Annotated in this window: 46 protein-coding genes (1 of these 46 only partly in view); 27 read left to right on the top strand and 19 right to left on the bottom strand. The window is 75.5% G+C overall.

Going from position 1 to position 49,917, the window contains the following annotated elements:
- From ABD944_RS29625 to ABD944_RS29615, 3 genes are all read left to right on the top strand, one after another.
- The coding region (locus ABD944_RS29625) for a helix-turn-helix transcriptional regulator (protein ID WP_345182398.1) at positions 1 to 444 on the top strand (444 nt) is incomplete at its 5' end.
- A 15-nt stretch (positions 445 to 459) separates the two neighbouring features.
- The gene (locus tag ABD944_RS29620) at positions 460 to 1,458 is read left to right on the top strand and encodes an ADP-ribosylglycohydrolase family protein (RefSeq protein ID WP_345182396.1); all 999 of its coding nucleotides are present in this window, start codon (positions 460 to 462) and stop codon (positions 1,456 to 1,458) included.
- Positions 1,459 to 1,544: 86 nt separating this feature from the next.
- Positions 1,545 to 2,342, top strand: coding sequence for an alpha/beta fold hydrolase (locus ABD944_RS29615; protein WP_345182394.1), 798 nt, complete (start codon positions 1,545 to 1,547; stop codon positions 2,340 to 2,342).
- On the opposite strand, the gene ABD944_RS29610 is transcribed toward ABD944_RS29615, so the two are convergent.
- A complete protein-coding gene (locus tag ABD944_RS29610) occupies positions 2,339 to 2,758 on the bottom strand; it encodes a TIGR03668 family PPOX class F420-dependent oxidoreductase (RefSeq protein ID WP_345182392.1) in 420 nt (139 codons plus the stop codon). The two genes, ABD944_RS29615 and ABD944_RS29610, sit on opposite strands and share 4 nt — an antisense overlap.
- A 104-nt stretch (positions 2,759 to 2,862) precedes the next feature.
- On the opposite strand from ABD944_RS29610, the gene ABD944_RS29605 reads away from it, so the two are divergent.
- Positions 2,863 to 3,936: a hypothetical protein gene (locus tag ABD944_RS29605; protein WP_345182390.1), complete on the top strand. Its 1,074-nt coding sequence runs from the start codon at positions 2,863 to 2,865 to the stop codon at positions 3,934 to 3,936.
- Here the strand turns inward: ABD944_RS29605 and ABD944_RS29600 are convergent.
- Both ABD944_RS29600 and ABD944_RS29595 read right to left on the bottom strand, forming a co-directional pair.
- The gene (locus ABD944_RS29600) at positions 3,893 to 4,696 is read right to left on the bottom strand and encodes an enoyl-CoA hydratase (protein ID WP_345182388.1); all 804 of its coding nucleotides are present in this window, start codon (positions 4,694 to 4,696) and stop codon (positions 3,893 to 3,895) included. The two genes, ABD944_RS29605 and ABD944_RS29600, sit on opposite strands and share 44 nt — an antisense overlap.
- A gap of 35 nt (positions 4,697 to 4,731) precedes the next feature.
- Positions 4,732 to 5,376 (bottom strand): class II aldolase/adducin family protein, encoded by a 645-nt coding sequence (locus ABD944_RS29595; RefSeq protein WP_345182386.1) that lies wholly within the window; start codon positions 5,374 to 5,376, stop codon positions 4,732 to 4,734.
- A gap of 71 nt (positions 5,377 to 5,447) precedes the next feature.
- Here ABD944_RS29595 and ABD944_RS29590 point away from each other — a divergent pair, with 71 nt between their 5' ends.
- On the top strand, positions 5,448 to 6,365 hold the full coding sequence (locus ABD944_RS29590; protein WP_345182384.1) for a carbohydrate kinase family protein: 918 nt from the start codon (positions 5,448 to 5,450) through the stop codon (positions 6,363 to 6,365).
- A 43-nt stretch (positions 6,366 to 6,408) separates the two neighbouring features.
- On the opposite strand, the gene ABD944_RS29585 is transcribed toward ABD944_RS29590, so the two are convergent.
- Positions 6,409 to 7,050: an ACT domain-containing protein gene (locus tag ABD944_RS29585; protein ID WP_345182382.1), complete on the bottom strand. Its 642-nt coding sequence runs from the start codon at positions 7,048 to 7,050 to the stop codon at positions 6,409 to 6,411.
- Positions 7,051 to 7,243: 193 nt separating this feature from the next.
- Here ABD944_RS29585 and grpE point away from each other — a divergent pair, with 193 nt between their 5' ends.
- The 8 genes from grpE to ABD944_RS29545 all read left to right on the top strand — a co-directional run bounded on the left by grpE (position 7,244) and on the right by ABD944_RS29545 (position 19,343).
- The gene (gene grpE / locus ABD944_RS29580; protein ID WP_345182380.1) at positions 7,244 to 7,897 is read left to right on the top strand and encodes a nucleotide exchange factor GrpE; all 654 of its coding nucleotides are present in this window, start codon (positions 7,244 to 7,246) and stop codon (positions 7,895 to 7,897) included.
- A gap of 5 nt (positions 7,898 to 7,902) precedes the next feature.
- The gene (locus ABD944_RS29575) at positions 7,903 to 9,486 is read left to right on the top strand and encodes an Hsp70 family protein (protein ID WP_345182378.1); all 1,584 of its coding nucleotides are present in this window, start codon (positions 7,903 to 7,905) and stop codon (positions 9,484 to 9,486) included.
- A gap of 28 nt (positions 9,487 to 9,514) precedes the next feature.
- On the top strand, positions 9,515 to 12,145 hold the full coding sequence (locus ABD944_RS29570) for a SaeA-related protein (RefSeq protein WP_345182375.1): 2,631 nt from the start codon (positions 9,515 to 9,517) through the stop codon (positions 12,143 to 12,145).
- Positions 12,145 to 13,404 (top strand): TRAFAC clade GTPase domain-containing protein, encoded by a 1,260-nt coding sequence (locus ABD944_RS29565; protein WP_345182373.1) that lies wholly within the window; start codon positions 12,145 to 12,147, stop codon positions 13,402 to 13,404. Before ABD944_RS29570 ends, ABD944_RS29565 begins: the two co-directional genes overlap by 1 nt.
- Before the next feature lie 2 nt (positions 13,405 to 13,406).
- Positions 13,407 to 15,626, top strand: a complete 2,220-nt coding sequence (locus tag ABD944_RS29560) for a GAP1-N2 domain-containing protein (RefSeq protein WP_345182371.1) — start codon at positions 13,407 to 13,409, stop codon at positions 15,624 to 15,626.
- Positions 15,623 to 17,344, top strand: a complete 1,722-nt coding sequence (locus tag ABD944_RS29555; RefSeq protein WP_345182369.1) for a TRAFAC clade GTPase domain-containing protein — start codon at positions 15,623 to 15,625, stop codon at positions 17,342 to 17,344. Before ABD944_RS29560 ends, ABD944_RS29555 begins: the two co-directional genes overlap by 4 nt.
- A gap of 116 nt (positions 17,345 to 17,460) precedes the next feature.
- The gene (locus ABD944_RS29550; protein WP_345182367.1) at positions 17,461 to 18,069 is read left to right on the top strand and encodes a malonic semialdehyde reductase; all 609 of its coding nucleotides are present in this window, start codon (positions 17,461 to 17,463) and stop codon (positions 18,067 to 18,069) included.
- A 29-nt stretch (positions 18,070 to 18,098) separates the two neighbouring features.
- Positions 18,099 to 19,343 carry a multidrug effflux MFS transporter gene (locus tag ABD944_RS29545; protein WP_345182365.1) on the top strand — a complete coding sequence of 415 codons (1,245 nt, stop codon included), beginning with the start codon at positions 18,099 to 18,101 and terminating at the stop codon, positions 19,341 to 19,343.
- A gap of 15 nt (positions 19,344 to 19,358) precedes the next feature.
- Here ABD944_RS29545 and ABD944_RS29540 read toward each other — a convergent pair whose 3' ends face one another.
- The gene (locus ABD944_RS29540; RefSeq protein ID WP_345182362.1) at positions 19,359 to 19,994 is read right to left on the bottom strand and encodes a TetR/AcrR family transcriptional regulator; all 636 of its coding nucleotides are present in this window, start codon (positions 19,992 to 19,994) and stop codon (positions 19,359 to 19,361) included.
- A gap of 133 nt (positions 19,995 to 20,127) precedes the next feature.
- On the opposite strand from ABD944_RS29540, the gene ABD944_RS29535 reads away from it, so the two are divergent.
- The 4 genes from ABD944_RS29535 to ABD944_RS29520 all read left to right on the top strand — a co-directional run bounded on the left by ABD944_RS29535 (position 20,128) and on the right by ABD944_RS29520 (position 25,281).
- Positions 20,128 to 21,108 carry a phosphotriesterase family protein gene (locus tag ABD944_RS29535; RefSeq protein ID WP_345182360.1) on the top strand — a complete coding sequence of 327 codons (981 nt, stop codon included), beginning with the start codon at positions 20,128 to 20,130 and terminating at the stop codon, positions 21,106 to 21,108.
- Positions 21,109 to 21,184: 76 nt separating this feature from the next.
- A complete protein-coding gene (locus tag ABD944_RS29530) occupies positions 21,185 to 22,270 on the top strand; it encodes a S1C family serine protease (protein ID WP_345182357.1) in 1,086 nt (361 codons plus the stop codon).
- A 62-nt stretch (positions 22,271 to 22,332) separates the two neighbouring features.
- Positions 22,333 to 24,615 (top strand): FdhF/YdeP family oxidoreductase, encoded by a 2,283-nt coding sequence (locus tag ABD944_RS29525; protein WP_345182355.1) that lies wholly within the window; start codon positions 22,333 to 22,335, stop codon positions 24,613 to 24,615.
- Positions 24,616 to 24,651: 36 nt separating this feature from the next.
- Positions 24,652 to 25,281, top strand: coding sequence for a DUF1707 SHOCT-like domain-containing protein (locus ABD944_RS29520; RefSeq protein WP_345182352.1), 630 nt, complete (start codon positions 24,652 to 24,654; stop codon positions 25,279 to 25,281).
- Here ABD944_RS29520 and ABD944_RS29515 read toward each other — a convergent pair.
- Positions 25,272 to 25,970: a TetR/AcrR family transcriptional regulator gene (locus tag ABD944_RS29515; protein WP_345182350.1), complete on the bottom strand. Its 699-nt coding sequence runs from the start codon at positions 25,968 to 25,970 to the stop codon at positions 25,272 to 25,274. The two genes, ABD944_RS29520 and ABD944_RS29515, sit on opposite strands and share 10 nt — an antisense overlap.
- 125 nt (positions 25,971 to 26,095) lie before the next feature.
- On the opposite strand from ABD944_RS29515, the gene ABD944_RS29510 reads away from it, so the two are divergent.
- Positions 26,096 to 27,109 (top strand): alcohol dehydrogenase catalytic domain-containing protein, encoded by a 1,014-nt coding sequence (locus ABD944_RS29510; protein WP_345182348.1) that lies wholly within the window; start codon positions 26,096 to 26,098, stop codon positions 27,107 to 27,109.
- Here ABD944_RS29510 and ABD944_RS29505 read toward each other — a convergent pair.
- Both ABD944_RS29505 and ABD944_RS29500 read right to left on the bottom strand, forming a co-directional pair.
- Positions 27,096 to 28,496 (bottom strand): amidase, encoded by a 1,401-nt coding sequence (locus ABD944_RS29505; RefSeq protein WP_345182346.1) that lies wholly within the window; start codon positions 28,494 to 28,496, stop codon positions 27,096 to 27,098. The genes ABD944_RS29510 and ABD944_RS29505 overlap by 14 nt on opposite strands.
- 2 nt (positions 28,497 to 28,498) lie before the next feature.
- Positions 28,499 to 29,512, bottom strand: a complete 1,014-nt coding sequence (locus tag ABD944_RS29500; protein ID WP_378187859.1) for a D-2-hydroxyacid dehydrogenase — start codon at positions 29,510 to 29,512, stop codon at positions 28,499 to 28,501.
- A 308-nt stretch (positions 29,513 to 29,820) separates the two neighbouring features.
- On the opposite strand from ABD944_RS29500, the gene ABD944_RS29495 reads away from it, so the two are divergent.
- From ABD944_RS29495 to ABD944_RS29475, 5 genes are all read left to right on the top strand, one after another.
- Positions 29,821 to 30,303, top strand: a complete 483-nt coding sequence (locus tag ABD944_RS29495) for a DUF3830 family protein (protein WP_221493891.1) — start codon at positions 29,821 to 29,823, stop codon at positions 30,301 to 30,303.
- A 16-nt stretch (positions 30,304 to 30,319) separates the two neighbouring features.
- Complete coding sequence (locus ABD944_RS29490) at positions 30,320 to 31,081, top strand: maleate cis-trans isomerase family protein (RefSeq protein WP_345182343.1); 762 nt, start codon at positions 30,320 to 30,322, stop codon at positions 31,079 to 31,081.
- A gap of 35 nt (positions 31,082 to 31,116) precedes the next feature.
- A complete protein-coding gene (locus ABD944_RS29485; RefSeq protein WP_345182341.1) occupies positions 31,117 to 31,890 on the top strand; it encodes a maleate cis-trans isomerase family protein in 774 nt (257 codons plus the stop codon).
- A 21-nt stretch (positions 31,891 to 31,911) separates the two neighbouring features.
- A complete protein-coding gene (locus tag ABD944_RS29480) occupies positions 31,912 to 32,571 on the top strand; it encodes a GntR family transcriptional regulator (RefSeq protein WP_345182339.1) in 660 nt (219 codons plus the stop codon).
- Positions 32,572 to 32,663: 92 nt separating this feature from the next.
- Entirely contained in the window at positions 32,664 to 33,917 is a 1,254-nt protein-coding gene (locus ABD944_RS29475) for an aspartate aminotransferase family protein (RefSeq protein WP_345182336.1), read from the top strand.
- A gap of 10 nt (positions 33,918 to 33,927) precedes the next feature.
- Here ABD944_RS29475 and ABD944_RS29470 read toward each other — a convergent pair whose 3' ends face one another.
- Together ABD944_RS29470 and ABD944_RS29465 are read right to left on the bottom strand one after the other, a co-directional pair.
- Positions 33,928 to 34,074 (bottom strand): hypothetical protein, encoded by a 147-nt coding sequence (locus tag ABD944_RS29470; RefSeq protein WP_345182334.1) that lies wholly within the window; start codon positions 34,072 to 34,074, stop codon positions 33,928 to 33,930.
- A complete protein-coding gene (locus ABD944_RS29465; protein ID WP_345182332.1) occupies positions 34,074 to 34,397 on the bottom strand; it encodes a hypothetical protein in 324 nt (107 codons plus the stop codon). The genes ABD944_RS29470 and ABD944_RS29465 overlap by 1 nt, the downstream gene beginning before the upstream one ends.
- 80 nt (positions 34,398 to 34,477) lie before the next feature.
- On the opposite strand from ABD944_RS29465, the gene ABD944_RS29460 reads away from it, so the two are divergent.
- Both ABD944_RS29460 and ABD944_RS29455 read left to right on the top strand, forming a co-directional pair.
- A complete protein-coding gene (locus ABD944_RS29460; RefSeq protein ID WP_345182330.1) occupies positions 34,478 to 35,155 on the top strand; it encodes a TetR/AcrR family transcriptional regulator in 678 nt (225 codons plus the stop codon).
- A gap of 47 nt (positions 35,156 to 35,202) precedes the next feature.
- Positions 35,203 to 36,342, top strand: coding sequence for an acyl-CoA dehydrogenase family protein (locus tag ABD944_RS29455; protein WP_345182328.1), 1,140 nt, complete (start codon positions 35,203 to 35,205; stop codon positions 36,340 to 36,342).
- Positions 36,343 to 36,408: 66 nt separating this feature from the next.
- On the opposite strand, the gene ABD944_RS29450 is transcribed toward ABD944_RS29455, so the two are convergent.
- From ABD944_RS29450 to ABD944_RS29440, 3 genes are all read right to left on the bottom strand, one after another.
- Entirely contained in the window at positions 36,409 to 37,266 is an 858-nt protein-coding gene (locus ABD944_RS29450) for an esterase/lipase family protein (RefSeq protein ID WP_345182326.1), read from the bottom strand.
- A gap of 208 nt (positions 37,267 to 37,474) precedes the next feature.
- Positions 37,475 to 38,620, bottom strand: a complete 1,146-nt coding sequence (locus ABD944_RS29445; protein WP_345182324.1) for a CaiB/BaiF CoA transferase family protein — start codon at positions 38,618 to 38,620, stop codon at positions 37,475 to 37,477.
- A 74-nt stretch (positions 38,621 to 38,694) separates the two neighbouring features.
- A complete protein-coding gene (locus ABD944_RS29440; protein ID WP_345182322.1) occupies positions 38,695 to 40,182 on the bottom strand; it encodes a hypothetical protein in 1,488 nt (495 codons plus the stop codon).
- A gap of 384 nt (positions 40,183 to 40,566) precedes the next feature.
- Between ABD944_RS29440 and ABD944_RS29435 the strand changes: the two genes are divergently transcribed.
- Positions 40,567 to 42,312 (top strand): serine/threonine-protein kinase, encoded by a 1,746-nt coding sequence (locus ABD944_RS29435; protein WP_345182320.1) that lies wholly within the window; start codon positions 40,567 to 40,569, stop codon positions 42,310 to 42,312.
- 21 nt (positions 42,313 to 42,333) lie between these two features.
- Here the strand turns inward: ABD944_RS29435 and ABD944_RS29430 are convergent, their stop codons facing one another.
- The 3 genes from ABD944_RS29430 to ABD944_RS29420 all read right to left on the bottom strand — a co-directional run bounded on the left by ABD944_RS29430 (position 42,334) and on the right by ABD944_RS29420 (position 45,640).
- On the bottom strand, positions 42,334 to 44,424 hold the full coding sequence (locus ABD944_RS29430; RefSeq protein ID WP_345182318.1) for a fibronectin type III domain-containing protein: 2,091 nt from the start codon (positions 44,422 to 44,424) through the stop codon (positions 42,334 to 42,336).
- An 86-nt stretch (positions 44,425 to 44,510) separates the two neighbouring features.
- Positions 44,511 to 45,446 carry a threonine ammonia-lyase gene (locus ABD944_RS29425; protein ID WP_345182316.1) on the bottom strand — a complete coding sequence of 312 codons (936 nt, stop codon included), beginning with the start codon at positions 45,444 to 45,446 and terminating at the stop codon, positions 44,511 to 44,513.
- Entirely contained in the window at positions 45,443 to 45,640 is a 198-nt protein-coding gene (locus tag ABD944_RS29420) for a hypothetical protein (RefSeq protein ID WP_345182407.1), read from the bottom strand. The genes ABD944_RS29425 and ABD944_RS29420 overlap by 4 nt, the downstream gene beginning before the upstream one ends.
- Positions 45,641 to 45,658: 18 nt before the next feature.
- Here ABD944_RS29420 and ABD944_RS29415 point away from each other — a divergent pair, with 18 nt between their 5' ends.
- On the top strand, positions 45,659 to 46,297 hold the full coding sequence (locus tag ABD944_RS29415) for a hypothetical protein (protein WP_345182314.1): 639 nt from the start codon (positions 45,659 to 45,661) through the stop codon (positions 46,295 to 46,297).
- On the opposite strand, the gene ABD944_RS29410 is transcribed toward ABD944_RS29415, so the two are convergent.
- The 3 genes in view from ABD944_RS29410 to ABD944_RS29400 are tightly spaced (at most 1 nt apart) and all read right to left on the bottom strand, a layout consistent with a single transcriptional unit that may run on beyond the window.
- On the bottom strand, positions 46,278 to 48,464 hold the full coding sequence (locus ABD944_RS29410) for a transglutaminase TgpA family protein (RefSeq protein ID WP_345182311.1): 2,187 nt from the start codon (positions 48,462 to 48,464) through the stop codon (positions 46,278 to 46,280). The genes ABD944_RS29415 and ABD944_RS29410 overlap by 20 nt on opposite strands.
- Positions 48,461 to 49,591, bottom strand: coding sequence for a DUF58 domain-containing protein (locus tag ABD944_RS29405; protein ID WP_345182309.1), 1,131 nt, complete (start codon positions 49,589 to 49,591; stop codon positions 48,461 to 48,463). The genes ABD944_RS29410 and ABD944_RS29405 overlap by 4 nt, the downstream gene beginning before the upstream one ends.
- Before the next feature lies 1 nt (position 49,592).
- Positions 49,593 to 49,917: the end of an AAA family ATPase gene (locus ABD944_RS29400; protein WP_345182307.1), read on the bottom strand. 659 nt of this gene lie beyond the right edge of the window; the window shows 325 of its 984 coding nt (coding positions 660–984); its start codon lies off the right edge, out of view — the gene reads right to left on this strand; it ends in the stop codon at positions 49,593 to 49,595.

Genomic DNA, 49,917 nt, shown 5'->3' with positions numbered 1-49,917 from the left:
CTGCGCGGGCTGCACGCGGCGCTGCTCGGCGGCGCGCCGGCCCTGCGGCACGACGAGCTGCTGACCGCGGCCGTCGGGACGCTGGTCGACCGGGCCGCCACGCGGCGGCTGCGGGCGGCGCCCGTCGGCGGCTTCGTCGAGCGGGCGCGGCGGCGCCTTGAGGAGTGCTACACCGACGACATCGGCGCCGACGCGCTGGCGGAGGCGGCGGGGTGCAGCCGGTTCGCGCTGTACCGGGGGTTCCGGCGGGAGTACGGGATGGCGCCGAGCGACTACCAGCGCCAGCTCCGCCTGCGCGCCGCGCGCCGCCTGCTCGCCGGGGGCGACGCGATCGGGGACGTGGCGGCCCGCACCGGTTTCGCCGACCAGAGCCATCTGACGCGCTGGTTCGTCCGCTGCTACGGCATGACCCCCGGCGGCTACCGCGATGCTTGTACGGGTTAGGGGAGAATGCCGCCCATGAGAAGGGCGAGCGGGGCGATGTTCGGGCTGGCGTACGGGGACGCGCTGGGCGCGCCGACGGAGTTCCTCACGATGAAGCAGATCCACCGGCGGTTCGGCGAGCACGGCCCCGCGCGGCTCGACGGCGACCCGGCGCTCGTCACCGACGACACCCAGATGGCGATCGCGGTCGGGCTCGGGCTGCTGGACGCCCTGGCGAACCCTCCGTTCACCCCCGATCTGATCACGCCGATGTGGCGGCGGCGCTTCGTCGACTGGCTGAACAGCCCGGACAACAACCGCGCGCCCGGGAACACCTGTCTGCGCGCGTGCGAGAACCTGGCCGCCGGGAAGCCCTGGACGGAGGCCACCGTGGCGGGTTCCAAGGGGTGCGGCGCCAACATGCGCGTCGCGCCGGTCGGCCTCGCCCCGGGGCTGTCGGACGAGACGCGGGCCGGGGCGTCGCAGCTCCAGGCGGCCCTCACCCACGGGCATCCGACCGGGCTCGCGGCGAGCGAGCTGACGGCGTTCGCCGTCCGGTGGCTGGCCGACGGCATGGCCCCGTCCGACCTGCCCGCCGCGCTGCGGGCCCGCTGCCGCGACCAGCGCGGCGTCTACCACGAGCGCTGGCTCGGCACCCTGTGGCAGCAGCCCGGCGTCGACACCCCGGAGGCGTTCATCGCCCGGGGCTGGGACGAGTGCCTGGACGTCCTCGACCGCCTGGACGAGGCCGTCGCGCGCGGGGACCGGACGTCCGACCCGTGCGGGGCCACGGGCGCGGGCTGGGTCGCCGAGGAGGCGCTCGCCACCGGTCTGCTGTGCTTCCTGCTCTTCCCGGACGAGCCGGTCAGGGCGATCTGGCGCGGCGCGGCCAGCTCGGGCGACTCGGACTCGATCGCGTGCCTGGCCGGGGCGTTCGCGGGCGCGCACCTCGGCATGGACGCCTGGCCGGGCGAGTGGTCCGCCCGCATCGAGTACGCCGCCGACCTCGCGAGGCTCGGCGAGGCCTGGGACTGATCCCGCGAGAGCACCGCTCTTGACTCTCGGTCGCCCTATAGCTAATATCCTTAGCCATAGAGCTACAGCGATTCAAGGAGTGCGCGATGAGCGAGACCCGGTTCCTCGACCTTCCCGGCGGCCGGCTGGCCTACGACGACAGCGGCGACGGCCCGCTCATCGTGTGCCTCCCCTCGATGCTCGACCTGCGGTCGCAGTACCGGTTCCTCCGGCCGCTGCTCCTGGACGCCGGGTACCGCGTCGTGACCGTCGACCAGCGCGGGATGGGCGAGACCAGCACGCGCTGGCCCGAGTACGGGAGCACGCCGCTGGCCCACGACCTGCTGGCCCTGCTCAAGCACCTGGACGCGGGTCCGGCGCTGGTCTACGGCTGCTCCAACGGCGCGGCCGCCGCGGTGTGGGTCGCGGCCGAGGCGCCCGAGCTGGTGAAGGGGCTCGTCCTGGCGGCGCCGTTCGTCCGGGACGGCAAGGGCGGCTTCGCGCAGAAGCTGACCACCGCCCTCATGCGGGTCCCCGGCCTGGCCCTGCCGCTCTACATGTCGTACTACCCCAAGTGGGAGCCGAAGCCCCCGGCCGACTTCGCCGAGCACAAGGCCAAGCTGAAGGCGAACCTCCAGGAGCCGGGCCGCGGCAAGGTCATCGCCGACTATCTGAGCATGTCCCACGCCGAGTCCGAGGCGCGGCTCGACCGGGTGCAGGCGCCCGCGCTCGTCATCATGGGCACGGGCGACATCGACTGGCCCGACCCGGCCGCCGAGGCCGAGTGGGTCGGCCGGCGGCTGGACGGCGAGGTCGTCCTGCTGGACGGCGCCGGCCACCACCCGCACGTGGAGTTCCCCGAGAAGGTCGCCGAGGCCGTCACGGCCTTCCAGCGCTCCCTCTAGGACGCCGACCAGCCCGTCCAGGCCTCGATGGTGACGGCGATGACCGGACCCTCCGGCGGACGCTCGCGGTACTGGGGGTAGCGGTCCGCCAGGAGCCGCACGGGTTCGGCCATGCGGGCGGGGTCGTCGACGACGGCCGCGTGACCGTCCACGCGGACCCACCAGAGGCGGTCCCAGTCGTCCTCGTAGTGGTCGGCCAGGAGCGCGACGCGGGGATTGGCCCGGATGTCGGCGAGGCGCCGCAGCTCCCGGGTGCTCTTGGGCTTGTGGTCGACGGCCGTGTAGACGGCGCCCCGGTGGACGGCGAACGTCACGGGGACGAGGTGCGGCCGGGTGTCCTCCCCCACGGTCGCGAGGCGCGCGACCGGCACGGTGGTCAGCAGGCGGCGCGCCTCGTCCGGCGCAAGCTTCGGCACCCCCTCAGACTGCCATGCCGCTCCCATGCCGCTCCCCCGCGCGGGGTAGGGCGTTCGGCCCCCGGTGGGAGGCGCGAGGACGGGGGCGCGGAGAGGCTCGTCCCATGGATTCGGTCGGGAGGCTGTGGCCGCGCTGGGCGGGGTACGCGGCCGGGGCATGGTCGGTGGGCGCGGTGGGGCTGGCCCTGTACTGGGCGAGCGGCGGGGAGACCGGATCTCCGCTGGCGGACGCCGATGCGGCGGCCTGGATGATCGCCGCTCTGCTGGGCGTCGGCGGGATCATGGCGGTGTCGAGCGTCCGCGACGTCGGGCGGCAGATGCCGCGGTGGTGGCCGCTCACCGGACTCTGGACGGCGTGCGTGCTGGCGGGGGCCGGAACGTTCGGCTTCGTGATGAACGCGCTGCAACTCGTCTTCGACGGGACGGTCGACGACTGGCCGAGGTTCGCCGTCGAGTCCCTGTGCGCGGTGGGCGCGGCCCTTCTCGCGGGGACGGCCCTGGCCTACCAGCGCGGCACGGCGGGAAGGTGCGCGCGGTGCGGCCGGGAGCACACCGGGACGGGGACCGCGAAGGCTCCGCCGCCCGTGTCGCCCGCGCCGCGCGCGGTGCGGTGGGCCGCGTACGGCGGGGCTCTCGGCTTCGCGCCTTACGTCGCCATGAAGACGACGTGGGCGTTCGGGGGTTCCTTCGCGGGGATCGAGGGCGAGCAGGTCGTGGCCGAGTTCGAGCGCAACGGCGCGTCCGGGCTGGTCCTCACGCTGGAAAGGTACGGGCTGGACTTCACCACCCTGTCGGCGCTCGCCGGAGTCTTCCTGCTCATGGGGCTCACGCACGCATGGGGGCAGGTCTTCCCGCACTGGGTTCCGCCGCTTGCCGGGCGAAGGGTGCCGCGCTGGCTGCCGCTCGCCCCGGCCTGGCTCGGCGCTCTGACGCTCGGGCCCTACGGGGTCGCCGGGACCGTCGCGTACCTGCTGCCGCCCGTCCTCGGGCTGCGCGACCTCCCGCACGACGGGCTCATCAGCGGCTGGTCCGGCTGGACGGTCGCGGCGTGCGGGATCGGGGCGTTCGCCGCCTACGGCGTGGCGCTGGGCGCGGCCGCGTGGTCGTACCAGCGGCGGACCCGGCCGCTGTGCGTCAGTCCTGGAAGTCCGGGGGGCGGTGCTCCCTCCGCGCCTTGATCGCCTCTTCGAAGTTGTGGGTGGTGAGGCGGACGTACAGCTGGGCGAGCCCCTCCTGGCCCATGTGGGCGTCCAGGCTGGCGGCGTCCAGGCTCGACCACAGCATCCGCTTCGTCAGCTCGGTGCCGGGGCGGCTGAACCCGGCGATCCGCTCGGCCAGCTCGTAGCAGGCGTCGAGGAGCTTGTCGCCGGGGACGACGCGGGACAGCAGGCCGATCCGCTCGGCCTCGGCGGCCTCCACGTCGCGACCGGACAGCATCAGCTCGAACGCCCGGGACGCACCGATCGCGCGCGGCAGCAGGTAGCTGAGGCCGAGCTCGCTCGCGGTCAGCCCGTTGTTGATCCCGGCCGCGCGGAACAGGGCCGTCTCCGCGCCCAGCCTGATGTCGGCGGCGAGCGACAGGCACAGGCCGCCGCCGATCGCCGGGCCGTTGACCGCCGCGATGACCGGCTGGTGGACGCGCCGCATCGCCCGCACCACGTCGTCCAGCAGTTCCATCGAGCGCAGCGCGATGGTCGGGAGCGTCAGCCCGTCGATGCCCGGGATGTTCCCCGGGTTCTCCAGGTCGGCCCCCGAGCAGAATCCCCGGCCGGCGCCGGTGATGACGACGACGCGGGTCCCGTTGTCGCGGCTGACCTCCTCCAGGGCCTCCCGGAAGGGCACCATCACGTCGAACGCCATCGCGTTCATCCGCTCGGGCCGGTTGAGGGTGATGAGGGTGACGTTCGGGCGCGGCTTGTCGACCAGGACGAAGGGCAAGGCGGGCCTCCCAGAGTGACCTAACAAGCGTTAGGTTACACGCGGGGGAAGTCGGGCGGCGCGAGGCCCCGCTCGACCACCTTCGCCAGCTCCTCCTCCGTCAGGACGCGCGGCTCCCCGATCGTCTTCGCGCGGACGTACACCCCGCACAGCCACTCCAGGAGGCGCGCGTTCTCGTACGCCTCCTCCAGGTCGCGGCCGATCGTGACGCCCCCGTGGTTGGCCATCAGCGCGGCGCGCTTGCCGCCCGCCATGGCCGTCCGGACGTTCTCGGCGAGTTCGGGCGTCCCGTAGGTGGCGTACTCGGCGACCTTCACCACGCCGCCGAGCAGGAGCGTGTTGTAGTGGATCGGCGGCAGCTCGCTCATGGTCGTCGCCACGACGGCGCCGTAGGTGGAGTGCGTGTGCACGATGGCGGAGGCCGGGGTCGCCTCGTAGAGGGCGAGGTGCATCGGGGTCTCGGACGAGGGCGCCTTGTCCCCCTCGACCCACCGGCCGGCGATGTCCACGACCGGGCAGTCGGCCGGCTCCATCCGGTCGAGCATCATCCCGCCCGGCGTGACCGCGACCAGGTCGCCGGACCGGACGCTGACGTTGCCGGACGCGCCCGTCACCAGCCCGGTCGCGGCCAGCCGCCGGCCGACCCCGCACAACGCGTCCCGCTCGTCCCTCAGCAACATGCGAATACCTCTCACATTCCGTGGCCTGCACCGCGTACGCTACGGCCCAGACGATCACTAAGGGGCCGGACATGACCGTCGTCACTCTCGGCGCGCACATCCTGGACGTGCTCGCCCGCCCGGTGGAGGGCATCCCGGACGGCCAGGGCACCGTCGTCGTCGAGCGGATCCGGGTGACCGCGGCGGGCGCCGCCGCCGGGACCGCCGTCGCCCTGGCCCGCCTCGGCAACGAGGTCGTCTCGGTCGGCGCGATCGGCGCCGACGACCTCGGCGACCTGCTGGTCACGATCATGGCGCGCGAGGGCGTGGACGTGCGCGGGCTCGTCCGGCGGACGGCCGAGCAGACCAGCGCGTCGATCCTGCCGATCCGGCCGGACGGCGGGCGCCCGAGCTTCCACGTCCCCGGCGCGAACCTGACCCTCGCCCCGGACGCGGTCGGGCCGGGCCTGCTGGAGGCGGCGAGCGCGGTGCACCTCGGCGGCCCCGACGTCACGTTCGGCCTCAACGACCCGGCCTTCCTCGCCGTGCTCGACGCCGCACGCGAGGCCGGCGCCGTCGTGACGATGGACCTGCTGTCCACCATGCCCGACCTGCTGGACGGCGCCGCCGCCTTCCTGCCCCACGTCGACCACTTCCTGCCGAACGAGGAGCAGGCCGCCCTCATGACCGGCGAGGACGACCCGGAGAAGGCCGCCGCCGCGCTGCTCGCGCGGGGGCCCCGCACGGTCGTCGTCACGCTCGGCGGGGAGGGCAGCCTCGTCGCCACCGCCGAGGGCGCGCACCGGCTGCCGGCGCTGCCCGTCGAGGTCGTCGACACGACCGGCTGCGGCGACGCCTACTGCGCGGGGTTCATCACCGGCCTGACGCACGGGAAGGACGTGCTGGAGGCCGCGCGCTGGGGCACCGCCGCGGCGGCCACCGTCGCCCAGGGGCTCGGCTCCGACGCCGGCCTCACCGACCTGGACGCGGTCCTCGCCCTGCTGGACTGACCTCGCCCCGCCGGACCGGCACGGGCCGGAACGACGCGGGAGCTCAGAGCGGGGACGCGCCGCGAACCCGGTGCAGGACGGCGTTGGCGGCCCCGGCGAGCTGCTCCAGCCGGAACACCTCCGTCCGGTGGAACGGCGGCGCGCCCGTCCGCGCGACCACCAGCGCGACCCCGCCCGCCGCGAGCGGGCAGACCGCGAAACGCGTGCCGTCCGGCGCCGTGAACGCCCGCGGCCTCAGCGGCCGCAGGTCCGGCAGGACCGTCCCCGGCTCGCCGCCCGCGCTGGCGTGCACGAGGACCGCCTCGTCCTCCCCCTTCAGCTCGGCGAGGCCCGCCCAGTCGGCGCTCAGGACGGCCGGGACGGCGTCGGCGAGGATCTCCAGGCCGCGCTCCGGGACGGCCGCGACCTGGCCGATCACGGCCGCGTCGGGATGGGCGCCCTGCGGCTCGGCCGTCGGCCAGATCCCGACGACCTCCACGCCCGGCACCGAGCCGAGGCCCCCGGTCAGCCGCTCGGAGTCGGCCCCCGCGGGCCACGCGACGGTGAAGTCGTCCATCGCCCGCCCGTTGTCGCGTTCCAGGACCGTCATCTGCACCACGTCCGCGCCCGCCGCGCCGAGGGTCCGCGCGACCTGCCCCAGCGAACCGGGGCGGTCCGGCAGGCGCACCCTTATTCGCAGCAACATCGCCACCTCCAGTCTCCGTGCGAGGTCCCAGCTTCGGCGACACCCGTTTCCCCTGTGTTACCCAGACGTGTCATCCCAAGAAAACGGCACGGAAAGTCGGTGCTGGAACGGCGGGCACGGGTCAAACTAGAGTCCGGTGGAGGTCATCGGTTGGCCTGACGTCTCCTGCCGTCCAGCATTAAGGTGACTCTACGTGTCGAGGGACGGGGAACCCCCAGTCAGCGAAGCCTCCGGTGCCGGGCCCGAGCCGGCGCGCGCCGGGGACGCCGGGGACGCCGGCGGGGACGACGTGGGCGCGGTGCTGCACGCCGAGGTGAGGGACGCCCTCGCCGGGCTCACCGCCCGCCTCGACCGCGAGCGCGAGCGCGCGGAGCACCGCGAGGCCGTCATCGACCGGCTCCACGAGGAGAACCAGCGGCTGCGGCGCGGGGAGCTGCAGTCGATGCTGGAGCCCGTCCGCGCGGCGCTGTACCGGCTGCACGACCAGGCGCGCCGCGAGGCCGAACGGCTCAGCGCGCCCGATCTCGCCGAGGCGCCCGACCCGCGGCGGACGGCGGTGCTGCTGGCGGCGCTGGCCGACGACGTCGCCGACGCGCTCGCGCGGCTCGGCGTCGAGCGGTTCACCGTCGAGCCGGGCGCCCCCTACGACGCGTCCCGGCACCGCCCGGTCGCGGTCACGCCCGTCGAGGACCCCGTGGCGGACGGCACCGTCACGGCCGTGCAGTCCGACGGGTTCGAGCAGAGCGGAAAGGTGCTGCGCAAGGCGGCGGTCAGCGTCGGCAGGCTCGCCGAGCCGGCGCCCGCCGGCGAGGCGTCGCACAACGGACAGACGACGAACAGCGGGTGAGGGACATGGCCGTCTACGGGATCGACCTGGGAACGACGTACTCCTGCATTGCCTCCATCGACGACGTGGGCCGGCCCGCGGTCCAGCGGAACCTGGAGGGCACCGACACCACGCCGTCCGTCGTGTTCTTCGAGAGCGGCGAGAACGTCGTCGTCGGCCAGACCGCGAAGGACACCGCGGTCCTGGAGCCCGACAACGTCGTCAGCCTCATCAAGCGGGACATGGGCCGCGACGTCACCCGCCCCATCCACGGGATCGACTTCACGCCCGAGGAGGTGTCGGCGTTCATCCTGCTGAAGCTGGCGACGGACGCGCGCACCACCACCGGCGAGGAGACCCGCGACGTGGTCATCACCGTCCCGGCCTACTTCGGCGTGGCCGAGCGCGACGCGACCCGCAAGGCGGGGCGCATCGCTGGGCTGAACGTCATCGACATCGTGTCCGAGCCGATCGCCGCCGCGATCACCTACGGCGTCCTCAACCCCGAGACCGACCGCACGATCCTGGTGTACGACCTCGGCGGCGGGACGTTCGACACCACGGTCATCGCGCTGCGCGGGGGCCACATCGAGGTGGTGTGCACCGACGGCGACCACGAGCTCGGCGGCGCCGACTGGGACGCCCGGCTCGTGGAGCACCTGGCCGAGCGGTTCCGCGCCGAGCACCCCGACGCCGGCGACCCGCTGGACGACCGGCAGACCGAGCAGCAGCTGCGCCGCGACGCCGAGGACGCCAAGAAGGCCCTCACCACCCGCACGTCCCACACCGTCCGGGTGATGCACGCCGGGCGGGTCGCCTCGGTCGAGGTGACGCGGGAGAAGCTGGAGGAGCTGACCCAGGACCTCCTCGACCGCACCGTGGAGATCACCGGCCGGACGCTGGCCACCGCCGCCGAGAAGGGCGTCGAGGACTACGACGACCTCGTCCTCGTCGGCGGCTCCACGAAGATGCCGGTCGTCGCGGCGCGGCTGCAGACCGAGCTCGGCCTCGCCCCCCGCCTCCAGGACCCCGACCTCGCGGTCGCCAAGGGGGCCGCCCTGTACGCGTTCGAGGAGACCTACCGGCGGCTCGTCCGGGAGGGCGCCGCCGAGCGCGCCGAGGAGATGGCGAACCGGGCGGGCCTGTCGGCCGAGCAGCAGAAGCAGATCGCCGGGCGGCGGATCAGGACGGTCGCCTCGCACGCGTTCGGGATCGTGGTCGTCGACCGGGAGACCGGCGCCGAGAGCGTCGCGCACCTCGTGCACGCCAACGACGAGCTGCCCGCCGCCAGGACCGAGGACTTCTTCACCGTCTACGACGACCAGACCTCGGCCGACGTCCGGGTCATGGAGCAGGCCGGCGTGGTGGAGTCCGCCGACCTGATCGACAACACCGAGATCGCGACCGGGGAGATCCGCGTCCCGCCGGGCAAGAAGTCGGGCTGGCCGATCGGGGTGACGTTCGAGCTCGACTCCTCCGGCCTGCTGAACGTCACGGCCGTGGAGAAGGAGACCGGGGAGCGGCTGGAGCTGAAGGTGGACGTCGGCGGCATGTCGGAGGAGGAGGTCGAGCGCTCCCGCAAGGCCCTCTCCCGGGTCCAGGTCAGCTGAGCGGGCCGCGGATCCCCTGGAGGCGCCCGTGGCGTTCGACGAGGACTACCGGCGGGAGGTGCTGGAACCCGCGCGGGCCGCGGGCGACCGGCCCCCCGAGGACCTGCGCGTCCGCTACGCGCTGGACGGGGCGCTGGACGCGGCGGCCGTCGCGGCGCGGGTCAGGCAGGTCCGGCAGTGCTGGCGGCGGGCCCGCGGGCAGCTGAAGTACCGCAAGCTCATCGACCGGCTGGAGGCCGAGCACCGCGAGCTGGCGCCGCTGTTCTCCGCCGCCGAGCGCGGCGACGCGCGCCCGCTGGAGGCGCGGCTGCGCGGCGGCCGCGAGCTCGCCGAGCGCCGCCTCGCCGAGGCCCGCGACGGCCTCGCCGCCGGGGCCGGGGCGCTGCGGATGGCCACGCCCGCCGAGGTCGAGGCCATCGCCCGCACCTCCGGGGTGCGGGGCGAGGAACTGGCGGGGCCGGCCGCCGCCGACGGCGTCGAGATCCGCGAACCCGACGCGCTGCCGTCCGCCGCGCCCTACCCCGCGTACCGGAAGGTGCGCGAGTCGCTGGACGTCCTCGGCAGGCGCCACCTCGCCGACTTCCTCTTCGGCGCCCGCCTCACCGGCCCGATGCGGGTCCTGGACGGCTTCGCCGTGCCGGGCGGCGGCCTGCGCCCGGACGGGGACGCGGTCGCGGCGGCCGGAGCCGAGTGGGCGCGCCGCAGCCGCGACACCACCACCACGCACGCCGACACCGTGCTGGCCGCGCTCCGCTCGGGCGCCGACCTCCCCGCGCTGCTGCTGTTCGACATCGCCGACCGGCTCCGCGAGCGCCTGCGGCAGCGGGCGTCCGAGCGCGCCCTGCTCCGGTACGCCGCCGAGGAGCTGGGCGTCGAGCAGGGCGACGCCCGCCGCCTGGTGTTCGCCGTCGTGCGCGAGACCGACCGGGGCGGCGGCCTCGCGGGGCGGCTCCGCGCGCTGCTGGACTCCGGCGACGTGCACGCCGCGGCCGGGCTGGCCGACGCCGCGTGGGTCCCGCACCCCTCCCCCGGCGCCGAGCCGCCCGAGGAGGAGGTGCTCGCCGCCGAGGCCCGGCACCGCCTCGGCACCGCGCTGCGCCTGCGCGAGGCCGCGTCCGCCGAGCCCGACCCGGACCGCGCCCACCGCCTGCTCGCCGACGCGCTGCGGCTCGTCCGGGACCTGCCGGGCGCCGCCGCCCCCCGGCGGCGCCTGCCGCCGCGCCCGGTCCCGGCGGTCCACGCCGACGTGGACGGCGCGGCGGTGCGGCTGTCCTGGGAGGATTCGCCGTCCACCGGCGGCGAGGTGGTCCACCACGTCGTGCGGCGGACGGGCAGGGCTCCCCGCGACGTCCGCGACGGCACGGCCGTCGGCGGGGCGCTGGACGCGCGCCCCCCGGTCAACGTGCCGCTGTACTACGGGGTTGTCGCGGTGCGGGGCGAGGCCGCCGCGGCGCCAGCGGTGGCCGGGCCGGTGGTCGTGCGGCCCGAGCCGGGCGAGGTCGAGCTGACCGCCGGGGACGGGCAGGTCACGGGTCGCTGGCGGTGCCCCGCGGAGGCGGTGCGGGTCGTCGTGGCGCGGGACGGCCAGGACGTCGCGGCGGGCCGGGACGGGTTCCGGGAGCGCGTCCCGAACGGGCGGACGCACCACTACCGGATCGCCGCCGTCTACCTCGACGCGTCCGGGCGCGAGGTCGTCACCGACGGGGTGCGGGCGTCGGCCACGCCGAGCGCGCCGCCCGAGCCGGTGTACGAGCTGGCCGCCGGGACCGACGCGGCCGACCCCGGGCTGGTGCGGGCCCGGTTCGCGCCGCCCGCGCACGGGACGGTGGAGCTGGTGCTCTGCCCGGGTCCTCCGCCGTGGCCGCGCAGCGCGCTCGTCCCTCTGGAGGAGGTGCGGCGGGAGACGCGGCGGCTCGCGTGCGCGCAGACGGAGGGCGGGCTCGCGGTGCGGCCGGGCGCCGGGGGGTGGCTGCTCGCGGTGACGGTCGCGGAGGGCACGGCCGCGATCGGCGCCTACCACCGGCATGTGAACCTGCCGCCGCCGCGCCGGCTGGTCGCCGAGCGGCGCGGCGCCTACGTGCACGTCGGGTTCGACTGGCCGCCCGACGTCGCGGAGGTCGAGGTCGCCTACCGGATCGGGCGGGCCGCCGGGGCGGAGGCCGCGCGGTCCGGCGACTCCGCGCACGACCCCGTCCAGGCCGCGCAGAGCGTCACCCGGGCCGCCTACGACACCCAGGGCGGCATCCGGCTGCCCGTCCCCGAGGACGCGCCCGTCGAGCTGTCCGTCGCCGCGGCCGGAACGGTGGGCGGCGCGCGGATGACCGGGCCGCCGGCGACCGCGGAGGTCGCGGCGCGCACGATCGTCCACTACGACGTGCTGCGGTCGGGTCCGCCGTGGCGGCGGACGCTGACGCTCCGGCTCCACTCGTCCCGCCCGCTGCGGGTGGCGCGGCTGTCGCTGGTGCTGCGCGCCGGGCGGGTGATGCCGCAGCGCGCCGCCGACGGCGAGACCCTCGGCGCGTGGGACGGGGTGCCCGTGCCGGGCGAGCTGTCGCTCGGCGCCCCGTCCGCGTCAGGCCCGTACTGGCTGCGCTGCTTCGCCGACGACGACGCCGTCGAGCTGAGCGATCCCCCCGTCCGCCGACTCCAGGTTTCCTGATGACGAGACCCCTGGCCCGGGTGGGAATCCCCGGCGTGCCGTCCCGGCAGGGCATCACCTGCCCCTACTGCTTCGCGTCCGTCGCTCCGCAGCGGATCCTGTTCCGGTGCCGGGGGCAGTCCGGGCGCCGGCAGGGCTGCGTCCCCGTCCTGGACGAGCGGCTGGCCGAGTACACCGGGTCGACGGCGGGGGCGTCGCTGCCGCCGGTGTTCGCCGCGCCCGGGCGCAAGGGCCGGGCCGACTGCCCCGGGTGCGGGGTGCCGACCGGGAACCGCGCCTGCCCCGAGTGCCACAACCCGCTGCCGTCGGCGTACTGCGACTCCCCCGGCCGGATCGTCGCGCTCGTCGGGGCGAAGAACGCCGGGAAGAGCACCTACATCGCCGTCCTGCTGCACGAGCTGATGAACCGGGTGGGGACGGAGCTGGACGCGTCGCTGGTCGCGTGCGACGACCGGACGATCGAGCGGTACAAGCGCGACTTCGCCCGGCCGCTGCTGGAGGAGCGGCGGCTGCTGCCGACGACGCCGAGCGCCGCGACCGGCCCGCGCGAGCCGCTGGTCTACCTGCTCACCCGAACCCGGACCAGGAGGGGGCGCTTCGCCCGGCCCCGCAACGACTCGCTGGCGCTGGTGCTGTTCGACACCGCGGGAGAGGACCTGCGCAGCCGCGAGGCCACCGACCTGCACCTGCGGTACCTGGAGGCCGCCGACGCGATCATCTTCCTGGTCGACCCGCTGGAGCTGCCGGGCGCGCGGCCGGGCGTGCTCGACGCGGTGCCGGGCCCGCGCGCGGCCGGGGACGATCCCGGCGGAGACGGTCCGGACGGCGACCCGCTGGACGTCATCGCCCGCGTCACCGAGGCGCTGCGGCTGCGGCACGGCACCCGTCCGGGCGAGCCGCTGCCCGTTCCCGTCGCGGTCGCGCTCACCAAGATCGACGTGCTGCGGCCGGGGCTGCTGCGCCAGTCGGCGCTGCACCGGTCGCGGTCCGGGCAGGGCGTCCTCGACCTCGACGACCGGGACGCGGTGAACGAGCAGGTCCGCGCGCTCCTGCACGACTGGCAGGCGGGGCGGCTCGACACCTACCTCGGGCAGCAGTACGCCGACCACGCGCTGTTCGGCCTGTCGGCGCTCGGCGGCGTCCCGGAGGAGGGGCGCGTCGGCGCGGGCGGCGTCCGGCCGTACCGGGCGGAGGATCCGCTGCTGTGGCTGCTGTACCGGTTCGGGATGCTCGACGGCGTCCGGCCGGGAGGGGCGTAGCGGTGGCCTGGCAGCTGCACTACACCTCCGCCCGGAGCGGGCCCACCGGCCGGGCCGGGTTCCAGTTCGTCGCCGAGACGCCGGGCCTGCCGGACGGGACGCGGGCCGCGGTCACGCCGTACCTGTCGTACCGCCCGCCGCCGGACGCGCCGCTGTCGCCGGGCGACGCCGAGCTCGACCTGTTCCCCGTCTCGCTGCTGTACGACGAGGTGGACGGCCGCCCCCTGCTGCTGCGGTGCCGCTACCTCGGCCGCGACTACTCGGGCCGCTACGGCAACTTCTTCGCGCACGCGGTGGTGGCCGAGCCCGAGGAGCTGGAGGGGCTGCGGCCCGCCGAGCTGTGGCAGGCCGCGCACTGGACGCCGCTGCCCGCGCCCGGGCCCGACCTCGACCCGCTGGAGGAGCTGACGCCGGGATCCGCGCTCGACCCGGAGGCGCTCGCCGGGTGGCTCGCCTCCGCCGGTCCGGGCGACCCGTACGCTCGGCTCGCCCTCCTGGTGGACGCCGTCGCGGGCGTGCTCCTGCGGGGCCACGGGCGGGTCGTCCTCGTCGCCGACGACGTGGAGGCGATCGCCCGCTGGATCGCTGTCGTGTCGTACTCGCTGCCGGTCGCGGCGGCGGCGCGGCTGACGTTCGTCACCTACACCGCCGACCCGGACGGCGCCGCGCAGCGCCTGGTCGGCACGACGCCCGCCGTCTGGGCCGGCGCTCAGAACCACGCCTCGCACGCGTCCGCGTTCGACCTCCGCGACGGCGTCCCGGACGGGGGGTCGAGCCGCTTCGCCAGGACCGTCGCCCGCTGCTGGCGCGCCCGCGACTTCGGCGGCCTGGACGCCCTCGCCGAGCTGGCGCCGCCGGACGACCCCGCGCGGGAGGGCGCCGCCGCGCTGCTGGCGCTGTGCCGGGGCGACGCGAGCGTGACGCCGGAGGAGCAGGGCGCGGCGGCGGAGCTGCTGGCGCGGCGCGGAACCGCCGTCCCCGCCTGGGTGTGGCGCGACCTCGCGCCGGGCGTCCCGGCGATGGGCCTCGATCTCGCCCTCGCCGTGCACGGGCGGGCGCGGGCGGCCGGGGCGGCGGACCTCGCCGGCCGGTGCGCGCGGCGCGTCGGCGCGCTGGTGTCCGAGAGGCTCACGGCGGCGTCCCGCCTGACGGAGGTCGCGGAGGCCGCCGAGGTGGCCGAGCGGGCCGGGGTCCCGGCCGACCCCGGCGAGGTGACGGCGGCGGCGGCGCGCTGCGTCCGGCGCGGCCTCGCCGAGCCGGGCGGGGCGCTCGCCGGCCGCCCGGCCGGGCTGCGGGTCGCGCTGCTGGACGGGATCGTCGCCGGCCGCGCCGGGTCCAGCGACCGGGCGGCCTCCCTCACCGCCGGGACCTGCGACCTGCTCTACGAGCACGCCGGACGGCTGCGCGCCGCGCCCGAGGTGGCGGTCGCCGTGCTGGCGTCGGTCGGGCGGAGGCATCCCGGCCGCCGGGTCGCGGTGACGGGCGAGATGCTGCGCCTGGACGGCGGCGGCGCGGACATCGGCGACGCGCTCCGCGGGCTCTGGGCGACGCCCCCGTCCGCCTCCGCGTGCCTCGACCTCCTGGACGCCTGCGGGTCCGCGCCGCCGCCCCCGGCGCTGGCGGAACTGCCGTCGCGGACCTTCGCGCGGCTCGCCTCCACGGGCGGCGACGGCCTCACGGACCCGGCGACCCTGCGGCTCGCCGAGCGGGTCCGCGAGCTCATGCCGGACGGGCGCGCCGGACGCGACGCGGCCCTCGTCCAGGCGTACGGGACGGCCATCACCGCGGGCCCGCCGCGGGCCGCGCGGGCGCTGGAGAGCCTCGCCGACGCCGGCGGCGCCAGCCAGCGCCTCGCCCGCGAGGCGTTCGGCGACGCGGCGCGGCGGCTGTCCCTGCGGCCGCCCGGGTTCCGGGCGGAGCTGCTGGCGGCCGCGCCCGCCCCCGTGCGGGCGCGGCTGGCGGAGCGGTGGACGGGTGAGCTGCCCGGCCGCGTCCGCGCCGGCCGCGGGCCGCTGCGCGGCGGCGAGGTCGAGCGGCGCACCGAGCTGGCCGAGGTGGTGCTGCGGCTGCGCGGGCACGGCGCGGCCGAGCCGTCCCTGGAGGCGTGGGCGCGGGCGGCGGCCCGGCGGTGGCTCGCGGCCAGGCAGCTCGACTCCCATCTGGCGCGCCGCCCCGAGCTGCGGGCCGAGCTGCGGGCCCTTCTCGCGGAGGGCGCGCCGTGAACCCCGTCATCGTGCTGCTGCTGATCGCCGTGTGGGCGGGCGCCATGTGGCTCGGGTTCCTGTACGTGTTCCCCGTGCTGTTCGCCGCGACGCTGGTCGTCGCCGGAGCCGCCGCGCTCGGCCTGTACTGCCTGCACGCGTGCCGGACGCTGGCGCCGTCCACGCTGGAGGGGCCGTCGCCGGTCGCCGAGCCCGCCGTCGCCTACCGGCACTACCTGCTCGGCCAGGTGTGGCGCGACTGGTGGACGATCAGCCGCACGGTCGTCCCGCAGGTGTACCGGACGGCCCGGGGCGTCGTGCTGAGGCTGACCCGGACGCTCCTCGGCGGCCCGTGGGGCTTCTTCGTCTTCCCGGTCTGGCTGGCGCTGTGCGCGGGCATCGTCGCCGCCGCCGTCCCCGCGGCGGTGTTCGTCCTCGCGCTGACGATCCTGTACGGGCTGGTCGCCGCGGTCGGGCTGGCGTCGTGGCTGGCGTGCGTGCTGGTCCTGGCGGCCGTCGAGCGCGTCTTCATGGGGTACGCGCGCATCCTGCAGACGTGCCCGCACCCCTTCTGCTACGAGCGGATCGGGCTGCCGGAGTACGCGTGCCCGAGCTGCGGGGCGCGGCACCGGCGCCTCTCGCCGGGGGCCGGCGGCGCGTTCCGGCACGTGTGCCGCTGCGGGGCACGGCTTCCCACGACCGTCCCGCTCGGGCGCTTCCGGCTGGCCGCGTACTGCCCGCACTGCGGCGGGCGGCTGCCCGAGCGCATCGGGCGCGTCCGCGTGGAGCCGCTGCCGTTCGTGGGCGGGCCGGCCGCCGGCAAGACCACGTTCATGGTCCTCGGCATCCGGGCCCTGCACGCGCGGGCCCGCGCGGTCCACGGGCGGCTGTCGTTCGTCGAGCAGCGGCACGCGCAGGCGTACGCGGGCGCGATACGCGAGTTCCAGCGCGGCGGGCGCCTCGCCAAGACCGGCCCCGAGCTGCCCCTGGCGACCATGGTGGACGTCGAGCTGCCGGGCCGCGCGCGGCGCATCCTCTACCTGTTCGACCCCGCGGGCGAGCACTACACGGGCGCGACGGAGGTCGAGTCGCTGCGCTACCTGGACCACAGCGAGGCGCTGCTGTTCGTCGTCGACCCGTTCGCGCTCCCCCAGCTCCGCCGGTCGCTCACCGGGGACGAGAGGGAGCTCGTCGACGAGGCCGCCGCCTCGTCGGAGGAGGACCCGGCCGACACCCTCCAGCGGGTGCTGAACGAGTTGCGCTCGCGTCCCGACCAGGGGCGGCAGAAGCGCGTCGCCGTCGTCGTCACCAAGACGGACCTGCTGCTGCGCACGGAGATCGGGCGCGGTCTCGACCCGGACGCCGGCCCGCGCGAATGGCTCGACCGCGTCGGGCTGGGCAACACGGTGCGCACGCTCGACCAGGTCGCCGCCGAGGTGCGGTACTTCGCCTCCGGCCTCGACACCGAGCCCGCCGCCGTCGCCGACCTGCTCGGCTGGGTGACCGGACTGCCCGCGGCGGACGCCGCGGACGGCGCCCGCGCGCCCGCCGACGTCCCTCCGGAGCCGCCGGGGACGGCGCCGCTGCGCGCCCCGTGGCCGGTGCGCGGCCGCGACGCCGGCCGCGTCCCCGCCGGGTACCAGGCGGGGCGCTGGGCGGTGCTGGCCGGAGTGTCGGTCCTGACCGTCGCCACCATCGCGGGCGCGCTCGTCGCGGCGGCCGAGCGCCTCCCGTTCTGACCGGCCGCCGCCGCGGCCGCCCCCGGGTGTGGCGCACCCCACTTCCTGACGCGGAAGATAACGGACCGTCATCGCATTGACCCTTCGGAGAGTTCCCGTCCGAGAGGCATCGCACGATGACGACCGCGACCCAGACCCCGCTGGTCCTGGACCCCGCCGCCCAGGAGCTGCTGTTCCGCGAGGCGCGCACCGCCAACGCCTTCACCGGCGAGCCGGTCGGCGAGGACCAGGTCCGCGCGATCTACGACCTGGTCCGGTGGGCCCCGACCGCCATGAACAGCCAGCCGCTGCGGATCGTGGACGTGCGCAGCCGGGAGGCGCGCGAGCGGCTGGTCCCGCTCATGAGCGAGGGCAACCGCGCCAAGACCGCGACGGCCCCGCTGACCCTCATCGCCGCCGCCGACGAGGACTTCCACGAGCACATGCCGGTCACGTTCCCGCACCGGGAGGGCGCCCGCGAGGCCCTGCGGGACAGCCCCGGCAGGCCGGCGATGGCCCGCTTCAACGCCGCCCTCCAGCTCGGCTACCTGATCCTCGGCATCCGCGCGGCCGGTCTCGCCGCGGGCCCGATGACCGGTTTCGACGCCGGCGCCGTCGAGAAGGAGTTCTTCCCGGGGGGCAACGTCCGCCCCATCGCCGTGGTCAACGCGGGACGGCCCGCCCCGGACGCCTTCCACGCCCGCAACCCGCGCCTCGACGCCGCCCAGGTCATCACCACCGTCTGAGCCTCCCCCGCCCCCGCTGGAGACCCCCCATGACCCAGGCGGCCGCCTCTGCCGGCTCCAAGCTGTCCGATCCCCCCGCGGCCGGCCGGAGGCCGGTGCTGGTCCTCGTGCTGGGCGCGCTGACGGCGCTGGCGCCGCTGTCGATCGACATGTACCTGCCGGCGCTGCCCCGGATGTCGGCGGACCTGTCCACGGGCGCCGCGCGAACGCAGCTCACCCTCACCGCGTGCGTCGTCGGCCTCGCCGCCGGGCAGGCGGTGGCCGGGCCGCTGAGCGACCGGCTCGGCCGCCGCCGCCCGCTGCTGGCCGGGCTCGCCGCCTACGCCGTCGCGTCGCTGCTGTGCGCCGCGGCGCCGACCGTGGAGACCCTCATCGCGCTGCGGCTGGTCCAGGGCGCCGCCGGGGCGGCCGGGATCGTGATCGCGCGGGCGATCGTCCAGGACCTGTACGACGGCGCCGCCGCGGCCCGGTTCTTCTCGGTGCTGATGCTGGTGAACGGGCTGGCGCCGATCCTCGCGCCCGTCCTCGGCGGCCAGCTGCTGCGGGTCGTGCCGTGGCCGGGCGTCTTCGCGGTCCTCGCCGGCATCGGCGTCGCGCTGTTCCTCGGGTCGCTGCTCGGGCTGGCGGAGACGCTGCCGCCCGGACGGCGCGAGACGGGCGGGCTGCGCGCGACGGCCGCGGCCTGCCGGACGCTCGTCCGGGACCGGGCGTTCACCGGGTACGGGCTGGCGATCGGCCTGTCGTTCGCGGCCCTGTTCACCTACATCTCGGGATCCCCGTTCGTCCTGCAGGACATCTACGGGATGTCGCCGCAGGGGTTCAGCGTCGCCTTCGGCGTCAACTCCCTCGGCATCGTCGCGGCCGGGCAGGCGGGCGCGCTGCTCGCCGGGCGCGTCGCCCTCACCCGGCTGCTGGCGGCCGGGCTCGCCGTCGTCGCCGCGGGCGGGGCGGTCCTGGTGGCCGCGGTCCTCGCCGGGTGGGGCCTCGGCGGGGTGCTGCCGGGGCTGTTCCTCGTCGCGGCCGGGCAGGGGCTGATCGGCCCGAACGCCACCGCCCTGGCACTGCGGGGACGCCCGCCGCGGGTGGCCGGGACCGCGTCGGCGCTGCTCGGCGTGGCCCAGTTCGCGCTGGGCGGCGCCGCCGCCCCGCTGGCCGGCGTCGCCGGGCCGGGCACCGCCGCCCCGATGGCCGTGACCATCGCCGCGCTGGCGGTGCTCGCCGCGGCCGCCGCCGCGGCCGCCTCCCGGGCCCCGCAGGCCGCGGAGCGGAGCTGAGACCGCGTCCCGCCGTCAGTCCGCGGGCCGGTCCAGGGCGCCGAGGATGAACCCGGCGACCTCGTCGGCGAGCCGGGCGGCGGGCTTGGGGCCGTCCGCGCGGTACCAGGACGGCATCTGGTTGACCATGCCGAGCGCGACGATCGTGATCGTCTCGGCGGGGGTCCCGGTGCCGAACACGCCGTCGCGCTGGCCCTGCTCGATGAGGTTCCGGAACGTCACGTGGTAGCGGCGGCGGTCGGCGCGGACCGAGCGCATCCGGGCGTGGTCCAGCCGGTGCATCTCGCGGGCGAACACCTTCGCCTCGTCGATGTGCTCGGCGGTGCTGCGGATCAGCCCGGTCAGCACCGCGTGGACGGCCTCGCGCGGCGGCAGCCCCCGCGCCAGCACCGCCCCGAGGTCGGCGAGCTGGCGGGCGATCAGCGAGTGGTAGATCTCGTAGAGCAGGTCGTCCTTGGAGTCGAAGTAGTGGTACAGCGCGCCCTTGGTGACCTCGGCGGCCTCCACGACGCTCTGCACGGGCGTCCCGTCGAAGCCGCGCTCGGCGAACAGCCGCAGCGCCGCGTCCAGGATCCGCCGCTCGACCGCGCTCTGCCGGACGGGCGCCGCCGACTCCGGCGCGGGGCCGGGCCCCGACTCGGACTGGGCCACCTTGGCACCTCCTTCGCGCGCCGCGTTGACTCCGGTGCGTTCCGCGCTCTAGCTTGCCAGAAACCGACCAGTCGGTATGCCCCCCGGGCCGATGTCGAAACCCCCGGCATCACCGCGCACCGCAGGAGAATCGATGCCCGCAGTTGAAACCGTCCGCGGCCCCGTCGACGCCGCCGCCCTCGGGCGCACGCTGATGCACGAGCACGTCTTCGTGCTCGGCGCGGAGTACGTCCAGAACCACGGCGCGGGCGACTGGTGGGACGAGGAGGAGAAGGTCGCCGACGCGGTCGGCAAGCTGCGCGAGCTGGCCGGGCTCGGCGTCACCACCATCGCCGACCCCACGGTGTGGGGTCTCGGCCGGTACCTCCCCCGGATCCAGCGGGTCAACGAGCAGGTGCCGGAGCTCAACATCATCGTGGCGACGGGCATCTACACCTACAACGACGTGCCGTTCCAGTTCCACCACCGGGGTCCCGGCACGATGATGGACGTGGGCCCCGACCCCATGATCGCCGACTTCACCCGCGACCTGACCGAGGGCATCGCCGGGACGGGGGTCAAGGCCGCGTTCCTCAAGTGCGCCGTGGACGCCCCCGGCCTCACGCCCGGCGTCGAGCGGGTGCTGCGGGCCGTCGCCGCGGCGCACCGGGAGACGGGGGCGCCGGTCACCGTGCACACCGAGAGCTCGACCCGGTCGGGCCGGACGGTCGTGGGCCTGCTCGCCGAGGAGGGCGTGGACCTCGCCAAGGTCGTCGTGGGGCACGCGGGCGACAGCAACGACCTCGACTACCTGATGGAGCTGGCCGACACCGGCGCGATCCTCGGCATGGACCGCTTCGGCCTCGACATCCTCAACACGACCGAGCAGCGGGTCGCGACCGTCGCGGCCCTGTGCGAGCGGGGCTACGCCGACCGGATGGTCCTCAGCCACGACGCGTCCTGCTTCATGGACTGGTTCGGCCCGGACCCGGCGACGGTGCCCGCGCTGCAGCCGAACTGGAACTACCGGCACATCGGCGAGGTCGTCCTGCCCGCCCTGCGCGCCGCCGGCGTCTCCGACGCGCAGATCGACCAGATGCTGGTGGAGAACCCCCGGCGCTACTTCACCGGCTGAGTTTGCCTCCTCCTCTTTCGGTCTAATCCCATGGAATCGGGAATCATGGGAGGAACCTGCGGGAGGAGGCAACCAGGTGAGCGAGGACTCCAGGCGCCGCCGCGCCCGTGCCGCGGTCCCCCTGCTGCTGGTGGCGCTCCTGGCCCTCCTCGCACCCGGCTGCCGCGTCGTGGAGAGCGAGAGCCCGCAGGACGTGCCGCCGTCCGCCGCGCCGACCCGCCACCAGAACGCCAAGCCCAGCGGGCGGCGGCCGGGCGTGGTCAACATCGAGACCGAGCAGACGCTGAACGGCACCCGCGCCGCCGGGACGGGCATCGTGCTCACCGCGTCCGGCCTGGTGCTGACCAACAACCACGTCATCCAGGGCGCCACCGCCATCAGGGGGACGGACGTCGACGACCGGCGCGGCTACCCGGCGCAGGTCGTGGGCTACGACCGGGCGGGCGACATCGCGGTGATCCGGCTGTCCGGCGCGACCCGGCTGAAGACCGCCGCGTTCGCCTCCGCCGGCGGCGTCGCGGTCGGCGACACCGTCACCGCCGTCGGCAACGCGGGCGGCAAGGGCGGCACGCCCACGGTCGTCACCGGCAAGGTCACCGCGCTGGAGCAGTCGGTCACCGCGCGCGACGACAGCACCGGCACCTCCGAGCGGCTCACCGGGCTGATCGAGACGAACGCGCCGATCCGGCCGGGCGACTCCGGCGGGCCGCTGCTGGACACCTCCGGCAAGGTCATCGGCATCAACACCGCGGCGTCCGCCGGGTTCTCGGTGAAGGACGCCCGGAAGCGCGAGGACCACCGGGGCTACGCGATCCCGTCCGACCGGGCGCTGGAGACCGCCCGGCAGATCCAGCGCGGCGAGGCGTCCTCGACCGTGCACATCGGCCGCACCGCGTTGCTCGGCGTCAAGGTCCGCCCGAACGGCCGCTCCCCGGGCGCGCTGGTCGCCGAGCTCGTGCCCGGCTCCCCCGCCGAGGCCGCCGGGGTCCCGGTCGGGGGCGTCATCGTCGCCTTCGGCGGCGCCGCGGTCGACGCGCCGTCCACTCTCACGAGCCTGATGCTGGCCCGCCATCCGGGCGACACCGTCCGGATCGAGTGGACGACGAGCCGGGGCGACCGGAGGGCGGGGACGGTCCACCTGACGGAAGGCCCGCCCCAGTAGCGCGCCGGACCGGCGCCGGCGTGCGACAGTGGGGGTGTCGGCCGACCACGAGGATGTGCCCCATGACGCGCAAGGCGCCCGCCGGTGACTTCGACGACTCCGAACTGGAGGTCTCGGAGCCGAAGACCTGGGCGGCGGGCGTTCCCGGCGTCACGGCCGCGCTGCGCCACGCCCACGCGCAGATGGGCGTGCGGCGGACGGCGCTGACGCTGCTGCGCGTCAACCAGAAGCAGGGGTTCGACTGCCCGGGGTGCGCCTGGCCCGAGGGCGACCACCGGCACGCCGCCGAGTTCTGCGAGAACGGCGCGAAGGCCGTCGCGGAGGAGGCCACGGCACGGCGCGTCACCCGCGAGTTCTTCGCCGAGCACGGCGTCGAGGAGCTGGCCGGGCGCTCCGACCACTGGCTGGGCCAGCAGGGGCGGCTGACCGAGCCGATGGTGAAGCGCGCCGGGTCCGGGCACTACGAGCCGGTGTCGTGGGACGAGGCGTTCCGGCTGCTGGCGTCCGAGCTCAACGCCCTGGACTCGCCGGACGAGGCCGTCTTCTACACCTCCGGGCGGACCAGCAACGAGGCGGCGTTCGCCTACCAGCTGTTCGCGCGGGCGTTCGGCACGAACAACATGCCCGACTGCAGCAACATGTGCCACGAGTCGTCCGGGTCGGCGCTGAGCGAGACGATCGGCATCGGCAAGGGCTCGGTGCTGCTGGAGGACCTCTACCGGGCCGACCTCGTCTTCGTCGTCGGCCAGAACCCCGGGACGAACCACCCGCGGATGCTGTCGGCGCTGGAGCGGGCGAAACGGGAGGGCGCCCGCGTCATCGCCGTCAACCCGCTGCCCGAGGCGGGGCTGATGCGGTTCAAGAACCCGCAGCGCGCCTCCGGGATGGCCGGGCGCGGCACGGTGCTGGCCGACCGGTTCCTGCAGATCCGGCTGAACGGCGACCTCGCGCTGTTCCAGGCGCTCAACCGGATGCTGCTGGAGTCGGAGGCGCCCGGGGCCCTCGACCGGGAGTTCCTCGACGCCCACGCGCACGGCTTCGAGGCGTTCCGCGAGCACGCCCTCGGCCTGGACTGGGACGACGTGCTGGAGGCGACCGGCCTCACCCGCGAGGAGATCGCCGCGACGCTGGGCGACGTCCTCGCCGCCGAGCGGATCGTCGTCTGCTGGGCGATGGGCCTCACCCAGCACCGCAACTCCGTGCCGACCATCCGCGAGATCGTCAACTTCCTGCTGCTGCGCGGCAACATCGGCCGGCCCGGCGCGGGCGTCTGCCCGGTGCGCGGCCACTCCAACGTGCAGGGCGACCGGACGATGGGCATCTGGGAGCGGCCGAAGCCCGCCTTCCTGGACGCCCTCGCCGCCGAGTTCGGGTTCGAGCCGCCCCGCGAGCACGGCCTGGACACCGTCGGGGCGATCCGCGCCATGCGCGACGGCAGGGCGAAGGTGTTCCTCGGCATGGGCGGCAACTTCGTCCGCGCCACCCCCGACTCCGCCGTGACGGAGGCGGCCCTGCGCCGCTGCCGGCTGACCGCGCAGGTGTCGACCAAGCTCAACCGGTCGCACGCGGTGACCGGGGAGGTGGCGCTGATCCTCCCGACGCTCGGCCGCACCGAGCGCGACGTGCGGGAGACGGGGCCGCAGATCGTCTCCGTCGAGGACTCCATGGGCATGGTGCACGCCTCCCGCGGCCGCCTCGCACCGGCGTCCGGGCGCCTGCTGTCGGAGGTGGCGATCGTCTGCCGGCTCGCGCGGGCCGCGCTGCCCGGATCGGACATCGGCTGGGAGGCGATGGAGCGCGACTACGACGTGATCCGCGACCACGTCTCCCGGGTCGTCCCGGGCTTCGAGGACTTCAACGCCCGCCTCCGCGAGCCGGGCGGCTTCACGCTCCCCCACGCTCCCCGCGACGAGCGCCGGTTCCCGACGGCGACCGGCAAGGCCAACCTCACCGTGAACGAACTGGAGGTCCTGCGGGTCCCCGAGGGGCGGCTGCTGCTCCAGACCCTCCGCAGCCACGACCAGTACAACACCACCGTCTACGGCCTGGACGACCGCTACCGGGGCATCAAGGCCGGACGCCGCGTCGTGCTCGTCAACCCCGCCGACCTGGACCGCCTCGGCATCGCCGACGGCGCGACCGTCGACCTGGTCTCGGAGTGGCCGGACGGCGCCGAGCGCCGCGCCCCCGCCTTCCGCGCCGTCTCCTACCCGACCGCGCCGGGCTGCGCGGCGGCCTACTTCCCGGAGGCGAACGTCCTGGTCCCGCTCGACAGCACCGCGGAGATCAGCAACACCCCCACGTCCAAGTCCGTCGTCGTCCGCCTGGAGCCGGCCGCGCCCTGACCCCCGCGGCGCGGAGCGCCGGTCTAGGCTGCGGGCATGACGAACCTCCCCGAGCATCCCGGAACGCCCGGAGCGCCGGAGATGCGGGCCGGTGACGCCGACCGCGAGCGGGTCGCGCAGGTGCTGCGGGACGCGGCCGGCGACGGGCGGCTCACGCTGGACGAGCTGGACGAGCGGCTGGACGCGGTGTACGCCGCCAAGACCTACGGGGAGCTCGAACCGATCACCCGCGACCTGCCGTCGCCGGGCCGGGCGGCTCCCCCGGCGACCGGGGCGGGCTGGCGGCCGGTCCCCGGCGCGCCGTCCTGGCGCCGCGGCATCGCGATCATGAGCGGGTTCCGCCGGGCGGGCGTGTGGAACGTCCCCCCGCGCTTCAGGGCGTTCGCCTTCTGGGGCGGCGGGAAGATCGATCTGAGGGACGCCCGGTTCGAGGAGGGCCGGGTGACGATCCGGGCCCTGGCGATCATGGGCGGATTCCAGATCATCGTGCCGGACGACGTCACCGTGCACGTCGACGGGCTCGGGATCATGGGCGGGTTCGACCAGCGGGCGAGCGGGCCCGGCGTGCCGGGCGCCCCCACGGTGGTCGTGAAGGGCCTGGCGTTCTGGGGCGGCGTCGGCGTGAAGCGCCGCAGGCGGCGCGGGGACGGGACCGCTCAGGACTGATCGGCCAGGCGGTCCAGCCACTCGCCCAGCAGCGCCGCCTCCGAGGGGGTCAGCCCCGCCGGCGGGGCTGACCGCAGCGCCGACTTCAGCGCCACCGCCCGCGCCGCGGGCGTGGCGTCGGCCGGGCCGTCGCCTTCCGAGGTCACGGCGGCGAGGACGGCCTCGCGCGTGCGGACCGCGGCGTCCCGGTCGGCGCCGCCGCCGGACGGGTTCGCGATCAGCGTGAGGGCCGTCCCGACCCCGGCGGCGTGGATCATGCGGGCGGCGGTGGCGACCGGGACGCGGAGCCGTCCCGCGGCGGCCGCGGCCTCGACCAGGCCCAGCAGGATGCCGTAGGCCTCGCCGGCGGCGGGCGGGGTGCGGGGCGTCCCGTACATCAGCGTGTAGAACGCCGGATGGGTGACGGCGTACTCGATGTGCAGGTCCCAGCCGCGGCGCAGGTCCTCGACCGGGTCGCCGGTGCCGCTCTGGGCCCGCTTGCCCGCCAGGTACTCCTCGAACCCGTGGGCGGCGACGGCGTCGAACAGGCCGCGCTTGTCGCCGAAGTGGTGGTACAGCGTCGGCGCCCCGACCCCCGCGGCGGTGCACACGGCCCGGGTCGAGACCGGCTCGCCGTCGGCCTCGGTGAGCAGGCGCGCGGCGGCGCGCAGGATGCGGTCGCGGGTGCGGGGATCCCTCTGAGCGGTCACAACAACGATGTTACAAAACTTTTCGAGCAGCGCTATGCTGCGTCGTATAGCGTAGGTACAGTCATTGCTATACCGATGTTAGAGAACGGCCGGCCGGCCGTCACGACACGAGAGGGGGCGCCGCCATGCGCAGCGCCGTGCTCACCGCCCCGGGCGGGCCGCTGGAGATCGTCGAGCGCGAGGAGCCCCGGCCCGGCCCCGGCGAGATCCTGGTGCGGGTCGCCGCCTGCGGGATGTGCTTCTCCGAGGTCAACCACCTGCGGGGCCACTACCCGTTCGGAACGTTCCCCGTCGTCCCCGGACACGAGATCAGCGGGGTCGTCGCGGCTCTCGGCGAGGGCGTCGACTGGCCCGAGGTCGGCACCGCGGTCGGCGCCGCCTGGCCGTACGGGTCCTGCGGCCACTGCGACCAGTGCGCCCGCGGCGACCAGATCCTCTGCACCGGCGCGCCGAAGCAGGTCACCGGCGTCAACCGCGACGGCGGGTACACCGAGTACTTCGTCGGCCGCGCCGGGTTCGTCACGCCGCTGCCGGACGGCCTGGACCCGGTCGCCGGCGCGCCGCTGATGTGCGCCGGCCTCACCGCCTTCAACGGGCTCCGGCAGGCCGGGGCCGCCGCCGGGTCGAAGGTGGCCGTGCTCGGCACCGGCGGCGTCGGGACGATGGCCCAGCGGTTCGCCGCCGCGATGGGCGCCCGCGTCGCCGTGGTGTCGCGGTCGCGCCGCGCCGAGAAGGAGGCGCTCGGCCTCGGCGCCGAACTGTTCGTCGCGACCGACGAGGAGGATCCCGCCGAGGCGCTGCGGGCGTGGGGCGGCGCCGACCTGGTGGTGAACACCGCGCCCGCCACCGCGACGGGGCTCGCCGCGTTCGGCGGCCTGCGCCCGGACGGCACCCTGCTCTACCTCGGCATGGGCGCCGAGAACGTGAGCGTGCCGCCGATGGCCCTGGTCAGCGGCCGGCTGCGGGTGATGGGCGTGCCCTCGGGCTCCCCGCACGACCTGCGCGACACCCTCGCGTTCGCGGTGGCGCACGGGATCGTCCCCGAGGTCGTCCCGGTCACGCTGGACGAGGCCCCGGGCGTCCTCGCCGCGATGGACGAGGGCGTCCACCGGGGCCGCGCCGTCATCACCTTCCCGTGAACCGCCTCCACGGCCGCGCCCGCTCGTAGACGGCGCACGCGGCCATCACCAGGGCGTCGGCGTGGCGGGCGCCGACGACCTGGAGGCCGACGGGCAGGCCGCGGGAGGTGAAGCCGCACGGCAGGCTCGCCGCGGGCTGCTGGGTCATGTTGAACGGGTAGGTGAACGGGGTCCAGCCCGTCCAGCGCGGGGACGGCGAGCCCGGCGGGACCTCCAGGCCGGCCTCGAACGCGGCGATCGGCGTCGTCGGGGTGAGCAGCAGGTCGTAGCGCTCGTGGAACACGCCCATCATCCGCCCGAGCTCCATGCGCCGGGCCGTGGCCGTCAGGTAGTCCAGCGCCGAGTACCGCGCGCCCCGCTCGCAGATCTCCCGCAGCCCCGGGTCGAGCAGCCCGCGCTCCTCCTGCGACAGGTGCTCGACGACCTTGGCGGCGCCCGCGAACCACAGGACCTCGAAGTCCGCGACCGGGTCCCCGAAGCCGGGGTCGACCTGCTCGACCTTCGCGCCGAGCTCGGCGAAGGCCTCGGCGGCGGCCGCGACCGGCGCCGCGACCTCCGGGTCGACCTCCGCGAACCCGAGGTCCGGGCTGAACGCGACGCGCAGGCCGGTCAGGTCGTCCCGCCCGGCTCCGGCCTCGGCGAACGGCACGTCGGGCGGCGGCAGCGACGACCAGTCGCGGCCGTCCGCCCCGCACACGGCGTCGAGCAGCAGGGCGGCGTCCGCCACGGTGTTGGTCATGGGGCCGATGTGCGCGAGCGTCCCGAACGGGCTCGCCGGGTAGTGCGGGATGCGGCCGTAGGTCGGCTTGATCGTGAAGGTGCCGGTGAACGCGGCGGGGATGCGCACCGAGCCGCCGCCGTCGGTGCCGAGGGCGAGCGGCGCCATGCCCGCCGCGACCGCCGCCGCCGCGCCGCCGCTCGACCCGCCCGGCGTGCGGGAGGGGTCCCACGGGTTGCGCGTGACGCCCGTCAGCGGGTTGTCGGTCACGCCCTTCCAGGCGAACTCCGGCGTCGTCGTCTTGCCGGCGAACACCGCGCCCTGCTCGCGGAGGCGGGCCACGGACGGCGCGTCCTCGGCCCACGCTCCGGCGGGGTCGATCGTCCTGGAGCCGCGCAGCGTCGGCCAGCCTCGGGTGAGCAGGACGTCCTTGATGGAGACCGGCACGCCGTCCAGCGGCCCGAGCGTCGCGCCGCGCCGCCACCGCTCGGTCGCGGCCCGCGCCATGTCGAGGGTGGTCTCCTCGTCGACGAGGCAGTACGCGTTGAGCTCCGGATCGTCCCGCTCGATCCGGGCGAGCACGGCCCCGGCGGCCTCGACCGGGGACAGCGCCCCCGCCCGGTACTCCGCGAGCAGTTCGGTCGCGGTCAGATCGGCCGCATCGGCCATGGCTACCCCCTCTGGTGTGATGCCGCCCGCTCCGGGCCCACGTAGCCGAGGCGCTTGTCCACGACGTTGCGCAGCGGGCGGCCGGACACGTAGCGGCCGAGGTTGTCGGCGAAGAGCCGGACGAGCTCGTCCCGCCAGCCGACGACGTCGCCGGACATGTGCGGGGAGACGATGACGCCCGGCATGTCCCACAGCGGCGAGGACTCCGGCAGCGGCTCGTCCTCGAAGACGTCGAGCGCGGCGCCCGCGATCCGGCCCGCGCGCAGCGCCTCGACGAGGTCGCCCTCGGCCACCAGGCCGCCGCGCCCGACGTTGACCAGCCGCGCGGACGGGCGCATCCGCTCCAGCGCCGCGGCGTCGATCATGCCCCGGGTCTGCGGGGTGAGGGGCGCGGCGAGCACGACGTAGTCGGCCCGGGCGAGCGCCTCGCCCAGCCGCTCCATCGGGTGGACGACACCGAGGTCGGGGTCGGCGTCGCGGGCGGTGCGCCCGGCGCCGGAGACGACCAGGCCCGCCGCCGACAGGCGGCGGCCGATCGCGCGGCCGATCGGGCCGGTGCCGACGACCAGCGCGCGGGCGCCGGTGATCCGCTCGGTCTCGCGGTGCCGCCAGCGCCGCTCGCCCTGGAGGCGGACGGTGGTGTGCAGGTCCTTGGCGAAGGCCAGCACGAGCCCGAGGACGTACTCGGCGATCGGCTCGTCGAACACGCCGCGCGAGTTGGTGACAACCGTGTCACTGTCGACGAGCCCGGGGAACATGAGCCGGTCGACGCCGGCGCTGGCGATGTGGACCCATCCGGGGCCGCCGGACTCCGGCCACGCGCCGGCCACGGCGTCCGAGAGGAAATCCCACATGAACAGGACATCGGCGCCGGGAAGCGCCGCCGCGAGCTCTGTTTCACGCACGTAACGGACTCGCGCGAGGCTCTCCGCCTCCTCCATGCCGCGCGGATCGACGTCGCCCAGCAGGACCACCACGTCAGGCGGGCCACCGGATGCGTGCTGAGCAGGGTCCATCGGCGTCACTTCCGGGGTGTGCGGAGTTTACGAGAAGGCAACGGCGGGAGGCATTGACACGCTAGGAACCGTTCGTAGGATTGTCAACAATCAACGCGGTGGACCGCGGCCCCGGCCACCGCAGTGGGATATGTGCTGCAAGACCGTCGCAACCCGTGCCCAGCAGGGCCAGGACGGATCCCAGAGCGCTCTAACAGCCCCCGTCGGGGGTGTGGGGGGACGTCGTCCTCCCACGAACATGGAGAGTCCTTCGGGTGGCGACGCTCTCGCCCACCCCTGTTCACGGGGAGGTCAGCATGCCCAAGCTCATGACCATCACTCTGGAGCGCCGCGGCGTCTCCTGTGTCGCGGAGCTCCTGGAGAAGGATGCGCCGAGGACCTGCGAAGCGGTCTGGAACGCTCTACCGCTCGGAGGCGAGGCCTACCACGCCAAGTACGCCCGCAACGAGGTGTACACGATGGTCGAGCGGTTCTCCGAGGAGGAGGTCGGCCTGGAGAACCCCACCGTCACCCCGATCCCGGGAGACGTCGTCTACTTCTCCTTCCCCGGCGGGATGCTCGACCGGAAGTTCAAGGAGGAGAAGAACATCCACGCCCTGCCCGGCGTCATCGACCTCGCGATCTTCTACGGCCGCAACAACCTGCTGCTGAACGGGGACGTCGGCTGGGTCCCCGGCAACGTCTACGCGACGATCGTCGACGGCCTGGACCGCATGGCCGAGGCGTGCAACGACGTGTGGCGGTCCGGCGGCGTCGGCGAGCGCCTCCTCTACGCGCGCGCAGAGTCCTAGAGTGGCGGCCGCGCAGATGACATTCGACCCCTCGCTGGTCGTCGGCCCAGAGCTGCTCGCCCAGCACGGCATCGGGGTGGTCGCGCCTTTCGACTTCGCCCTCGACCGGGAACTGTGGCGCTGGACGCCCGACGACGTGTCGCTGTTCATGACCCGGCTGCCGTACGTGCCGGTCCCGGTCACGGTGGAGATGGCCTCGGCGCTGTCGGACCAGTCGATCGTCCGGCAGGCGACCCGCGACGTCCTGGCCCCCGAGCCGCTCGCGGTCGCCTACGCGTGCGCGTCGGGCAGCTTCATCCGCGGCAAGGCGGGCGAGCTCCAGCTGCACGAGTCGATGCTGCGGGCCGGCGCGCCGGTCTCGACGACGACCTCGGGCGCGCTGGTGGAGTCGCTCCGGCTGCTCGGCGCCCGGCGCATCTCGGTCGTCACGCCCTACATCGACGCCGTCACCGAGCGGCTCGTGTCGTTCCTCGGCGAGCACGGCGTCGAGGTGGTGTCCTCGGTCGGGCTGGGGCTGCTCAGCCACATCTGGAAGGTCGGCTACGGCGAGATCGTGTCGGCGGTGTCGGCGGTGGACTGCCCCGAGGCCGAGGCCGTCTTCATCAGCTGCACCAACGTCCCGACCTACGACATCATCGCGCCGCTCGAGCAGATGATCGGCAAGCCGGTCCTGACCGCCAACCAGGTGACGATGTGCTCGGCGCTGCGCGCCATGGGCCGGTCGGCGTCCGGTCCCGGACAGTCCCTGGTCGGCCTCGCTCCCTTCACGGCGGCCTAGCCGCCATGATCTCCAAAGGTAGGATTGTCGACAACATGCGCCAGAACGGGTTGCGCGCGGGGTTCCTCTACCCCGGCTACAGCGCCGAGGACGACTACCCCGCCATCGAGCGCGCCCTCGGGGAGGTCAGCCTCCCGGTCGTGCACACGCTGATGCGCGAGGACGCCCACCGCGTCGACGCGCTGCTGGACATCGGCGGCGCCGACGTGCTCGGCGACGGGGCCCGCACGCTCCGCGGCCTCGGCGTGAAGGCCGCCGTCTGGGCGTGCACCAGCGGAAGCTTCGTGTTCGGCTGGGACGGCGCCGCGCAGCAGGTCGCGGGGGTGCGCGAGGCGGCGGGCGTGCCCGCCTCCAGCACGTCGTTCGCGTTCGTCCACGCGGCGCGGGCGCTCGGCGTGACCCGGGTCGCGGTCGCCGCGACCTATCCCGCCGACGTCGCCGAGCGGTTCGTCGCGTTCCTCGCCCACGCCGGCATCGAGGTGGTGGCGCTGTCCTGCCGGGGCATCGTCACCGCCGCCGAGGTCGGCACCCTCGGCCGCGACGAGGTGCTGGCGTTCGTCGCGGCCAACGACCATCCGGACGCCGAGGCGGTGCTGGTGCCCGACACCGCGCTGCACACGGTGTCCTGGCTCGACAAGCTGGAGGCGCGGGTCGGCAAGCCGGTGCTGACCGCCAACCAGGTGAGCGTCTGGGAGGGGCTGCGGCTCGCGTCCGGCCCCGAGGGTCTCCCGCCGCGCACCGGGCTGGGCCGGCTGTTCTCCGTCCCCGCCGCCGCCCCCCTGCACGGGCGACATGCCTGGCAGACATGAGAAGACGAAAGGGAACCGCGCATGGGCCGACTGGGTGAGCTGGAGCCTGTTCCCCGCAAGTCGACGGTGGAGATCGTCTCGGACGAGCTGCGTTCGGCGATCATGTACGGGTCGCTGGAGCCCGGCGCGCAGCTCGGCGAGGCCGAGCTCGCCGCGCGCCTCGGCATCAGCCGCGGACCGCTGCGCGAGGCCATGCAGCGGCTCGTCCAGGAGGGGCTGCTCGTCAGCGAGCCGCACCGCGGGCTGTTCGTGATCACGCTGGACGAGGGGGACGTGGAGGACGTCTACCTCGCCCGGCTCGCGATCGAGCGCGAGGCCTGCCGGCTGATCATGGACCGCAACCGGGGCGAGGCGGTGGCCCGGCTCACCGAGGCGCTGGAGGCGCTCGTGGCCGCCGCCCGCGAACGCGACCGGGTCGCGATGAGCGACGCCGACCAGGCCTTCCACGAGGTGCTGGTCAGCTCGTCGGGCAGCCCGCGGCTGGAGCGGATGGCGCACACGCTGCTGGTGGAGACGCGCATGTGCCTGAACGCGCTCCAGGACACCTATCCCGAGCCCGCCGACCTCGTTGAGGAGCACCGGCGGCTCGTCGACGCGATCGGCGACGGGGAGGAGGAGCACCTGCTCACCCTCATCGAGGAGCACATGACCGACTCCATCCAGCGGCTCCGCGAGTCCTAGCGACCGGCCCCGCCACGCGGGGCCGCGGGCCCTGGACAACGGACCCGGGGCCACCTAGATTGCAGATTGTCGACAATCTACCGGAGGGCCGTATGGCGACGCTGTCTCCCCTGCTCAAGCAGGCCACCCCCGTCCTCGCCGAGCGCGGCGAGGGCGTCTACCTCTACGACGCCGAGGGCCGCCGGCACCTGGACTTCACCGCGGGCATCGGCGTCGTCAACACCGGGCACTGCCACCCGCGCGTGGTCGAGGCCGCGCAGCAGCAGGTGGGCACGCTCGTCCACGGCCAGTACACGACCGTCATGCACCGGCCGCTGCTGCGGCTGACCGAGGCGCTCGGCGAGGTGCTGCCGGAGGGCCTGGACTCGCTGTTCTTCCTCAACAGCGGCAGCGAGGCGGTCGAGGCGGCCATCCGGCTGGCCCGGCACGCCACCGGCCGGCAGAACATCGTCGTCTTCCACGGCTCCTTCCACGGCCGCACGATGGGCGCCGCCGCGCTCACCACGGCGGGCACGAAGTTCCGCGCCGGGATCGGCCCGCTCATGCCGGGCGCCGCGATCGCGCCGTTCCCCCAGGCCTACCGGTACGGGTGGCCGGAGGAGGAGGCGACGCGGTTCGCGCTGCGCGAGCTCGACTACCTGCTCGCCACCGCGAGCCCGGCGTCCGACACGGCCGCCTTCGTGGTCGAGCCCGTCCTCGGCGAGGGCGGCTACATCCCCGCGCCGCCCGCCTTCCTGGAGGGCCTGCGCGAGCGCGCCGACCGGCACGGCATCCTGCTGGTCGTGGACGAGGTGCAGACCGGGTTCGGGCGGACCGGCCGGTTCTGGGGCCACGAGCACTCCGCCGCGCGCCCCGACGTCCTGATCACGGCCAAGGGCCTGGCGAGCGGGTTCCCGCTGTCGGCGATCGCGGCGCCGGAGGCGCTGATGGCCAAGGCCCGCCCGGGGTCGCAGGGCGGCACGTACGGGGGCAACGCCGTCTCGTGCGCCGCCGCGCTCGCCACCCTCCGGGTCATCGCCGACGAGGACCTGGTCGGCAACTCCGCCGTGCAGGGCGCGCGGCTGAACGACGGGCTCCGCAAGGTCGCCGCCGACCACCCGGCGATCGGCGACGTGCGCGGGCTCGGGCTGATGCAGGCCAGCGAGTTCACCACGCCGGACGGCGAACCCGACGCCGCCGCGGCGGCGCGGGCGCAGGGGGCCGCCGCCGAGCGCGGGCTGCTGCTGCTGACCTGCGGCGCGTACGGCAACGTCGTCCGGATGATCCCGCCGCTGATCGTCACCGCGGAGCAGATCGACGACGGCCTCGCCCTGTGGGCGGACGCCGTCGCCGACGCCCTCGGCTAGGGGCCGCGCCTCAGGGCGGGTCCTTCGGGCCCGTCCTGCGGTAGACGATCGTGAGCGCCACCACCACCACGACCAGGGCCGCCAGGACGATCCCGCCCTTGATCAGGCGGTCCGCCAGCAGTTCGACGACCACGTCTCCGTCGCCGGCCGCCGGCATCACCGGCCCCCTCCCGTCCCGCGGGTGCCGCTCCGGTCGAGGTAGTGCAGGACGCCGCGGACGGCCAGCCGGCCGAGTTCGGACCGGCCGCCGCCGCGCCGCGCGTCGAGGCCGCCTCGGCCCTGGCCCGGGCGCGGACCCGGGCCGGCCGCCGGGCGGTCGGCCCAGGCGCGCAGGACCGGCTCGACCAGGCCCCGGGCCCGGCCGAGCCGGCCGCGGCGCTTCAGCATGATCGCCACGCTGAACACCGCGACGACCAGCAGCGCGATCCCGGCGACGATGATCGCGAAGCGGATCAGCAGGATGTTCATCACCTCGTCCATGTCGACCTCCCCTTCGGCCCGACTTCCTTAGCACGACCGTGCCAAAAACGACTGTAGCATGAGCGTGCTATAAAAGAGCGGTGCCGAAGATCGTCGATCCCGAGGCCCGCCGCCGCGAGGTGGCCGAGGCCGTGTTCCGCGTCGTGCGCCGCGACGGCCTGGACCAGGCGTCGCTGCGCACCGTCGCCGCCGAGGCGGGCCTGGCGATCGGGTCGGTCCGGCACTACTTCGACGGCCAGGCGGAGATCATGATCTTCGCGATGCGCACGTTCGCCGAGCGGGCCGGCGAGCGGCTGCGGCTGCGCGCGGCCCGGCTCGCGGCCCCCGGCCCCGCCGCGCGGCCGGGCGAGCACGCGGCAGCCGTGGAGGCGCTGTTCGCCGAGCTGCTGCCGCTGGACGCCGACCGGCGCGAGGAGGCCGAGGTGTGGCTGGCCTTCACGGCCGGCGCCCGCACCCGCCCCGAGCTTCGCCCGCTGGCCCGGGAGATGCACGACGACCTGCGCTCGATCGCGACGCGGGTCCTGCGGGCGGCCCGCCGCGCCGGCGCCCTGCGCCCCGACCTGGACGTCGAGGTCGAGGCCGCGCGGGTGCACGCGCTGGTGGACGGGCTGACCTCGCACGCCGTCCTGCGGCCCGACGCCGCCGGCCCGGCGGAGCTGCGGGCCGTGCTGCGCCGGCACGTCAGCGAGCTGACCGGCGTCCCGGCGGGAGACCTGCCCGCGCCGCCCGGCCCGGAGGACCTGCGCGCCGGCGGGTGACGCGCCGCCTGCTAGATTCCGAACCTCGTTCTACACGAGGAGGCGCGTTGGACCCCTGGCAGACCCCGGAGCGCGCGGCGCTGCGCGCCCTGGTCCGCGACTTCACCGCGCGGGAGATCGTCCCGTTCCTCGCCGGCTGGGAGGACGCGGGCGAGCTGCCCCGCTCCCTGCACGCCCGCGCCGCCGAGGCGGGACTGCTCGGGGCGGGGTTCCCGGAGGAGGCCGGCGGGTCCGGCGGGGAGCTGTTCGACGCGCTGATCGTCGCCGAGGAGATCATCCAGTCCGGCGGGTCGGGCGGCGTGGTCGCCTCCCTGTTCACGCACGGGATCGCGCTCCCCCACATCATCGCCTCCGGGGACGAGGCGCTGATCGAGCGGTTCGCGCGGCCGGCGCTCGCCGGGGAGCTGATCGGCGCGCTCGGCGTCACCGAGCCGGGCACCGGGTCGGACGTCGCGGGCATCCGCACCACCGCCGTCCGCGACGGCGGGCACTACGTCGTCAACGGCGCCAAGATGTTCATCACCTCGGGCGTGCGGGCCGACTTCGTCACCACGGCGGTGCGCACGGGCGGGCCCGGCTTCGACGGCATCTCCCTGCTGGTCGTGGAGAAGGGGACCCCGGGGTTCACCGTGTCGAAGCCGCTGCGCAAGATGGGCTGGCTCTGCTCGGACACCGCGGAGCTGTCGTTCGACGGCGTCCGCGTCCCGGCGGAGAACCTGGTCGGCGCGGAGAACAGCGGGTTCCTGCAGATCGTCGAGAACTTCGTGACCGAGCGGCTCTCCCTCGCCGTCCAGGCCTACGCGACGGCGCAGCGCTGCCTGGACCTCACCCTCGCCTGGGTGCGGGACCGGGAGACGTTCGGGCGCCCCCTGGCCTCCCGGCAGCTCGTCCGGCACAAGATCGCCGAGATGGCGCGGCAGACCGACGTCGCCCGCACCTACACCCGCGCCGTCGCCGAACGGCACGCCGCCGGGGAGGACGTCCTCACCGAGACCGCCTACGCCAAGAACACCGCCGTCCTGGCCTGCGAGCACGTCGTGCACGAGGCCGTCCAACTGCACGGCGGGACGGGGTACATGCGCGAGTCGGAGGTGGAGCGCCACTACCGCGACGCCCGCATCCTCGGCATCGGCGGCGGCACCAACGAGATCATGAACGAGATCGCCGCGAAGCGCCTCGGGCTGTGACGCCGGAGGCGGCGCGGCGGCGCCCGGCGGTGAGAGGGGAGCCCGCCGGACGCCGCCGTCTCCGGGTCAGCCGAGGGGGTTCGCGCAGTCGATGGGCCAGTACGGACCCCAGACGTCGAGCGAGTTCAGCACGAATCTGATCATCACCGGGTCGAAGGCGATGCCGACGTGCGCGTTGGTGTCGTTCGGGCACTTGTCCTGCAGCAGGACGTTCTGCGCGTTGGAGCCGTTGAGGAACTCCGAGGTGTAGGGCGTGACGACCTCGTCGTACTTGGTGGACAGCACGATGTAGGTCGGGCCGGGCACGGTGTCGCCGCCCTCGTTCAGCTTCTTGAGGAAGTCGGAGCCGACGATCTGCTGGCCCGCGGCCGGCGCCGCCTTCACGACCGCCTGCGTGATGCCGAGCAGGCTGCCCAGCTCCACCAGCCCGGACATGTTGGTGCCGTGGTTGGACGGCACGACGCCGACCAGCTTGTTCACCTTCGCGGCGCCGCCGAGGAACTTCATGTAGTACCGCGGCATCATGCCGCCCTGCGAGTGCCCGACGATGTCGACCTTGGACGCCCCGGTGGCGGCCGTGACCCTGTCGACGAACGCCGCCAGCTCACCGGCCGACGTGGGGATGTCGCCGATCCCCTGGACGGGGCCGTCCTTGGGGCCGCCGTAGTTGAGGGCGTAGACGCAGTACCCGGCCTTCTTGAGCGCCGGAGAGAGCTTCTGCCAGTTGAAGGCCATGTTCTCGAACGTGCCGTGCACGAGCACCACGGGGCGCGGGTGGAGGAACGAGGGCTTGCAGTTCCAGTCGTTCGCCCCTTGCGGGCTCGTCTCGGCGTGCGCGGCGGGCGCGACCGTCCCGGCCAGGCCGAGGGCGGCGGGGACCGCCGCGGCGATGACCGCCCACGAGCGGAGTCGTGTGAAACGCATGAGCATCTCCCTAATGCGGGCACGACGAACCAGGCCGGCGTCCGGCCTTTCCTGTCGCCGTGTTGATCGGGGGTGGGGTGCCCACAAGGTACGACCGCGTTCCGGCGCAGTCTTGTGGAATGACCACCGGTTACCGCGAGGGAATTGTCAGCCGATTCACAAGCGATCCGCCGCGGCCGTGTCCGGACGGGCGCGGCCGCGGGCCCGGTCAGGCCTGGGCGACGGCGCCCTCCTTGAGGAGGGTCTCGGCGTCGTCGAAGCCCAGGTCGTCCAGGACGGCCCTGGTCTGGCCGCCGGGGAGGACGGGGACGCCGTCGGTCTCGGCCGGGGTCCGGGAGAAGCGGGGGGCCGGGGCCGGCTGGCGGTGGCCGGCGAGCTCGGGGAAGACCTCGCGGGACGTGTTGAAGGGGTGCTCGGCGGCCTCGGCCAGCGACAGGACGGGGGCCACGCAGGCGTCGCTCGGGACGAAGACCTCCGTCCACTCGTCGCGGGTCCTCGTGCGGAAGGCGGCGGCGAAGCGCTCGCGCATGGCGGGCCATCGTTCGCGGTCGTACTGGGCGGGAAGGTCCTCCCCGTCGACGCCGAGCCGGCGGAGGAACTCGGCGTAGAACTGCGGCTCGATGGCGCCGACGGCCATGTGGCGGCCGTCGGAGGTCTCGTAGACGTCGTACCAGGGGGCGCCGGTGTCGAGCATGTTGACGCCGCGGCGGTCCTCCCAGATGCCGCCCGCGAGGAAGCCGTGGATGAAGGTGGACAGGTGGGCGGTGCCGTCCACGATGGCGGCGTCGACGACCTGGCCGCGCCCGGTCGTCCGCGTCTCGAGCAGGGCCGCGAGGACGCCGGTGACGAGGTACATGCTGCCGCCCGCGAAGTCGCCGAGCAGGTTCATCGGGACCTGGGGCGGCCCGCCCGCGCGGCCGATGGCGTGCAGGGCGCCGGTGATCGCGATGTAGCCGACGTCGTGGCCGGCGGTGTGCGCCAGCGGCCCCTCCTGCCCCCAGCCGGTCATCCGCCCGTACACCAGGCGCGGGTTGCGGGCCAGGCAGTCGTCCGGGCCGATGCCGAGGCGCTCGGTGACGCCGGGGCGGAACCCTTCGAGCAGGACGTCGGACTTCTCCACCAGGCGGAGGACGACGTCCTTGCCGCGCTCGCTCTTGAGGTCGACGGCGATCGACCGCTTGCCGCGGTTGGTGAAGTCGGTGCCGCCGGCGGCCTGCCCGTCCCGGACGGCGGAGGCGCGGTCGACGCGGATCACGTCGGCGCCGAGGTCGGCCAGCAGCATCGCCGCGAACGGCCCCGGCCCGATCCCGGCCAGCTCGATCACCCGTACTCCGGAGAGCGGCCCGTTGCCCATCTGCGACTCCCTGAATCTCGTTCGGTGCCCCCAGTGTGCCCGATCGAGGTAAGCGGGTGCTGACCCGACCCGCCCTATCGGGCGGTGAGGGTCACGGCCGTGCCGGGAGTCCCCCTGCCGACGAGGAGGCGGTCGCGCGTCGCGGCGCCCCGGACCCCCTCGGCGTGCGGGGCGAGACCACGTCCCGCCGCGGCCACGTAGTACCAGCGGCCCGACGCCGCGCGCCACCACGTCCCGCTGACCGGACGCTGGACGTCGCAGGCGCCCGTGGCCCGGTTCTCCGCCCCGAGCAGGGTCGCGAAGGAGGCGGCGCCGCCGTCGGCGTACGCCACCCGGGTGCAGGTCCAGTCGGCGCTCTCCCCGCCGTGCGGCAGCGTCCCCGACCAGAAGTGGGACGCCGTGGCCGCGGAGAGGGGCCGCGAGGACGCGGGGACCGCGCAGGCCAGCCTCTTCCAGAAGGCCCGGGCGGTGCGGCCGAGCACGGCCGGGCGGTCGGGGCCGCCCGGGCGGCGGACCGGCGGGCGGTAACCGAGGACGGCGGCGCGCGGGCCGCCGAGGCCGCCGACCGTGCGCGCGCCGAGGTGGAAGAGCGGGCCGCGGCCGCAGCCGGTGCCGGGACGGACGGGCGCCGTCACGCCGCCGGACGCGGCGAGCCGCCCCCCGGCGAGGGTCTCCGGCCGGGCGTCCCAGGGCGACAGGAGGTAGCGCCCGCCGCCGAGGGCGATCGGCGCGGACGGGTCGGCGCCGATCGCGGCGACGTCCAGGCGCCCTGAGGCGTAGCGGGCCAGGCGCCCGCCGCTGCGCATCACCGCGAGCGGCACGCCGTCCACGGTGCCGGCGTACAGCAGTTGCGCGACGCCGCTGTCGGGGCGGCGGCCCCCGGGCTCGGCGGCCCACACGGCGGCGCCGCGGCGGCCGAACGCCCGGTCGCCGGCGAGGTCGCCGCGGGCGGGCCAGACGTCGAGGGAGCGGGCGCCGCGCGTCCAGGCGTCCGGCGCCGCCGTGACGAGGCCGAGGCCGCGGGCGGACGCCTCGCGGGCGCCCTCCCGCTCCGTCACCAGCAGCGCGCCGACCAGCGCGGCGGTGAGGAAGACCGCGGCCGCCAGAGGGATCACCGAGCGGGTGCGGACGGGGCGCAGCAGCTCCGCCTCGAACCGGTCGCCGCGGCGGGGCACCGGCACCTCGACGGCCTCGGCGGCACGGATCACCGGCCAGGGGTCGCGCACCCGCAGCTCGATCAGCTGGTCGCGGACGGCGTAGCGGGGCATCCCCTCGACGTTCCGCAGGACGTAGGCGACGCGGACGTGGGGATCGAGCCTGGACAGCGCCGCGGTCAGCGCCGGGTCGGGCAGGCGGGCGGGCAGCGCGCGCAGCCACGGGCCGAGGCCGATCTGCAGGCGGCGGGACGGCCGCAGCGCCCGGCGCAGCACGCGGGTGCGGCGCCGGGCGTGCCCGGCGGCGGAGCGGTCGCGGGCGCCGCGCGAGGTGGAGTCCACGATCCGGCGGGCGATCGCCAGCCGGTAGACGCGCTTTCCCCGTCCCGGCAGAACGAAATACGCCATCCGGACAAGGTCGCCATAAGCCGATTCGGTCGGCGGTGTTTCCCTGTGCGGATTCGTCATGACATCGTCCGTCACGGCGGGCCACTCCCTCTGGGGCAGTTCCTTCGTCGCGAATCCCGAGGTTAGGACGGAGAGAGCCGGCACTGGAGCGCAATTGGCACAACGATTAACCGGCCGAATGGAAATGTCATCTCATTTCCGTACGATGTGCCGGAGGCGGCGGGCCCGGCCTTCCCCGCGAGAGCAGCCACGCCCGTTTCCTCCCCGTACTACGCTTGTGCCCGGGGGAACCGCCCCGGGCCGCGCCGCATCGAACGAACCAGCCGCGCACGCGCCCGCACGCGCCCCGGACGAGACGAGCGACCGAGAGGGAACCCCCGACCCATGACCGAGGACGTTCCGGGCTACCGGGTGCTTGAGCAGGTCGGCGAGGGCGGCTTCAGCGTCGTCTACCGCGCCCACCAGGAGCGCCTGGACCGGATGGTCGCGCTGAAGGTCATGTCGATCAGCGCGGTCGACGACGCGGCGATGCGGCGGTTCCAGCGCGAGTGCAAGATCACCGGTCGGCTCTCCGGGCACCCGAACATCGTGACCGTGCTGGACACCGGCACCACCCGGTCCGGGCGCCCCTACATCGTGATGGAGTACTTCGAGCACGGAGCGCTCACCGACCGGCTCGCGCGGGAGGGGCCCCTCGCGTTCGCCGAGGTGCTGCGGATCGGGGTGAAGATGGCGGGCGCGCTCGCCGCCACCCACGAGACCGACGTCCTGCACCGGGACGTCAAGCCGCAGAACGTGCTGCTGTCGCGGTACGGCGAGCCCGCGCTCGCCGACTTCGGCATCGCCCGCCTCGTCGACAGCTTCGACGCCACCCACACGCAGGCGTTCACCCCGCACCACGCCGCCCCCGAGGTGCTGGAGGGCAGGCCGCCGGGCATCGGGTCCGACCTGTACTCGCTCGGCTCGACGCTCTACCAGCTGCTGGCCGGACGGCCCGCGTTCAAGGGGCCGCCCCGCGAGGGCATCGCGCCGCTGATGCTGCGGATCCTCAACGACCCGCCGCCGCCGATCCCCCGCCCCGACGTCCCGCGGCAGGTCACCGACGTCATCGTGCGCGCGATGGCCAAGACGCCCGACGAGCGGTTCGCGAGCGCCGTGGAGTTCGCGCAGGCGCTCCAGCGCGTCCAGGCCGAGCTGGGGCTGCCGGTGACGGACGTGGCGCACGCTGGCCGCGGCGCCCTGGCGCTGTCGGACGCCGGCCCGATCCCCTCGTTCCCCGACGTCTCCGCCCCGCCGCCGGCGCCCGCCGCGCAGGCGCCGGCCCCGCCCGTCCCCGCGCCGCCGGCGCCGGCGCCCCTTGCCGCGCCGACACCGGCGCCGCCGCGGTCGCCGTGGGCGCCGAACGCCCTCCCGCCGCAGACGCGTGAGACGGCCCTCCCCCAGGAAGGTCCGCCCCCCTCCCCGGAAGCCGCCTGGCCTCCGATGCCGGTGCCCCAGGCGGGCGACCGGCCCGCGAACGGGTCCTCCACGACGCCGCACACGTCACCGCACACGACGCCGCACGGGGGCCCGCACCAGACCACGCCGCACGGGGGCCCGCACCAGACCACCTGGGACCAGCCCCGCCAGGGCCCGCGCCGCGGCCTGATCGTGGTGGGGGGGATCGTGCTCGCCGGCGGGCTGGCCCTCGGCATCGGGGCGCTCGCGCTGTCCGGCGGCGGCGACGGCAAGGGCGGGACCGCCGCCACGTCGCCGCCGCCCTCCCCGACCGCCCCGCAGGGGCAGAGCACCCAGACCCCGCCCCAGCCGATCCCGGCCTCGCAGCTCGCGGCGACCCGCCCGCGCCAGGTGGTCGCGCGGCAGGTCGGCCGGACGGCGGCGCTGCTCTGGACGCTGCCGCCCGCCGCGCGCGGGCTGCCGCTGCTCGTCCAGCAGCAGCCCGCCGGGACCCAGCCGATCGTGTCGGTGAAGGCGGGCTCGCAGTCGGCGACCATGCCGGGCCTGCGGCCGAACACGGCGCACTGCTTCAAGGTCGGCGCGGTGCTGCGCCTCAACCAGGGCCAGGCTCCGGACGTGGCGTGGTCGGCGCCCGCCTGCGTCGGCAAGGCGAAGAAGCGCCCCAAGCCGTAGCTCTCGCGGAGGGTCCGCGGGTCAGGGCGCGCACGTCCAGACCGCGGGCCCCGCGAGGCTCCTCCAGTCGCCCGGCGTGTTGACCAGGTACCCGATGACGTAGCCGGTCTTGCCGCTCCACGTGATGTTGGCGTACATGTCGCCGGCGAGGGCGGCGTCCCTGGGGTGCCTGTAGTAGACGCCCTTCTTCTGGCAGTTCACGACGACGAGCTCGCCGTTGTTGTCGGTCATGGTGGCGACGGTCGTGCCGTTGTTGGCGTCGGCGGTGGCCCGGATGTAGGCGTTTGAGTTCCCGTTGCGCTCCACCGGGTACCTGGCGGCGGGCCCGGTGAGGCTGGCGCCGAGCGTCGCGGCGGCGCCCGTGCCGGCGCCGTTCACGGCGGAGACGGTGAAGGTGTAGGGCCCGTTGGTCCACACCTCCCCGAGCGTCGCGGTCATGGCCGAGCCCGTGGCGGCGGGCACCGTCCGGGACCCCTTGACCGGGCCGTCCCAGCCGACCCGGTAGGCGGACGCGCCGGGCGGGGCCGTCCAGGAGACCTTCGCACCGGACGAGGTGGCCTGCGCCTTGAGGCCGGTCGGCGCGCCGGGCGTCACGCACGGGCGGGCGGGGTCGCTGGGCGCCGACACCTGCTCCCGGGTGCGTCCGCGGCCGTCCCGGTAGCGGACGGCGACGCGGAAGCGGTACTCGCGGGCGCAGTCCCCGCCGGTGACCGTGAACGTGAAGGGCCCGGCCCCCGGCGCGATCGCGGCCGGGCTCGCCGCGAGGCCGGACGGGACGTCCTTCAGCGCGTACCCGATGATCCCCTCGCCGTCCGAGGGCTGGAAGTCGATCCGCATCGTGCCCGCCCCGGGCGTGACCGACACGTTCAGCGGCGCGGCGCGCGGCGCGCCGGGCCGCGAGCTGCGCGGATCCGGCGGGGCGGTCGTCCGCGGCGGCTGCGGAGCGCCGCTGCCGCCGGGCTGCCGGAGGGCGCGGCGCACCGGGCCGCCCGGCACCTTGTCCCGGTACTTGTCGATGCCCTTGCGGCCGCCCTGCCCGTCGACCACGACGGCGCGCGGGCCGGACGGGTCGTTCGCCCACAGCAGGCCGTCGCGGACGAAGACGTCCAGCCGGGCGGGCCGCCCACTGACCGGGACCGGCGCCTCGAAGCGGTTTCCCGCCGAGTCGTACACCAGCAGCGCCCCGGCCGTCTCGTCGGGGATGTAGACCTTGGGGCCGAGCATCTGCGGCGGCCGGTACCGGTGCTTCGGCATGGCGAGCCGCGTGCTGGAGTACCGCCCGGTGTCGGTGTCCACGGTCACCAGCGACCCGGCTCCGGGCACCAGCAGCGGGACGGTCTTGCCCTCGGTGGCGGGCGGGGCGAGGACGCCGCCGCGGCCCGCCTGCCTCACGGTGGCGGGCAGCCCGACCGTCAGGCGCGTCCCCGACGGCTTGACGACGGTGGCGGTGGCGTTCGTGGAGTTCACGACGACCGGGTCGCCCGCGGCCATGGTGAGCGCGAGGTCGTCCCCCGGCCCGCCGACGCGGACCGGCGGCTGCGCGCGTCCGTCCTTGAACGCCGTGACCTGCCCGTCCTTCGCCACGGGCACCCACAGGGCGCCCCGCGCGTCGATGCCCGCCTGCCCGAGGACGGGCGGGAGCGTCGCGGGCGCGCCGACCGGCGTCAGGCCGACCGGGTCGATCTGCTGGAGGAGGCCCTTGACGGAGTCGACCGTGTAGGCCTTCCCGGCGCCCGCGAGGACCTGGATGCCGCGGCCGAGCGGGCGGCTCGCGCCGACGTCCAGCTGGGAGGGGTCGAGCCGGCTGACGACGCCGGTGTCCTGGTCGATGATCAGGACGGTGGCGCCGTCCTGGACGATCCTGATGTCGTGGCCGCGCATCTGCGGGGGGACGCCGGTCTTGCCGTCCACCTTGGCCGCGGGCCCGTTGACGTGCACGACGAGGCCCTTGTCCCGCGCGGTGAGCCAGGCGCCGACGTCGGCGATCCGGTACTTGGCGCTCGCGACGCCCACCCCGTAGACGACGGCGGCGATGACGAGCACGCCGGTGAGCCCGACGGCCACCTGCCCTGTCAGCCGATCACGCCGGAAGAAAACGCCCAGGCCCGCCATGTCCTGTTATCCCCCACCCATTTCGCAGGGGACACCGTAGCCGCTCGCGTCCCACCGGCGCCGGTGTTCCCGCGAAACGGCGGCGGTCAGTCTCCGCGGACGGCGGCGGCGTACTCCGCGGCGGTGATGTTGCGCCCGGACACGACCACCACCAGGCGGCCGGCGGCCTCGACCTTCCCGGCCATGACGGCGGCGACCGCCGCGCCGCCCGCGCCCTCGGCGACGAGGCCGTGCTCGTGGAACAGCAGGCGCAGCGCCGCCCGGATCTCGTCGTCGGTGACCGCCGTCAGCTCGGCGGTGCGGCCGATCACCTCGGGGGTGACGCAGCCGGGTTCGAGGTTGCCGGGCAGGCCGTCGGCGAACGTCTCGCCGACCTCGACCCGGGTGACCCGTCCCGCCGCCACCGACGCCGAGACTCCGCGCGACACCGCCGACTCCACGCCCACGACCCGCACGTCGCCGCGCTCCCGCGCCCACAGGCACAGGCCGGCGACGAGCCCCCCGCCGCCGACCGGCGCGACGACCGTGAGGGGGCCGTCCGCCTGCGCGTCGAGTTCGCGCCCGATGGTGCCCTGCCCCGCGATGACCGCCGTGTCGTTGTAGGGCGAGACGTAGTGGCCGGGCAGCGTCATCGCGTGCGCCTCGGCCTCGTCGTAGGTCGTCCCGTGCTGGACGAGGCGCACCGGGAACGCGCGGATCCTGTCGACCTTGACCTGCGACGCGCGGGTCGAGACCACCACGGTCACGTCCGCGCCCGCCCTCGCGGCGGCGTACCCCATGCCGAGGCCGTGGTTGCCCGCGCTCGCCGTGACGGCCGGCTCCCCGGCGGGGAGCGCGGCGACGGCCGCGAGCGCGCCCCGCACCTTGAACGCGCCGACCGGCTGGAACGTCTCCAGCTTCAGCAACGCGCCCGGCGCCACGCCCGACGGGACCAGCGGCGTGGGGGCGAGCTCGGCGGACACGGCCCGCCAGGCGCGGTCCAGGTCGTCCGGGCCGGGCGGCCGGACGGCGCGCACCGTCATGCCGGCTCCCCCGGCGACCCGTCCAGCCGCTCGTGGAGGCGCTCCCGGATCTCCTCGGGGGTGTAGGCGCGGCGGCGGCGCTCGGCGCGCACGACCACGGCGCCGGTCGCGGCGACCCCGAGGAACCCCGCGACGCCCAGTGCCTTCCAGAGATTCGACGCCTTCAACAGGCCGGACCCTCGCAACGTGCGCATGCGGCTACCGTAGCGACCATGCCGGGCACGAGCATCTCCCTCGCCGAGGCCGCCGAACTGACCCGCACCGGGGACGTGTGGCTGTTCCGCGGCCGGACGGTCGCCGACCGCGCCATCCAGATGACCACCAACAGCCCCGTCAACCACGTCGGCATGGCGGTGGTGATCGACGACCTGCCCCCGCTGATGTGGCACGCCGAGCTCGGCCGCTCGCTGCGGGACATGTGGACCGGCGGGCACCACCGCGGCGCGCAGCTGCACGACCTGCGGGACGCGGTGCTGGCCTGGGGGAACCGCTACGGGCAGCGGGCCTGGCTGCGGCAGCTCGACCCGCCGCCGACCCGGGCGATGGAGGACGCGGCGCTGCGCGCGGTGGCGCGGCTGGACGGCACGCCGTTCCCCTCGACGTCGAAGCTGGCGACGCGGTGGCTGCGCGGGCGGGTGCCGATCCGGCGGCCGGCCGAACGGGACCCGAACCTGGAGACGGCGTTCTGCGCGGAGATCGTCGCGGTGACGTACCAGTCCATGGGGCTGCTGCCGAAGGGGCGCCGCCCGAACTGGTTCGACCCGGGCCGGTTCTGGAGCGGGGACGACCTGGAGCTGGAGACGGGCGCGGTGCTCGGCGGCGAGATCGCCGTCAGCGTCCCCGCGTCCTGACGGCCCGGCGGTCCCGCAGCGACCGCGGGTGCAGGCGGCGCCGGAAGCGGCGCAGCCGCCCGGCCCTGGCGGTGACGAGGCGGCCGAGCTCGTCGGTGTGCCGCCACGCGCGGTCGGCGGCGCCGGGGTCCGGCTGGGACGCGGCGAACCGGCTGCGGTTGACCAGGTCGGCGAGCGGCCCGAGGTGGCCGTGGGCGTCCTCGCCGACGGCGGACGCGCCGAAGCGGGCGACCTCGTGCGCGGTCAGCGTCCGGGCCGTGGACAGGCCGACGTCGGCGAGATGGTCGAGCGCCTGGTGCCACGCGCCGGTGATGCGGGCGGCGGGCGGCCCGGCCCTCCGGCGCCGCTTCCGCAGGGCGGGGGCGAGGAGGACGGCGCCCAGGTAGCCGGCGGCGAGCGCGCCCGCCGCGAGCGCGGCGAGCACCCACCACGGCGTGGGACCGCCGTCCGAGGCGGCCGGCTTCTGCAGACCCTTCTGCGTCGTGGCGCCCGGCCCCTGGCCGCGCTGCTGGGAGGCCGCGTTCTTCTGGGCCTGCTCCAGCTTCTGCTCGGTCTCCCCCGCCGCGACGGAGTCGTTCTTCTTGGAGCGGCGCGCGCTGTCGGGGAGCGGGTTGAACCGGATCCAGCCGAGCCGGTCGAACTTGATCTCCGGCCACACCATCACGTCCCCGGACCGGACCTGGACGGTGTCGCCCGCGCGGGCGCCGCCGTCGAAGCCCACGGTGACCCGGGACGGCAGGCCGATCGTCCGGGCGAGCAGGGCGTAGGCGGTCGCGAAGTGCTCGGGCGTGCCGCGCCTGCCCTCGCCGAGGAAGTAGTCGAGCTGCCGGTAGCCGTGCCCCGGCGGGGCGGTGACGTCGTACCTGGCGTACCGCTTGAGGTACTCGGCGAGCATCGCGGCCTTCTGGATCGGCGACACGGCGCCCCGCGTCGCGGCCTGGGCGAACCTGCGGAACTCGGCGATCTGGACGGGCGGCTCCTTCGCGCCCGGACCCCACGGCAGCTCCCGCGCGGCCCTGGCCTCGGCGTCGCCGGCGACCTCCGCCCCGGCGAGGTCGTCGGCCGTCCATTCGGGGACGACGGAGTCGACTCGGTAGGTCTGGCCGGGGCGCAGCGGCTGCGCGGCGGCCAGCGCGCCGCTGCCGGGGTCGACGACGACGGGGAGCCCGGCGACCTCCCGCGGCCGGTCGGCGGCGGGCACCCACACGCCCGGCAGGTCGCGGATGGTGACGCGCTGCGCGACCTCGTGCTCGCGGTCCGGCTCCGGCCCCTCCGGAACGCGGCTCCCGGTGGGGACGAACCGGGCCGTGGACGACCAGGTCACGCCGTCGAACCGGTCCAGCACGGCGAGCCGCTCGATCTCGTCGCGCCTCGACTGGACCGTGAACATCACCTGGTCGGGGCTGAGCAGCCAGCCGCCGACGCGGTCCAGCGGGCTGACGCCGTCGCGCTGCTGCGGCGGAGGCGCCTGCACCTGCTCGCGCGGGTCGTAGGGGTCCGCGCTGACGGGGACGACGGGTCCGGCGGCGAACGCCAGCGCCCCGAGGAGGGCCGCGGCGGGGACGCCGACCAGCAGCGGCCGCCACGCGGTGCCCGAGTCGGGCCCGTCCGCGCGGACGAGGACCAGCACGGCGATGAGCACGACGGTCGCGGCGGCGAGCGGCAGGTTGGATCCGGGGCCGTCGACCCCGAGCAGCAGCGCGACCGCCCAGACGCCGAGCGCGGGCACGCAGGGCAGGGCGCGCAGCGAGGTGCGCAGCGCCAGCTCCGCCGCCGCGAACGCCGCCAGCCACACCACCACGTGGACCAGGACGAGGTACTCCGGCTTCGCGGGGGCGGGCAGCAGCGTGGTCAGGATCGACTTCCACGCGCCGAGCACGCCCTCGCGCAGCGTCTGCGGGAGCGTCCCGTCCCCGAGGGCGGGGCGCAGGACGGTCGCCGAGACCGTCGCCGCCCAGGCGAGGACGGTCAGCACCAGCGAGATCCACAGCGGCCAGGGACCCTTGTCCTTGCGCGGCCCCGACAGCAGCCCGCACAGCAGCGTCGGCACCACCGCCGCGACGGCGGCGACGGGGACGACCGGCCCGAGCCCGAACACCCGCTGGAACGCCAGCCCGGCGACGGCGACCAGGCAGGCCGTCACGGCGATCGAGGCGTACCGGGTCACCGGGCGCTCCCCAGCCGGTGCCACGCCTCCGCCAGCCCCTCCAGGTCGGCGAAGTCGACGAGCTGGACGCCGGGCGGCGCCGCCGCGGGACCCCCCGGGCGGACCCGCAGCACGACGATCCGGTCGAACCGGCTGCGGACGGCCGCGATGCGCCCGAGCTCGGCGGCGTCCGGGGTGATGACGACGAGGGACCCGCCCGGGCGCACACGGCGCACCGCGTCCACGACCGAGCCCGCCCCCTCACGCGTGCGGACGGCGGTGAGCCGGTCGAGGAGGACCTCCACGTCGTCCGGCCCGCCCCGCGTGTCGGCCACCTGGCCGTCGCCGGTGAGGATCCGGACGGGGAAGCTCGCCGACGCCGCCCCGGCCGCGACCGACGCCGCGGCGTCCACGGCGAGCTCGAAGTCGTCGGGTTCCGGCCACGAACCGGGGCGCGCCTCCAGCACGACCGTCGTCGTGGGCAGGCTGGCGTCCACGAGCTGGCGGACCATCAGCGTCCCGGTGCGCGCCGACGACTTCCAGTGGATGTGGCGCAGCTCGTCCCCGATCACGTACTCGCGCAGCGCGTGGAACGTCGCCGTCCCCGCCGGGGACCGGTCGCTGGTCGGGCCCTCCAGGTGGTAGGCGCGCCCGGACGGCAGCAGCGACAGCCGCACCGTCCTCGGCCGGACGAGCAGGACCCGCGGCGCCCCGTACTCGCGCACCCGGCGCGCCAGCCGGAGGGGGTCGGCGCGCACCAGCCGCAGCGGCCCCACCGGGATCTCGCCGCGCCGGGACGTCGGCAGCCGGTAGGTCACGGTGCGCCCGCCGCCCGGGCGCAGCCGCGGGATGTCGACCGCCACGGGCGTGGAGCCCGCCGCGTCCTCGGCGCTGAGCCCGCGCACGCCGCGCCCCTTGTTCGTCACGTGCAGGACCCCGACGGCGGGCTCGCCGCGCGCCACCCGCGCCGGCGCGATCTCCCTGCCGACCTCCAGCTTCGGGCGCGGCAGCGTCCACAGCGCCGCCGCCCCCACCGCGACCAGGCCCGCGACGGCCAGCACGGCGGGCTCGGGATAGCCGAGCCACCAGCCCGCCGCGTACAGCAGGACCGAACCGGCCGCCGTCCCCCATCCGAGCGGCGTCAGCACGTCACACCCCGGCGGCCTGCGGCGTCGGCACGTCGCCCAGCGCCTCGGCGACCACGTCGGCGCCCGAGCGCCCGCGCAGCTCGGCCTCCGGCGTGACGATCAGCCGGTGCGCGATGACGGGCACCGCGAGCGCCTTGACGTCCTCGGGGACGATGTAGGAGCGGCCGGCCGCCGCCGCCCGCACCCGCGCGGCGCGCAGCAGCGCGATGCCGGCCCGCGGGCTCGCGCCGAGCCGCAGGTCGGGGTGCTCGCGGGTGACCGCGACGACGCGCACGAGGTAGTCGTACAGCGGCGGCGCGACGTGCAGCCGCTGCGCGAAATCGATC

It is taken from the genome of Actinomadura verrucosospora (genome assembly GCF_039540335.1).
In the GTDB taxonomy this organism is placed as follows: domain Bacteria; phylum Actinomycetota; class Actinomycetes; order Streptosporangiales; family Streptosporangiaceae; genus Spirillospora; species Spirillospora verrucosospora.
The sequence above is the reverse complement of the archived record's forward strand: the minus strand, read 5'-3'. Positions and strand labels throughout refer to the sequence as shown.

Excerpts from the sequence above, each read along its gene's own strand:
- ABD944_RS29420 (WP_345182407.1), bottom strand. The coding sequence starts at position 45,640 with ATGCGCACGTTGCGAGGGTCCGGCCTGTTGAAGGCGTCGAATCTCTGG.
- ABD944_RS29535 (WP_345182360.1), top strand. The coding sequence starts at position 20,128 with ATGCCCGCAGTTGAAACCGTCCGCGGCCCCGTCGACGCCGCCGCCCTC.
- ABD944_RS29620 (WP_345182396.1), top strand. The coding sequence starts at position 460 with ATGAGAAGGGCGAGCGGGGCGATGTTCGGGCTGGCGTACGGGGACGCG.
- ABD944_RS29565 (WP_345182373.1), top strand. The coding sequence starts at position 12,145 with ATGACGAGACCCCTGGCCCGGGTGGGAATCCCCGGCGTGCCGTCCCGG.
- ABD944_RS29510 (WP_345182348.1), top strand. The coding sequence starts at position 26,096 with ATGCGCAGCGCCGTGCTCACCGCCCCGGGCGGGCCGCTGGAGATCGTC.
- ABD944_RS29480 (WP_345182339.1), top strand. The coding sequence starts at position 31,912 with ATGGGCCGACTGGGTGAGCTGGAGCCTGTTCCCCGCAAGTCGACGGTG.
- ABD944_RS29445 (WP_345182324.1), bottom strand. The coding sequence starts at position 38,620 with ATGGGCAACGGGCCGCTCTCCGGAGTACGGGTGATCGAGCTGGCCGGG.
- ABD944_RS29525 (WP_345182355.1), top strand. The coding sequence starts at position 22,333 with ATGACGCGCAAGGCGCCCGCCGGTGACTTCGACGACTCCGAACTGGAG.
- ABD944_RS29490 (WP_345182343.1), top strand. The coding sequence starts at position 30,320 with ATGACATTCGACCCCTCGCTGGTCGTCGGCCCAGAGCTGCTCGCCCAG.
- ABD944_RS29500 (WP_378187859.1), bottom strand. The coding sequence starts at position 29,512 with ATGGACCCTGCTCAGCACGCATCCGGTGGCCCGCCTGACGTGGTGGTC.
- ABD944_RS29485 (WP_345182341.1), top strand. The coding sequence starts at position 31,117 with ATGCGCCAGAACGGGTTGCGCGCGGGGTTCCTCTACCCCGGCTACAGC.
- ABD944_RS29615 (WP_345182394.1), top strand. The coding sequence starts at position 1,545 with ATGAGCGAGACCCGGTTCCTCGACCTTCCCGGCGGCCGGCTGGCCTAC.
- ABD944_RS29435 (WP_345182320.1), top strand. The coding sequence starts at position 40,567 with ATGACCGAGGACGTTCCGGGCTACCGGGTGCTTGAGCAGGTCGGCGAG.
- ABD944_RS29605 (WP_345182390.1), top strand. The coding sequence starts at position 2,863 with ATGGATTCGGTCGGGAGGCTGTGGCCGCGCTGGGCGGGGTACGCGGCC.
- ABD944_RS29425 (WP_345182316.1), bottom strand. The coding sequence starts at position 45,446 with ATGACGGTGCGCGCCGTCCGGCCGCCCGGCCCGGACGACCTGGACCGC.
- ABD944_RS29520 (WP_345182352.1), top strand. The coding sequence starts at position 24,652 with ATGACGAACCTCCCCGAGCATCCCGGAACGCCCGGAGCGCCGGAGATG.
- ABD944_RS29470 (WP_345182334.1), bottom strand. The coding sequence starts at position 34,074 with ATGCCGGCGGCCGGCGACGGAGACGTGGTCGTCGAACTGCTGGCGGAC.
- ABD944_RS29550 (WP_345182367.1), top strand. The coding sequence starts at position 17,461 with ATGACGACCGCGACCCAGACCCCGCTGGTCCTGGACCCCGCCGCCCAG.
- ABD944_RS29495 (WP_221493891.1), top strand. The coding sequence starts at position 29,821 with ATGACCATCACTCTGGAGCGCCGCGGCGTCTCCTGTGTCGCGGAGCTC.
- ABD944_RS29430 (WP_345182318.1), bottom strand. The coding sequence starts at position 44,424 with ATGGCGGGCCTGGGCGTTTTCTTCCGGCGTGATCGGCTGACAGGGCAG.
- ABD944_RS29585 (WP_345182382.1), bottom strand. The coding sequence starts at position 7,050 with ATGTTGCTGCGAATAAGGGTGCGCCTGCCGGACCGCCCCGGTTCGCTG.
- ABD944_RS29575 (WP_345182378.1), top strand. The coding sequence starts at position 7,903 with ATGGCCGTCTACGGGATCGACCTGGGAACGACGTACTCCTGCATTGCC.
- ABD944_RS29440 (WP_345182322.1), bottom strand. The coding sequence starts at position 40,182 with ATGGCGTATTTCGTTCTGCCGGGACGGGGAAAGCGCGTCTACCGGCTG.
- ABD944_RS29505 (WP_345182346.1), bottom strand. The coding sequence starts at position 28,496 with ATGGCCGATGCGGCCGATCTGACCGCGACCGAACTGCTCGCGGAGTAC.
- ABD944_RS29475 (WP_345182336.1), top strand. The coding sequence starts at position 32,664 with ATGGCGACGCTGTCTCCCCTGCTCAAGCAGGCCACCCCCGTCCTCGCC.
- ABD944_RS29595 (WP_345182386.1), bottom strand. The coding sequence starts at position 5,376 with ATGTTGCTGAGGGACGAGCGGGACGCGTTGTGCGGGGTCGGCCGGCGG.
- ABD944_RS29415 (WP_345182314.1), top strand. The coding sequence starts at position 45,659 with ATGCCGGGCACGAGCATCTCCCTCGCCGAGGCCGCCGAACTGACCCGC.
- ABD944_RS29450 (WP_345182326.1), bottom strand. The coding sequence starts at position 37,266 with ATGCGTTTCACACGACTCCGCTCGTGGGCGGTCATCGCCGCGGCGGTC.
- ABD944_RS29590 (WP_345182384.1), top strand. The coding sequence starts at position 5,448 with ATGACCGTCGTCACTCTCGGCGCGCACATCCTGGACGTGCTCGCCCGC.
- ABD944_RS29465 (WP_345182332.1), bottom strand. The coding sequence starts at position 34,397 with ATGGACGAGGTGATGAACATCCTGCTGATCCGCTTCGCGATCATCGTC.
- ABD944_RS29545 (WP_345182365.1), top strand. The coding sequence starts at position 18,099 with ATGACCCAGGCGGCCGCCTCTGCCGGCTCCAAGCTGTCCGATCCCCCC.